Origin of the sequence: Erysipelatoclostridium sp. MSK.23.31 (assembly GCF_019125875.1) — a bacterium.
Lineage (GTDB): Bacteria > Bacillota_I > Bacilli_A > Erysipelotrichales > Coprobacillaceae > Thomasclavelia > Thomasclavelia ramosa.
Window position 1 is genome coordinate 57672 of sequence record NZ_JAHOCB010000008.1, and the last position, 40762, is coordinate 98433.

At 31.5% G+C, this 40762-nt stretch carries 44 protein-coding genes and 1 other annotated feature (1 of these 45 running past the window's edge); of the genes, 9 read left to right on the forward strand and 35 right to left on the reverse strand.

Features of this window, described 5'->3' with window-relative positions:
- Together KSU54_RS05660 and KSU54_RS05665 are read right to left on the reverse strand one after the other, a co-directional pair.
- A protein-coding gene (locus tag KSU54_RS05660; protein WP_117792024.1) for an FtsX-like permease family protein crosses the window boundary here: on the reverse strand, positions 1–620 show its 5' end (the start). It extends 2620 nt beyond the left edge of the window; only the first 620 of its 3240 coding nucleotides appear in the window; its start codon is at positions 618–620; the stop codon falls past the left edge of the window.
- Between the two features lies 1 nt (position 621).
- Complete coding sequence (locus KSU54_RS05665; RefSeq protein WP_003538528.1) at positions 622–1326, reverse strand: ABC transporter ATP-binding protein; 705 nt, start codon at positions 1324–1326, stop codon at positions 622–624.
- Positions 1327–1489: 163 nt separating this feature from the next.
- On the opposite strand from KSU54_RS05665, the gene KSU54_RS05670 reads away from it, so the two are divergent.
- Positions 1490–2029, forward strand: a complete 540-nt coding sequence (locus KSU54_RS05670; protein ID WP_008792094.1) for a metallophosphoesterase — start codon at positions 1490–1492, stop codon at positions 2027–2029.
- Here KSU54_RS05670 and KSU54_RS05675 read toward each other — a convergent pair.
- The 18 genes from KSU54_RS05675 to KSU54_RS05760 all read right to left on the reverse strand — a co-directional run bounded on the left by KSU54_RS05675 (position 2022) and on the right by KSU54_RS05760 (position 18666).
- Positions 2022–3284 carry an FtsX-like permease family protein gene (locus KSU54_RS05675; protein ID WP_117792023.1) on the reverse strand — a complete coding sequence of 421 codons (1263 nt, stop codon included), beginning with the start codon at positions 3282–3284 and terminating at the stop codon, positions 2022–2024. The genes KSU54_RS05670 and KSU54_RS05675 overlap by 8 nt on opposite strands.
- Positions 3284–4054 (reverse strand): ABC transporter ATP-binding protein, encoded by a 771-nt coding sequence (locus tag KSU54_RS05680; protein WP_008792095.1) that lies wholly within the window; start codon positions 4052–4054, stop codon positions 3284–3286. Before KSU54_RS05680 ends, KSU54_RS05675 begins: the two co-directional genes overlap by 1 nt.
- Entirely contained in the window at positions 4041–5351 is a 1311-nt protein-coding gene (locus tag KSU54_RS05685; RefSeq protein WP_008792096.1) for an FtsX-like permease family protein, read from the reverse strand. Before KSU54_RS05685 ends, KSU54_RS05680 begins: the two co-directional genes overlap by 14 nt.
- Positions 5352–5364: 13 nt before the next feature.
- On the reverse strand, positions 5365–5790 hold the full coding sequence (locus KSU54_RS05690; protein WP_003538538.1) for a MarR family winged helix-turn-helix transcriptional regulator: 426 nt from the start codon (positions 5788–5790) through the stop codon (positions 5365–5367).
- A gap of 127 nt (positions 5791–5917) precedes the next feature.
- Complete coding sequence (locus tag KSU54_RS05695; RefSeq protein WP_008792097.1) at positions 5918–6310, reverse strand: SRPBCC family protein; 393 nt, start codon at positions 6308–6310, stop codon at positions 5918–5920.
- A 67-nt stretch (positions 6311–6377) separates the two neighbouring features.
- A complete protein-coding gene (gene rplT / locus KSU54_RS05700; RefSeq protein ID WP_003538541.1) occupies positions 6378–6737 on the reverse strand; it encodes a 50S ribosomal protein L20 in 360 nt (119 codons plus the stop codon).
- A 25-nt stretch (positions 6738–6762) separates the two neighbouring features.
- On the reverse strand, positions 6763–6957 hold the full coding sequence (gene rpmI / locus KSU54_RS05705; RefSeq protein WP_003538543.1) for a 50S ribosomal protein L35: 195 nt from the start codon (positions 6955–6957) through the stop codon (positions 6763–6765).
- A 17-nt stretch (positions 6958–6974) separates the two neighbouring features.
- The gene (infC, locus tag KSU54_RS05710) at positions 6975–7529 is read right to left on the reverse strand and encodes a translation initiation factor IF-3 (RefSeq protein ID WP_003538545.1); all 555 of its coding nucleotides are present in this window, start codon (positions 7527–7529) and stop codon (positions 6975–6977) included.
- 6 nt (positions 7530–7535) lie between these two features.
- Positions 7536–7657: a sequence feature (ribosomal protein L20 leader region), on the reverse strand.
- A 431-nt stretch (positions 7658–8088) separates the two neighbouring features.
- Positions 8089–8928: an RluA family pseudouridine synthase gene (locus tag KSU54_RS05715; RefSeq protein WP_003538547.1), complete on the reverse strand. Its 840-nt coding sequence runs from the start codon at positions 8926–8928 to the stop codon at positions 8089–8091.
- Positions 8921–9220: a YbjQ family protein gene (locus KSU54_RS05720; protein ID WP_003538549.1), complete on the reverse strand. Its 300-nt coding sequence runs from the start codon at positions 9218–9220 to the stop codon at positions 8921–8923. The genes KSU54_RS05715 and KSU54_RS05720 overlap by 8 nt, the downstream gene beginning before the upstream one ends.
- A gap of 39 nt (positions 9221–9259) precedes the next feature.
- A complete protein-coding gene (locus KSU54_RS05725; RefSeq protein WP_117792022.1) occupies positions 9260–11209 on the reverse strand; it encodes a P-type ATPase in 1950 nt (649 codons plus the stop codon).
- Between the two features lie 58 nt (positions 11210–11267).
- Complete coding sequence (locus KSU54_RS05730) at positions 11268–11792, reverse strand: GNAT family N-acetyltransferase (RefSeq protein WP_003538554.1); 525 nt, start codon at positions 11790–11792, stop codon at positions 11268–11270.
- Positions 11789–12037, reverse strand: coding sequence for a hypothetical protein (locus KSU54_RS05735; protein WP_008792100.1), 249 nt, complete (start codon positions 12035–12037; stop codon positions 11789–11791). Before KSU54_RS05735 ends, KSU54_RS05730 begins: the two co-directional genes overlap by 4 nt.
- A 56-nt stretch (positions 12038–12093) precedes the next feature.
- On the reverse strand, positions 12094–13680 hold the full coding sequence (locus tag KSU54_RS05740; protein WP_008792101.1) for a peptide chain release factor 3: 1587 nt from the start codon (positions 13678–13680) through the stop codon (positions 12094–12096).
- A gap of 60 nt (positions 13681–13740) precedes the next feature.
- The gene (locus KSU54_RS05745; protein WP_224209070.1) at positions 13741–14676 is read right to left on the reverse strand and encodes a hypothetical protein; all 936 of its coding nucleotides are present in this window, start codon (positions 14674–14676) and stop codon (positions 13741–13743) included.
- Between the two features lie 90 nt (positions 14677–14766).
- Positions 14767–15999, reverse strand: coding sequence for an aminopeptidase (locus KSU54_RS05750; protein ID WP_003538562.1), 1233 nt, complete (start codon positions 15997–15999; stop codon positions 14767–14769).
- Between the two features lie 48 nt (positions 16000–16047).
- On the reverse strand, positions 16048–18276 hold the full coding sequence (locus KSU54_RS05755; protein ID WP_117792021.1) for a tetratricopeptide repeat protein: 2229 nt from the start codon (positions 18274–18276) through the stop codon (positions 16048–16050).
- Positions 18277–18321: 45 nt separating this feature from the next.
- A complete protein-coding gene (locus tag KSU54_RS05760) occupies positions 18322–18666 on the reverse strand; it encodes a PTS transporter subunit EIIB (protein ID WP_054322667.1) in 345 nt (114 codons plus the stop codon).
- Between the two features lie 87 nt (positions 18667–18753).
- Between KSU54_RS05760 and KSU54_RS05765 the strand changes: the two genes are divergently transcribed.
- Complete coding sequence (locus KSU54_RS05765; protein WP_008792105.1) at positions 18754–19950, forward strand: FtsW/RodA/SpoVE family cell cycle protein; 1197 nt, start codon at positions 18754–18756, stop codon at positions 19948–19950.
- Positions 19951–20062: 112 nt separating this feature from the next.
- Here the strand turns inward: KSU54_RS05765 and KSU54_RS05770 are convergent, their stop codons facing one another.
- Both KSU54_RS05770 and KSU54_RS05775 read right to left on the reverse strand, forming a co-directional pair.
- Positions 20063–20899: an RluA family pseudouridine synthase gene (locus KSU54_RS05770; RefSeq protein ID WP_054322666.1), complete on the reverse strand. Its 837-nt coding sequence runs from the start codon at positions 20897–20899 to the stop codon at positions 20063–20065.
- Positions 20896–21678: an NAD kinase gene (locus KSU54_RS05775; RefSeq protein ID WP_008792106.1), complete on the reverse strand. Its 783-nt coding sequence runs from the start codon at positions 21676–21678 to the stop codon at positions 20896–20898. Before KSU54_RS05775 ends, KSU54_RS05770 begins: the two co-directional genes overlap by 4 nt.
- A 53-nt stretch (positions 21679–21731) precedes the next feature.
- Here KSU54_RS05775 and KSU54_RS05780 point away from each other — a divergent pair, with 53 nt between their 5' ends.
- A complete protein-coding gene (locus tag KSU54_RS05780) occupies positions 21732–22298 on the forward strand; it encodes a CYTH domain-containing protein (protein ID WP_009299590.1) in 567 nt (188 codons plus the stop codon).
- A gap of 49 nt (positions 22299–22347) precedes the next feature.
- On the opposite strand, the gene spx is transcribed toward KSU54_RS05780, so the two are convergent.
- From spx to KSU54_RS05805, 5 genes are all read right to left on the reverse strand, one after another.
- Positions 22348–22794 (reverse strand): transcriptional regulator Spx, encoded by a 447-nt coding sequence (spx, locus tag KSU54_RS05785; protein WP_003538576.1) that lies wholly within the window; start codon positions 22792–22794, stop codon positions 22348–22350.
- 100 nt (positions 22795–22894) lie between these two features.
- Positions 22895–23251 carry a GntR family transcriptional regulator gene (locus tag KSU54_RS05790; protein ID WP_003538578.1) on the reverse strand — a complete coding sequence of 119 codons (357 nt, stop codon included), beginning with the start codon at positions 23249–23251 and terminating at the stop codon, positions 22895–22897.
- 8 nt (positions 23252–23259) lie between these two features.
- The gene (locus tag KSU54_RS05795) at positions 23260–23988 is read right to left on the reverse strand and encodes an ABC-2 transporter permease (RefSeq protein ID WP_003538581.1); all 729 of its coding nucleotides are present in this window, start codon (positions 23986–23988) and stop codon (positions 23260–23262) included.
- A complete protein-coding gene (locus KSU54_RS05800; RefSeq protein WP_003538583.1) occupies positions 23982–24680 on the reverse strand; it encodes an ABC transporter ATP-binding protein in 699 nt (232 codons plus the stop codon). Before KSU54_RS05800 ends, KSU54_RS05795 begins: the two co-directional genes overlap by 7 nt.
- A gap of 132 nt (positions 24681–24812) precedes the next feature.
- Positions 24813–25391, reverse strand: coding sequence for a hypothetical protein (locus KSU54_RS05805; RefSeq protein ID WP_003538585.1), 579 nt, complete (start codon positions 25389–25391; stop codon positions 24813–24815).
- A gap of 97 nt (positions 25392–25488) precedes the next feature.
- Between KSU54_RS05805 and KSU54_RS05810 the strand changes: the two genes are divergently transcribed.
- A complete protein-coding gene (locus tag KSU54_RS05810; RefSeq protein ID WP_003538586.1) occupies positions 25489–26331 on the forward strand; it encodes an undecaprenyl-diphosphate phosphatase in 843 nt (280 codons plus the stop codon).
- Between the two features lie 39 nt (positions 26332–26370).
- On the opposite strand, the gene KSU54_RS05815 is transcribed toward KSU54_RS05810, so the two are convergent.
- The 4 genes from KSU54_RS05815 to KSU54_RS05830 form a co-directional block, all read right to left on the reverse strand.
- On the reverse strand, positions 26371–26526 hold the full coding sequence (locus KSU54_RS05815; protein ID WP_009299588.1) for a hypothetical protein: 156 nt from the start codon (positions 26524–26526) through the stop codon (positions 26371–26373).
- 376 nt (positions 26527–26902) lie between these two features.
- Entirely contained in the window at positions 26903–28096 is a 1194-nt protein-coding gene (locus tag KSU54_RS05820; RefSeq protein WP_117792020.1) for a HAMP domain-containing sensor histidine kinase, read from the reverse strand.
- Positions 28084–28755, reverse strand: a complete 672-nt coding sequence (locus KSU54_RS05825; protein ID WP_003538593.1) for a response regulator transcription factor — start codon at positions 28753–28755, stop codon at positions 28084–28086. Before KSU54_RS05825 ends, KSU54_RS05820 begins: the two co-directional genes overlap by 13 nt.
- Positions 28756–28898: 143 nt before the next feature.
- The gene (locus KSU54_RS05830) at positions 28899–29273 is read right to left on the reverse strand and encodes a RidA family protein (RefSeq protein WP_003538595.1); all 375 of its coding nucleotides are present in this window, start codon (positions 29271–29273) and stop codon (positions 28899–28901) included.
- Positions 29274–29431: 158 nt separating this feature from the next.
- Between KSU54_RS05830 and KSU54_RS05835 the strand changes: the two genes are divergently transcribed.
- From KSU54_RS05835 to KSU54_RS05845, 3 genes are read left to right on the forward strand one after another with little or no spacing between them, the layout of a single operon-like run.
- On the forward strand, positions 29432–30622 hold the full coding sequence (locus KSU54_RS05835; RefSeq protein ID WP_117792019.1) for an aminotransferase-like domain-containing protein: 1191 nt from the start codon (positions 29432–29434) through the stop codon (positions 30620–30622).
- 60 nt (positions 30623–30682) lie between these two features.
- The gene (locus tag KSU54_RS05840; protein WP_003538600.1) at positions 30683–31960 is read left to right on the forward strand and encodes a patatin-like phospholipase family protein; all 1278 of its coding nucleotides are present in this window, start codon (positions 30683–30685) and stop codon (positions 31958–31960) included.
- Between the two features lie 40 nt (positions 31961–32000).
- The gene (locus tag KSU54_RS05845; protein ID WP_008792111.1) at positions 32001–32525 is read left to right on the forward strand and encodes a biotin transporter BioY; all 525 of its coding nucleotides are present in this window, start codon (positions 32001–32003) and stop codon (positions 32523–32525) included.
- Positions 32526–32555: 30 nt separating this feature from the next.
- Here KSU54_RS05845 and KSU54_RS05850 read toward each other — a convergent pair whose 3' ends face one another.
- Positions 32556–33938: an MATE family efflux transporter gene (locus KSU54_RS05850; protein WP_003538604.1), complete on the reverse strand. Its 1383-nt coding sequence runs from the start codon at positions 33936–33938 to the stop codon at positions 32556–32558.
- Positions 33939–34301: 363 nt separating this feature from the next.
- A complete protein-coding gene (locus KSU54_RS05855; RefSeq protein WP_003538605.1) occupies positions 34302–35066 on the reverse strand; it encodes a ChbG/HpnK family deacetylase in 765 nt (254 codons plus the stop codon).
- A 147-nt stretch (positions 35067–35213) separates the two neighbouring features.
- Between KSU54_RS05855 and KSU54_RS05860 the strand changes: the two genes are divergently transcribed.
- Together KSU54_RS05860 and KSU54_RS05865 are read left to right on the forward strand one after the other, a co-directional pair.
- Positions 35214–36401, forward strand: a complete 1188-nt coding sequence (locus KSU54_RS05860; RefSeq protein ID WP_117792018.1) for an MFS transporter — start codon at positions 35214–35216, stop codon at positions 36399–36401.
- 107 nt (positions 36402–36508) lie between these two features.
- Positions 36509–37312, forward strand: a complete 804-nt coding sequence (locus tag KSU54_RS05865; protein WP_008792113.1) for a polysaccharide deacetylase family protein — start codon at positions 36509–36511, stop codon at positions 37310–37312.
- A 41-nt stretch (positions 37313–37353) separates the two neighbouring features.
- Here the strand turns inward: KSU54_RS05865 and KSU54_RS05870 are convergent, their stop codons facing one another.
- Both KSU54_RS05870 and KSU54_RS05875 read right to left on the reverse strand, forming a co-directional pair.
- Positions 37354–38805 carry a glycoside hydrolase family 1 protein gene (locus KSU54_RS05870; RefSeq protein ID WP_226814517.1) on the reverse strand — a complete coding sequence of 484 codons (1452 nt, stop codon included), beginning with the start codon at positions 38803–38805 and terminating at the stop codon, positions 37354–37356.
- A 33-nt stretch (positions 38806–38838) separates the two neighbouring features.
- Positions 38839–40671: a beta-glucoside-specific PTS transporter subunit IIABC gene (locus tag KSU54_RS05875; RefSeq protein WP_117792017.1), complete on the reverse strand. Its 1833-nt coding sequence runs from the start codon at positions 40669–40671 to the stop codon at positions 38839–38841.
- Positions 40672–40762 lie beyond the last annotated feature (91 nt).

Sequence of the window (40762 nt, forward strand, 5' to 3'; positions counted from 1 at the left end):
GGTAAAGCTAATGATTCATTGCCTTGAGCTAAAATTTCAACAAAAGCCTCATTAGTTCCATCACCGAGAGTATTTGTCCCCCGTTCAATCGTACTAAAATAACGAGGATCATTGATCAATCCAACAACCTTAAATTTCTTTTCACCATTATCATTAGTTAATGTTATCTTACTTCCTACTTTGATTTTATTTCTTGAAGCATAATTATTATCCACCAAACATTCATCATCAGCAACTGGAACTGTACCATCAACTAATTCAATTTTATTGACCTTATTATCAAAACTCTCATTTGTATATACTGTCGTTCCTTTGACATTATCACCAACTTGGATCAAAGCATCAAAGCGATTTCCATATTCAACCTGAGCGACTTGCTCAATTTTTTTAACAGCTTCTATATCCTCATTTGTAAATCCTAGTGTTGCAACGTAATTAAGATCATTGAAAGCGTGTTCTTGAAGATAACTATCCATCGTTATTTCCATAATTGAAGCCGTATGCCGGAGTCCTGCAAAAAAGGCAGCACCTAAAAAGACAATACAAAAAATCGACAAAAAACGTGCTTTAGTTTTTTTTATTATTTGAATTTGATTTTTTACATATGCTCTCTTTTTCATATTACCACTCAATTTCCGCGATTGACTTAGGATGTTCGTTTATATTCATTGAAGCTACTTGACCATTTTTAAGATGAATGATTCGATCTGCCATTGGAGCTAAAGCACTATTATGAGTAATAACAATTACTGTCATTGTATATTTATCGCACATCTCCCGTAGTAATCCTAAAATCGCTTTACCGGTTTGATAATCTAATGCTCCTGTCGGTTCATCACATAAAAGCAGTTTAGGATTTTTAGCAATTGCTCGCGCAATAGCCACCCGCTGCTGCTCACCACCTGATAACTGAGCCGGAAAATTATCTAACCGTTTATTTAATCCTACACGTTCCAAAACCATTCTCACATCTAAAGGATTCTTCGATATCTGGGTAGCTAATTCAACATTTTCTAAAGCCGTCAGATTTTGAACCAAATTATAAAATTGAAAAACAAAACCAATGTCATCTCGTCGATATTGCGTCAACTGTCTTTCACTATATTTAGCAACATCTTGACCATCAACTAAAATTTGCCCACTTGTTGCTTTATCCATTCCCCCTAAAAGATTCAAAATAGTTGTTTTTCCAGCACCAGAAGGCCCAACAATTACTACAAATTCACCTTTATTAACTTCAAAATCAACACCATCTGATGCATTGATTTCGACATCACCAACTTTATATGTCTTTTTAACATTATTAAATGTAATGAAACTTTTCATTTATCATCACTACCTTTCTAATTAAAACATATACATAATTATATCACGAAACTATTCTCAATCCAATTTCTACTTTTTTAATAAATAAATTAAATAATGCTACTCATATTACAAGAATTTTTATAAAAATCGTGCTAAAATTAAATCAATTAGGAGGTCTATTATGAAAATAATGATTTTATCAGATTCTCATTCTGTTTCTAAAACCGATTTATTAACCCTTTTAAAAAACAACTCTGTTAACTATTACATTCACTGCGGTGATATTTATATGACTTATGATGGCATCAATCTTAATAGTTTTTATTTAGTCCGTGGTAATAACGATTTTGGTAATATTCCTGATGAATTATTTATTACAATCGATGATTTAAAATTTTATATTGTCCATGGTCATCGCTATGATGTTGATTATAACCTAGATTATTTAACCCATACCGCAAAAGAAAAGGGAGCTGATATAGTTTGTTTCGGGCACACTCATCGACCTTATTACGATTTTCATGAAGGAATCACTTTTATTAATCCTGGTAGTGTTTGTTATCCTAGAGGTCAGTATCGTAATCCAACCTATTGTATTTTTGATACTAAGACAAAAAAAAGTACTTTTTATGATGTCACGACATTAGAACCATGTGACCCTTTTTCCCCAATGGAACGTCCTAAAAGAAAAGAACCATTTTATAAAAAATGGTTCAAATAGTCGGTTCCGGCAAAACTTTTTGGTACATGAGCGTACAAATAATCATACAAACTAGCATTGGGATAATTTGAATCAATAACAATCCCCCCACTAGATAAAAATTAATCAATCCTAAACTATACAATTTAATTAAAATAATTATTTGATACAACAAAGGAATAACAATAATTAAACCATAGAAGATAATCATTTCCAAATCGATTATCTTTTTTAAATCTTTTAAATCATACCCCATATGATACAAGTTAAGAAAGCTCCTTTTTCGTCCTTGCAATTCCATTCCTACTTTAAAAATAGTTGTAATCGATAACAATACCATGACACTAAAATATGACATCAACGTAACCATACTAATCAATGGGGTATCTAAAGTATAAATAGTTGTACACATCAAAATAATCGCTGCTATGGTTATTACTAAAACAAGCATTCTAACTTTTTCTAGATCATAGCGAACATTTCCCAGCGTAATTAATAAACAGCGGTCTTCTAACGATTCATTAGTTTGCCGATTTTCAATGAATTCAGGAATTATATTCTTAACTAGGCCATAAACACCAATTATTCCAATAAGAGCAATCAATAAATGACTAGCTGTATCATTAAGAAAAGGAAATACGATCATTGGTAAAATAAACAAAACAAGATATATTCGATTTGATAGTTTCTTTACGCCTATTCCAAATTTTTCAATTTTAACATTTGCAGTCACCATCTTATTGATGCTGGTACGATAACAATATCCCATATTTAAAAGCGTACACCAGCCAATTTCACAAAATAAAATGATAGCAGTTGCCATAAAAGTATTACTCGAAATATAATTTAAACTTCCTTGATAATCAAAGACCATAAAAAGTAAATTATTTACTAAAGGAACTAGAGGATAACTAATGACAAAACCAATTGGAATAGCTAAAAACATGATAATCGTACTCTGTAAAAGCAAATAAATCCCAACTTGATAAACAGATGCCCCTGACATCAAAACAATTGACACATCTTTAGTTTTCGCTAAAACATAAAAATCATTAGCCATAAATACACAAACCATTGCAATCAAAATTACAAAAGCAGCTATCGTAGTAATCAACTTTGCATCATTCCCACCAAGATTGATCCCTGTACTAGGATTAAGTGTAAGATTAAAGAATAAAAAGATAAAAATCGTTGTTAAAACAAAAGATAGAAAATAAAATAAACTCTTTAAAAAATCAGTTTTTAAAGATCTTATTGCTAATTTTATTAAGCCCATTAGTCAAACAACGCTTGCGATTCTGTCGAATTAATATCAACGATTTTGTAAAAATACTCTTTTTGACTCATATCTTTTCGCTCTATTGTTTCATCAATCACACCATCTTTAATATATAATAATTTCGATGAATACGAAGCAATTTTAGAATCATGAGTTACCATTAAGATAGATACACCGTCATTAATATTTAAATCTCTAAACAACGATAACAATTCATGAGAATTTTTACTATCAAGATTTCCAGTTGGTTCATCAGCTACAATAATCTTTGGATTAGTAACTAAAGCCCGACAAATTGCTGCCCTTTGTCTTTGTCCCCCAGAACACTCACTTGGATATTTATTCAAAATCTGCTCGACATCTAACCGTTTTGCAATCTTTGCAACTGCTGCTTTTATCTCTACTTTTGATTTTCCTGCTAACGTCAGCGGTACAGCAATATTTTCAAAAATCGTTAGTGAATCTAATAAATTAAATTCTTGAAAAATAAATCCTAAATTTTCATATCTGAATTTACCAATTTCTCCCTCCGACATTTGTCGTACCTCTTTACCATTAATATAAACAAAACCTTTAGTTGGAATATCGATTGTTGATAAATTGTTAATAAAAGTCGATTTACCAGCTCCTGAAGGACCCATGACACAAACAAATTCTCCCTCATACATTTCTAAAGAAACATCACTTAACGCAGTATAGGGGTTTTTTGTCCCTACACCATATATTTTTGTTACATTTTTAGCAACTAAAATTTTATTTTCCATCATTTTTTCCTCCATGAATCGGTGCTACCACCGCTTTTTTATAATTATAGTAAGTAATTAAACCTGAACAAACAACAGGAATAAAGTAGACCCCAATTACTCCTAACGCAAAAGCAACCGACATCTCCCCATGATAAATAAAACATCCTGAAATAATAATTATATAAATCATTGGAATTAATAATAAAACTAAATAAAAATAAAATACCTCATACTTAATTATTTTAGTTATTTCTTTTCGTGTATACCCAATCTTCCAAAGATTAAAAAATAAAGTTTTTCTTGTCTGGGCCTCCATACAAAATTTATAAACGATACTAGTTATTAACAAAATGATTATTACAATGTAACCAATCACTCCAGTAATATATTCACGAGGTGCTCCCTGATTAGCAGCGATTGCCGCAATCATCCCTGTAACAGAAATCATCATTAAACTAATTAGTAAAATAGCTCGCTGAATTGAATAACCAAGGTTAGAAACATAAATCAATGCATATCTCTTTTCTAATAATTTCTTTTCTTTAAACTTCTTAATATACTCTGGCAGCGCATATCTAATCAAACCAATAGCCCCAACGATCCCTACCCCGGTAGGTGCAATATAAGCGGTAGCACTATGCTCATTCATAAACATCATAACTATTCCAAATACATATAAAAATAAATAAACAGCTGATGGAATTACTAATTTACGTTTATCACTAAAATCCATTGCCTTTTCTTGTTGTAACAAACTTGAAATATCATTTCGATAAATATACCCACTAGCAAAAACACAAAGTGCAACTAGGATCATTGCAACTACAACTATGGTCTGCATAAATGCTGCTGAAGGTATATGATAAATCGATGCCTCAATCCCCAAATAATGAAACATCCAATAATTTGAGATTGGTGTAACTGCCATCCCCAACGCAAGACCAATTGGTGCTGCAATCAGTAATAATACAAATGTCTGATAAATCAAATATTTAGTAGATTTAAAAGAACTGTTTCCCGATAATGTCATAATGGCAATTTCATTAGTTTTTCGAGAAATAAAAAAGCTATTTGCAAAGAAAATCATAAAACAACAAAAGCAAATTATGATAAAAGATAATGTTGTAGAAAGCGGTACATTGACTTGATTCCATGTAGCACCACCAACGACAGCACCAGGATCAGCTAATAAGTCGTTATTCATAATATTAAAAAAGATAAAGCAAACTGCAATAGCAAAAACCATTGTCAAAGCATAAAAAGCACTCTTTTTATACTCTTTCACCAGTAATGTCATTGCAAACTTAAAATTTCCCATACTTTTCTCCTATCTAAGTTTTAAAAACTTGATTAATTTTATTGATCAATTTAAAAAAATTAGTCATTTCTGTTTCATCTAAACATTTAGAAAATAATTGCACTAATTCCTCTTGTACCTTTCTAGTCTGAACTATCATATCTTTACCATGATCTGTGATTATAACATTGGTTATTCGTCGATCAGATTCGCACGCTTTAACCTTAACAAGACTACGGCCATGCATTCGTGCAACTATTCCTACTGTTGTAGCATGTGAGACATCAAATTCCATACTAATATCTTTTTGATTGATCGTTCGATCCTGATTATCGGCTAAAAAAATCAGGACACTAAGCTGTGTAAAAGTTAATCCATATGGCTTTAAACGAGCATTTGCATAATTAGCAATATTTCCTGCCAGTTTATTTAAACTGAACATTACTTCATAATCCTTCATTTCCGCCTCCCTAATATGTAGCCTGCTACATATTAATATTATAAGATGACTAATATTAATAGTCAATTAAAATATGTAGTAAGCTACATATTCTAATTGACTAAAAAAACTATACCTTAGTATAGTTTTAATATTCATTCAGCTCTTTTTTCAAATCTTCAATATATCTTTCTTCAAATTTATCTACACGAACAAATTTTCCTAATATCGATTGAGGTTCAAAATCAAAATTTAGATACATGCGACATCCACCATCAGGCAAAGGGGCAAATTGTCCGCTCCAATGACCACGATAACTATTATTTTCAACATCATAGTCAAATTGAATATTTTCACGTAAATCTGTAACAAAAATCTTCGTTTCCCGCTGTTTTCGATCATATTCAATAAATCGATTATCACCAATCTGCTCAACCCGTGTTAAATCACTACGCCATGAACAATCCTTTAAATTAGTTATTACTTTAAAAACTGCTGCTACTTCACTTTTAAAATCAACTGTCATATCTATTCTTTTCATTTTTTGAGCCCTCCACGATTCCATTATAACACAATAAAAAAAGAGAAAGCGAACTTTCTCTAAATAATTATTTTGCTAATGCTTTTTTTGCTGTATTTACAATTGCAGTAAATCCTTTAGGATCACAAATTGCGATTTCAGATAACATTTTACGGTTAACTTCAACGTTAGCTAATTTTAATCCGTGCATTAATTTTGAATATGAGATATCATTTAATCTTGCAGCAGCATTGATACGTGCAATCCATAATTTTCTCATATCTCTTTTTACTTGTCTTCTATCTCTATATGAATATGCTAATGAATGCATAACTTGTTCATGAGCAGTTTTATATAATGTATGTTTTGATCCAAAATATCCTTTGGCTAATTTTAATACTTTTTTTCTTCTACGTCTTGTAGTAAATCCACCTTTTACTCTTGCCATTTGTTTCTTCCTCCTATGTCAATAATTATTTTGCTAATCTAGATTTAATTCTCTTGTAGTCTGATGCACTTACTAAAGTAGCTTTAGCTAAGTGTTTCTTTTGTTTATGAGTTTTATTGTGAGATAAATGTGATACATAAGCATGGCTGCGTTTTAATTTACCGCTACCTGTTCTTTTTAAACGTTTTTTAAGACCACTATGTGATTTCATTTTTGGCATGATATATTCCTCCTAAATTATTTTTTCTTTGGTGCAATTATTGCAGTTAGAGTTCTACCTTCTAGCTTAGCTGGTTTTTCAATTTGACCAACTTCAGCACATTCAGCTACGAAGTCATCAATAACTTTTTTCCCAAGATCCATATGAGCTAATTGTCTTCCTCTAAATCTAATTGCAATTTTAACTTTGTTACCTTCTTCTAACCATTTCAATGTTCTTTTTAATTTTACATTTTTATCATGAACATCAATAGTTACCGATAATTGAGTTTCCTTTAAAGCAACCACTTTAGAATTACGTTTCATTTCTTTAGCTTTCTTTTGTTGTTCGAAACGATATTTACCAAAGTCCATAATACGACATACTGGTGGTTTACCGTTAGGGGCAACACACACTAAATCAAGTCCTGCACCATAAGCAATATCAATTGCCTGGTTACGACTTTTGACACCTAATTGATCACCATTTTGATCAATGACTAGTACTTCTTTGAAACGAATTTTTTCGTTTACTAACTCATCCGGTTGTTTTGGTTTTCTGTTATCAAATCTGCTAATAAAAGCCACCTCCATTTTAGTAGTTTAAACAAAAAGTGAGCACACTGAGTACCCACACATTGACATTAAGATAGTTTATCTTAGCGACATTTGCCTATCGACATAATCAATCAGGCGAGAAGTAGGCACTTCTTCTTTCCACTACTTTTCATTTACTTGAGTATATTATCATTTTATTTAATTAAAGTCAACCCATATTTAAAAGATTTATTCATCTTCATCTATTTGTAAATATTTAAAGTATCCAAACACCGAAAAGACTATCAATACTATTAATGCAAACATTTCATCACCACTAATAATATATGTAATCCCAATAAAATTATTACTTGTTTTTATGATTATGTTTAAATACTTTCCATTCTACAGCAATTATATTTATTAATAAATATAAACTTAGCCAAATTCTTAATATTTTCAATATCAAGATACCACCATTTATTTCTCACTTAGCGACCGCTTGCCCCCTAGTTCTTCTTGTGTCAAATTATACTGCGCCCACAGCCTCTTGCTACTATAGCATATCGACTAAATAGAAGCTAGAAAATGCCTTGCTACTTATCATAACAAGACATTATTTAAACATTTTTTTAAATTCTTCTGGTACAACCGCTTTAAATTCCATTCTAGCTTTTGTATCCGGATGAACAAAGGCGAATACATGACTATGAAGTCCCATTCGTTTAATCGGATTAGTTGTAGCACCATACTTTTTATCCCCAACAATACTATGACCTAATGATTGCATATGGACCCGAATCTGATTTTTACGACCCGTTTCAAGAAATACTTCAATCAATGAATTATATCGTGATTCTTTTAATACTTTATAATTTGTAATCGCCAATTTACCTTTACCATTATTAGCAATATAAACCATTTGTGTCTTACTTTCATCAAGGTGATTTTTAATCGTTCCATGCTTCTTTTTAAGCTTTCCTTCAATAATTGCCAAATAACCACGCTTATAAACAATATCATTCCAATTATTTTGTAATTTATTTTTAATTATTTCATTTTTAGCAAACAACAGTACCCCCGATGTTTCTTTATCAAGTCGATGAACAATAAAAACACGGGCATTTTTATTTTTACTTTTAAGATACTCTCCAACTAAATGATAAGCTGTTTTTTCTTTTTCATTTCCTCCGGCCATACTTAATAAACCAGCCGGTTTATTAATAACGATCAGTTCTCTGTCTTCATAAATAATATCTAGACTTGAATTATTATTAGGATTACGATCAACAACAATCTCATCATCCCGTTTTAATGAATAATCAAACTGACTAATCACTTGCCCGTTGACAGACACCTGCTTAAATTTAAGTAAATTTTTAACATTCTTTTTATTATAGTGATTTAATAAAAACTCCATTAACGTAGAATCTGTCTTCACTAAATACTTATTCATCGATTTTTTCCGCCTTAACTGCCATTCCAGAAACTTGACACTCAATCATATTGTTGCCAAGGTTTGTTGTTGTAAAGCGAACATTAATGATTGCTGAAGCATGTCTTCGAGAAGCTTGAGCAACTGTTTCTGCCATCGCTTCTTGTCTTGCTGTATCTAACATTTCTTCAATATTAGTATTATCACTAGCAATTGCCTGATTCATGATTTTACTGCTAAAAACGATTCCCAGACTCTTTGTAATTCGGTATCCGGGTAAATAATCAATCGTACTTACTTCAATCATATCCATTATATTTTCCTCCTTATAAGAAAAGGTTACTAAAGTAACCTATTTCATATCAATGATTCGATGAGTATTAAATAATACAACTACAACTTCTATTAAATAAATTACTAATGCCAGCCACCAAGGAATAATAAATAAAACAGCTAAGATCATTAAGATTACATTAATAAACAATCCTACAAAAATATTTTCAATCGTAATATATTTTTGTTTCTTAGAAATCATGAATGTTTCAATAACGGTATTAAGATCAGAATTCATCAGCATAATATCACTATTTTCAATCACTTTTTTATCTTTGATGCCACCACGGCTAATACCTACATAAGCTTTTTGCAATAATGCAATATCTTTTGAATTATCACCAATATAAGCAACTGGTCCAGCAATACTTGCTTTATCCATTACTTCTAATTTTTCATCAACTGTCAAATTATTATAGATTCGATACTGATCATTTTCAAGATCAACTGGTCCATCATTGAAAATAATCAAGCCAACATGTAATTTTGATAATTTAGCGAATAATTCCATTTCCTCTTCAGTTACTTCAACTCCATCAAAACGATCATAAATAACTGTTCGACATAAATTCAAAGCATCTAAACCACTATTTTCTTTAATAACAATATTTTTAGAAAAAGCTTTAGCCACTCCTGATAGAACAGCAAAAGAAGAAGCCTGCTTGTAAGCAAAAGAACCAGAAATTGTTATTAAAATAGCCCCTAAATAAATATATTTAAAATTTGCTTCAAAATTAAGAATTGGCACTAATGTTGCACAAATAATTCCTGCGACGACTAAAAGAACTGTATCAATCTTACTGATTAATTCTACCAGCCTATGCGTTCTTGAAGAACCAACAGGTGCCATTGTCGCAATTTCTAAGACTCTGCTCATTGCACTGCGATCATACGTATATAAAATTTTAATTTTCAAAGTGTCTTTAACATTGACACTTCCACTTTGAACTTCACTTCCGGCTTTAACTGGCTCTAAAATATCTGATCCATTAATGGCAAACATATCTAATTCACTTTCACCCGAAGCAATCTTGCCACCTAGAGGTATCGTTTCTCCAGGTAAAACTACGATCACATCACCAATATCAAAATCTTCTAAAGAAACCATCTCATATTCATTTTCACCAATTTCTCGACGTCCCAATTGAATTGGGTTGATCTCGTCATCAATTTTCTCCATCGTTAAATTGATTAAACGCATCAATAACCGTTCTCCAACTTGGTAAATCAAAGAAACCACGATAGCCTCAATATAAGCACCATAAACCCATCCAAATAAACAAGCTAGATTAATTGTAATATTTTCACTTAAGAATTGTTTAACTTTTAAATCTTTATATGCTTGAACCAAGGTCTTTTCATTAAAAATAATCAAAGCAATCAGCCAGGCAATATTAGTTATAAAATTAGGATCATCTTTTGTAACTAATCCAAGTGCTAAAGCTACAAATAATCCTGCAATTCTAATCATTGTATTTAAATATTTTTGTTGAAAAATATCTTGTGATTTAAATGGCTTCTTCCATTGCTCCACATCAATTTTAGGATTAACTTTATCAACTAGACGATTTAATCGCACTAAAATATTCTTTTGACTAGTTGTGACTTTAAGTAACTTATTAGTAAAATCAAGACTAACATTTTCATAGGCTGAATATCGTGAAATAACTTCCTCAATTTCTTTTGCCTCTTCTTCTGTCTCTAAATTAGTAAACATAAAAATATGTTCTACTTTTTGTTCTGGTGCCACGAATTCACGCTTACGTGAGTTGATTTCCTCTTTTAAAACAAGATTTTCATCATGATTATTCAAAACCGCCTGCACATTTTCAGGATCTTCACAATAAAATGAAATACCTGTTTTTCCAATCTTGATTCGTGAAACTTCTTCCATTTCGTTTAAGAGGAGGCTGACCTCATTTAATTTATCATTATCATTTATATTATCAATATAGAAATTACGAGCCATAGTAATCTCCTTTCCAATAGTCACCTAATTTTAGCATATCTTCAAAAAAATTCCAACTCTACTCATTAACACCATAAACTAACTGTAAAATTTGAGGATAATAGCGTTCAAATTGCAATGCATCAATTTCCGTTGGATAAGACATTAAATGAAAATACAGACGATGTTTTAAGTTACGCACAGGTGGTACAAAATAATCATGCTGATCATTTAGCACTAAGCCATTTCTTTGATAAAACGCAATCCGTCGACGACTTTGCTCATCTTCTGGATGTTCAACTTCCAAAATAACCGGTTTCCCTGCCGTCTCCATAAAATGTTTTAACATCTTACTTCCCAAACCTTTGCCTTTTTGATTACCATCTATTGCAAAATAATCAACAAAAGCAAATTCTCCACCATCATAATGTGATAAAATACCTTTAATTTCATCATCTTCTTTTAAAGTCAAAACTTTAAAATCACCATTAATAAAAGTCTCTTTCATATAATCATATTCTTTGATTTCTTTACTAGGAAAATTTCCTAAAATAACTTTATAAAAATCATTAAATTCTGCTAATTTTAAATCTTCAAATATCATTTTCTAACCCCCGTTTTTTTATTTATTAAAACAAAGTTTTCTTCAAATTCCTCTTTAGTACATGACAAATCAAACTCTTTACCATATATTTTATAATTTACCTGAAGCTGACCACTATCACGAATCACACAATCGTAAACTTGGCCCTTAGTAAATAGATCCCGCTGTTCTTTACCAATTACAATATTCATTGTCTTGATACAACGACACACGCGACGTTTTCCTGTATTTGCGATAGTAATCACCTCTTTTCTCATTCATTATAACATGATAATTAAAAGAAAAGTAAGAATTAGCCCTGCTAATTCTTACTGAATTCCAATAACTCTAAATCAGGATTCTTCTCTGTAGCCCAACGAACGCCCCAATCATTAGTAAACAATAATAAATGTTGTCCTTTTAAATCTTGTACTTTTTTTGTATCACTAGATAAATTTAAAGCTTTTAAATCGCATCCCTCTTTAACCCAGCGCACATATTGATATGGTAGCGGCTGCTTGATTATCTCAACATTATATTCATTCTTTAAGCGATATTCTAATACTTCGAATTGAAGTACCCCAACGACACCAACAATAATTTCTTCCATTCCACCGCCTAATTCAGTGAAAATTTGGATTGCTCCCTCTTTAGCAATTTGTTCTACACCTTTAACAAATTGTTTTCTTTTCATCGTATCTTTATTACGAATCAATGAAAAATGTTCTGGAGCAAAGGTAGGAATACCTTCAAAAGCAAATTTAGCTTTACCTGTTGTAATCGTATCTCCAATCGAAAAGATCCCTGGATCAAAAACTCCGATGATATCTCCAGCATAAGCTTCATCAACTTCTTGACGTTCATCAGCCATCAATTGTTTTGACTGATTCAATTTTATTTTACGACCACCTTGATAGTGATATACTTCCATCCCTTTAGTAAATTTACCAGAGCAAATTCTAAAGAAAGCCATTCGGTCACGATGTGCTTTATTCATATTAGCTTGAATCTTAAAAACAAAGGCACTGAAATCTTCACTAAATGGATCGATTGTTTTTTCACCAGTACTTCGTGGTAATGGTGGTGTTGTCATTTCTAAGAAATGTTTTAAAAATGGTTCGATTCCAAAGTTAGTCAAAGCAGAACCAAAGCATACTGGAGAAAGTTTACCTTGACGCACTTTTTCTAAATCAAAATCATTTCCTGCCATATCTAATAACTCAATATCTTCCTGCAGCTTATTATATAATTCTTCATCTAATTCATTAATTAATTCAGGATCATCATATTTCATTATTTTAGTATCAACTTCTTTACGCCCGCCATCAACAGGGATAAAACGGATTACTTCCTGATCATGCCGTTCATAAACACCTTTAAACTGTTTTCCAGAACCAATAGGCCAGTTAACTGGACAAGTATCGATCCCCAATTCTTGTTCGATCTCTTCCATTAAATTATATGGATCTTGAGCTTCACGGTCCATTTTATTGATAAAAGTAAAAATTGGGATATTACGCATCGTACAAACTTTAAATAATTTACGAGTTTGATCTTCGACCCCTTTACTTGCATCAATAACCATAACTGCACAATCAGCTGCCATTAATGTACGATAAGTATCTTCAGAGAAATCCTGATGACCTGGTGTATCTAAAATATTAATACAAAAACCATCATAATTAAATTGCAATACAGATGATGTTACAGAGATTCCTCTTTGCTTTTCTATTTCCATCCAGTCACTTGTTGCATGTCTGCTGTTCTTTTTTCCTTTTACGGTACCTGCCTGTTGAATTGCCCCTCCGTATAATAAGAATTTTTCTGTTAATGTTGTCTTACCAGCATCGGGATGGGAGATGATGGCAAACGTTCTTCTTTTTTCAACTTCTTTGATAAAATCGCTCATTTTTATATCTCCTTGCAAGGATTAATCATATAGATTTATAATGAATTTGTCAACCGAAATCTATTTACTCAGACTGTTTAACGGAGTCTTCGTAATAATGAAAGCAAAGACAGTGAAGATTACAAATCCACCGATTATCACAAACGGATAAACTATTAATTTTCCCGATTCAATCAATAACGGTAAAATTGCTAAGGCACCAGCTGGCGGAAAATATAATTTAGTAATTTTCATAATGCTCAACATGGTCATTACAATTATAATTGCACTAATAGTTAATGGCAAATCACCAATCTCACTTATCAAAATTCTTCCATAAGCACCACTAAATGCACAAATAAAGGTAACAAATGCTAATTTAATCGAATTATGACGCAACTTTGGGTGATTACTACTCAATTCAACAAAAGCAACTATCAAGGGTGGGGCAATCAAAAACGGTAATTTTAATTGTAAAGCAATAAAAGCCGTTAATGCTAATGCACATAACCGTTTTAAATTTAAGCTATAGGTTTCTTTAACTGCTGCAGTAACCGGATGATATTCCTGAACACTACGATAGCCGCCCTTCTCTAAATATTGTTGCCCGATTACAATCAAAATACTCATTGCAGTAGCAAAAAGCGGATACAACCATGACTCACTATTAATAATAATTGGTAAGATCGTTGCAGATATCAATGGAGCAAACGTCGTTTTAGATAAAAATAATCCCGTCACACATACTACAAAGCCAATTAAAATTTTAAAATAAATATCAATATCTACATATTTAACCAAAATAATCCCTAACGACGCATAAGCCGCAATTAAAAAAACCAATTTAATTTTATTAGTTTTCCATACTTGTTTAGGCGCTAACCATGCTCCAATCGTCAATGCCGTAATTTCTGGAAAAATAAATTCTTTTTCATGAAACACTTCTGACATCAAGATCATTAAAGCTACTAGCAAGATCGTCATTATCTGGGGAACAATACTTTTCTTTACTTCCATCATTTTCACCTCAATAGAACTCATTCTATTACAAAAAGCGAGTATAGTAAATAAGAAAACGATATAACCTAACCGTTATATCGTCATTTCTTAAAATACAAAATTTCCGTTTTCAAATATCCTTACTACTTGACCATCTTTTGTTTCTCCCACAATTTTCAAATCACTAGTACCAATCATAAAATCAACATGAGTTAATGAATCATTGACTCCCTTTTCCAACAATTGTTCTTTAGTCATTGTTAAACCACCTTGAATACATTCACTAAAGCCTTTTCCAATTGCTAAATGACATGAAGCATTTTCATCAAATAAAGTATTATAGAATAATGTTTTCATATTAGAAATTGGCGAATCATATGGTACCAAGGCAATTTCACCCAAATAAAGACTACCTTCATCAATACTCAACATCTCTTTTAAAACCTCTTTACCCATTTTTGCATCAAAATCAATAATTCGACCATCTTTGAATTCCATTTTAAATTCATCGATCAAATTACCATTATAATTTAATGGCAGAGAACTATACACAACCCCATTAGTCCCATTACGATATGGACTTGTAAAAATCTCCTCGGTTGGCATATTTGGAAAAAAATATTGTCCTTTAGTCGTATAAGAACCCCCACCAGCAAATAGGTAACCCTCGTTTAAGGTAACAGTTAGGTTTGTTCCAAGCGAATTAGTATAAGTCAATGTATTTAAATTCAATTTATTTAAATATGCTACTCGAGCTTCAAAACTTTTACGATGTTCCTGCCAGGCAGTCAAAGGGTCATCATCTACGACTTTAACCGCTTTAAAAATAGCATTCCACAACGCCTCTACTGCCTCACTATCAGACATATCAGGATATACTTTATTTGCCCATTTAATTGAACTGCCAGCAACAATGCACCATGTATTTATCCCCAAATCAAGGCTATCATAAAATGGTTTACAAGCAGTTGATACACTTTTTGACCACAATGCGATCTTTGCAGGATCGATTCCTTTAAAGCCTTCAGGATCATCACTAATAATTGTTAAAAAGGCAGCCTTTTTAGCAGCATAATCATTTCTAAATTCTTTAAACCACGTTGGAACATGAGCAAACGCTTCTTTTTCAAGATATTTATATTTATATCGTGAAACAACTTCATCATTATATTTTACAACCACTTCCCTAGCTCCAGCCGCATATGCCTCCTTAGTTACTAAACGTACTAATTCAACACTCTCAACAGGTGCATCGATTACAACAATTTGAGCTGGCTGAACATTTAAACCAGCTTTAACGATCAATTGTGCATATTTTGATAATTTTTCTTTAAACGACATCTTTATCTACCTCTTTCCATCAATTTATTATAATCAATCTAAACTTCTTTATACCTCTTTATCGAGCTTATTCAACTCTTCAATCGCCTCTTTCATTCCTTTATTGGCAGCCTGCTTAAAATACTCTTTGGCTTTTTGTTTATCTTGATTAATTCCATCTCCATAACTATACATATAGCCAATCATAAAACTAGCATCATAATACCCACGTTCACTAGCCTTTAAAAACAATTTAAAAGCTGAAGCTTTATCAACTGTTGTTCCAATACCATAAAAATAACAACGTGCTAAATTATATATTCCCGGTACATATTCATCACTTGTTGAAGCAAGATAGTATTTGAAAGCTTCATCTAAATTTTTATATCCACCAATTCCATTTTCAAGATATATTCCATACATATTCATAGCTGGTCCATAGCCTTGATTAGCAGCAATCTGCAAATAAGTAAAAGCTTTATCTGGATTTTTAGCAATTACTTTACCTTCATCTAAATATAAAGCCATCCGATACATAGCTCGGACATCATTTTGATCAATTGCAGCTTCATAATATTTAATTGCCTTTAAATCATCATGATACTGTTCATTATGCTCATAGATCAAACCTAAATTATAAAGGGCAATTCCATAATCTTGATGACTTGCTAATTCATAATACTCAATTGCTTTATCAATATCAACATCCACTCCATTACCTTCTTCATATGCCAAAGCTAGATGATAAAGACCCGGAGCATAATTAGCTTCTGCAGCTTTTTGATATAACTTAAAAGCTTGATGATGATCAACATCCACTCCTTCTCCATGATCGTATAAGTAACCTAAATTACATAAAGCCCGCGGATAACCTGCATCTCCAGCCAAGCGATAATAGCGGACAGCTTCATTTAAGTCGACATCTATACCAATTCCCATTTCATAGCAATATGCTAAATTACATTGGGCTGGAGCATACCCTTGATTAGCTGCTTTATTATATAGCTCAATTGCTTTGATTAAATTTTGTTTAACTCCAAAACCACTTTCATAACAGTAACCTAGTGCTACGATTGCCTGAACATCATTTTGTTTACTTGCCTGACGATACCAATATGAACAGCGATATGGTGCATTTTTAATTTCAGGATGATTCTCATAAAAATAACCCAACCAAAACTGTGCTCGCGAATATCCTTGACGTGCAGCTTTTAAATAATTTTGACGTGCAGCTTTTAAATCAATATCAGTTCCTTGACCTAATTCGTAGCACGACGCTAACGCAATTAAAGCAGGAGCGTAATTAACTTGACTAGCTTGATAATACCAATAAAATGCTTTAACAAAATCTTGAATTGTTCCTAATCCATTTTCATAACAATAACCCAGACGGTGTTGAGAACGTTCGTGCCCTTGGTTCGCAGCTTCTTCGTAACATTTGAAAGCACGTTCAATATCTTGTTCAATTCCTTCACCAAATTCTAAACAAGTTCCTAAGCTATACAAAGCCTCACTATACCCTAGTTTAGCCGCCTGATAATAATAATTAACAGCACGTGGAAGATCAACAGCAGTTCCATGACCGTATTCGTAACAATAGCCTAAATTACAAATAGCACGAGCAAATCCAGCTCGAGCCCCAAATTCATATAACTCAAAAGCTTTCTGATAATCTTGTTTCACACCGATTCCTAACTCATAGAAATATGCTAAATTGCAGCTTGCGACAACATTTCCTAAACTTGTTGCTGATTGATAATAACGAAAAGCCTGATAATGATCTTGTTCGACACCTAGTCCACGTTCATATAAATAACCAATAATGCAAACACAATCACTATTATCCACCTCTGCTCCCTTTTTAAAATACTCTAAAGCTTCCAGATATTCATGTTTATCAAATAATTTCAAACCTAATTCATACAATAATTTACCACTGACATTATTTATATTTTGTAAACGATCAACTTCATCAACCATCAAAAGACATAGGTCAATACCAATTATCTTTCCTTGATTATCCTCAATAAGATATTGTTCATAATCTAAATATTCACTTTCATTGATTACTTGCAATCCTAATCTATTTTTAATCTCTTCTACACGTTTTTCTAAAAATTCAATATTATTATCTTGATCATATAATGTTATTACTTTTAAAAGAGCCGTTTTCTCAACACCAATCGATTGATGTTTAATTTTTATCAATGATTCTTGATCATGAATTTCTACCAGTTCTTCAAACAACCATTGATTAAATAACGGCTCATAACTTTTAACACGATCTTTTATATCCATACTTACCTCCTTTCGATAGAGAAATAAGCAGATATTGTTATCTGCTTACTGTCCATTAATCATATGAGATATCTCTTTTGAATACTTTCCTAAAATTGCACTAACCTTGTTACTTGTTTGAACGATTCCAGAAGCACCAAGTGCTTTTAACTTATCTAAATCAACCAAACTATCATCATTTACAAAGAAAGTGACTTTTGAAGAAGTAGCTGTTGTTTCTTTAATATTCGTCTTACCGCCGACAGCTTCGATAATACTATTTACATCAACTGGAATATCAGCAGCTGATACTTGCTTTGGTTGCTTATTCTTCATTACTTTTAGGAAAATAAACACTAATATTACGATTACAATCAGTGCGATTATTCCATATAATAAATATTCATTCATTAAAATATACCCCCTATTAATTACCATTTAATTATAGTATACTATACCATGATAGAAAAAACTATCATTTTTATAAGGAGGGATTTTGTGGAAGAAAAAGAAAAATCCGTTATCTGTTGGCCATTAATCGGTCTATTACTATTGCTTTGTTTCATTAGCTGTCTGGGAATTAAAAGCGCCACTCCTTTGATTACTAAAGGAAATCCAAGTGGCTATTGGATTAAACAGCTAATGTTTTATGGAATATCATTTATCTTGATGTTTATCGTTTATAAAGTCTCCAACGATCGAATCTATTCATCGATGTGGATCATTTATGGAATTTTAATGGTTTTACTAGTTGGTCTTGCTATTGATCACTTTGCATTTACGCGATTTGGAATACATATTGTTCCTTTAGCTAAATGGGCGGGTGGTGCCACATCCTGGTACAATCTCAAAGTATTTGATCTCCAGCCATCAGAGTTTATGAAAATCATCATGGTGGTTGTCATGGCGGATACAGTCGATAAACATAATAATCGCTATTTAGTACATAATATTCATAATGATTGTTTATTGATTGGTAAGCTCTTAGCTATTTCCTTACCACCTTGTATCCTCGTTTATTTACAAAATGATGCCGGAGTAACAATGATCATGCTTGCATCAGTAGTATTCGTTATTTTTATGTCCGGTATTCAAGCCGGCTGGTTTATCATAGGGGGGATTGTAGTTGCAATCATCCTTGGGATTGGAGTTTATCTATTCTTATACCAACATGATATTTTTGCTAGTTTAATGGGAGGAGACCATAAATTAAATCGTTTCTATGGCTGGGTCGATCCCGAGGGTACCTATAATGATCAAGGCTTCCAACTGTTTAATGCAATGTTATCATATGGAACTGCCGGCCTATGGGGACATGGTATGGGAACAGCTATCATTAATCTTCCTGAGGCACAAACAGACTTTATTTTCGCTGTTATTGCCTTAGGATTTGGATTTGTCGGTGGCGGTTTCACTATTGCAGTTGTCTGTGTACTTGATGCCTTATTAATTAGAATTGGTTTTAAATCTAAAAATAATCGGGATAAATATCTTACAGCCGGAATCTTTGGTCTACTTATCTTCCAGCAAGTTTGGAATATCGGAATGGTTTTAGGACTATTTCCAATTACTGGAATCACCTTACCATTTCTATCCTACGGTGGTTCATCACTTCTTTCATATATGATTGCAATGGGAATTTTCTTAGATATGGAACGACAAACGCGAATCCTCGAAGGAAAAAAGCGCTATTAACTTATTAATTATATAAGATGATTTATTAAATGATAAATCATCTTTTTATTTCGATAAAAAAGATTCCTTCATTTAATTTCAGCTATTTGCTATCCATTTATGAGGAATCATTTTAATTCTTTTCAAATTGTTTTGAATCTTTCTTTACTTCAATCAGACGTTGTGTAAAAGGGTCAATAAAACTTAATGCTATACTATCCAAATAGTAAGATTCTTGATAAATCGAATCATAAAGTGTATCCCCAACTAACGGATGATTGATACTAGATAGGTGAACCCTAATTTGATGAGTTCTTCCTGTTTCTAAGATACACTCTATTTTACTCTGATTAGCACTTACCTCCAGTCCCCGATAATGGGTTACAGCAAATTTCCCAGCTGGATGAATCAGTCTTTTAACACTTTTTTTATCTTTAATAATTGGCGCTGTAATCGTTCCTTGTCCCGTCAATACTCCCTCTACTACACAGTGATAGACACGGCGTACCTGCTTGATATCTCTAGACAATAAATAATGAGCATAACTGTTTTTAGCTATCAACAATAATCCTTGGGTATCTTTATCCAATCGATTAACCAAATGAACAGTTGCCTTTATTCCCTGGCTTTGATAGTAATAAACAACTGCATTGGCTAAAGTATTTCGAGGATAACGCTTTGTAGGAATACTTGGTAATCCTGCCGGCTTATCAATTACTAAAAAATTTTCATCTTCATAGCAAATTTTTAAAGCTAGCGGATATGGTTCCATAGTACTAACTTCTTCAGGCCACAATAATTCAACAACATCACCGTACCGCAAACAATATCGTACCGTTTGACGCTGACCATTAACAAGAATCTTCCCATGCATTTTAATTAATTTAACAGCTTTTTTACTAAGCTCCTGTTGACTAAGAAATTCTCTTAACAACATTCCGCTTTCTTTCATTGCGACAATAAATTTCATTCGCTGATAAAAGCCCTTCTAATTCGTTGAATAAAAGACATTTCCTTATATTCTATAAACTTTACTACTTTCTTAGAAATTCTAATTTCAATTTTTTCAACATCATCAAGATGATAAGATAAGTGATCAATTCCCAAATAAACTCGATTAAAATGCTGTCCTTTTAACTTAATCACCTTATTTTCATCTAAAATTAAACTAGCACCCAAACTTCGATAAGCATTATGTTGTATAGCGGCGACTTCTGTCAGTTGCATTAAGGGACTTCCTGGATAAATAACAGCTCCACCAATTGACTTATTATAAGCCGTCGATCCTGATGGTGTAGAAACACAAAGACCATTTCCTCTAAATACTTCCAAAAGCTCATCATCAATATAGACATCAATTACTTGAGTTGTATACCCATGATCAATGCGCATCTCATTTAATGCTAAATATGTTTCTTTACCTGCTTTATGATACACATCAACTTCTAATAAATGTCGGGGCGTCATTTGATAATGATCAGCTTTTATAGCCGCAATCAATTCAGTAATTTCATCTTTTTGATAATCTGTAAAAAAACCAAGGGTTCCCGTATGAACACCTACAAAACTAACTTTTTGCTCCATATATTGATGCACTGACAAAAGCATTGTTCCATCACCACCAACACTAATAACCAAATCAGGATCATCGGGATTATATTCCATAATTCCGGTTAACCCTTTCTTAATTTTTTCAGCAATATTAGCAGACATTTCATCCTGTTTTACTACTAATGCATATTGTTTCATTGTTTTCACCAACCTTAGCGTATATACTATAGTATATACTAATGGAGGCTACTATGGAAGAAAACTTAGAAATAGAATTTAAAGTATTGATCGACAAAGAAATATACCAGCAAATCTATAACGATCACCACATCGACCATCAATATAGTCAAACTAATTACTATTTGATTCACCCTAAATTAACTGAATTAAAATATATGCTGCGAATCCGTCAAAAACAAGAGAATTATGAATTAACCTTAAAGCAACCACAATCATATGGAAATTTAGAAACTAATCTAAAGATTGACAAAATAACTAAAGAGAAAATCATTACTCACGATTTTGTTACTAATGAAATTTTTGACCTTCTAAAACCCCTTGGATTAGATAGTACGATGTTTAAAACAGACTGTGTACTTACTACTACACGTTGTGAAATTAAGACTACTGATGGCTTGATTTGTCTAGATCAAAGTCTTTATAACGGAATTACTGATTATGAATTAGAATACGAAGTATTTGATTATCATCATGGTAAACAAATATTTTTAGACTTTATTGGTCAATATAATTTAAAGTATTCTCGTAATTGTCCTAGCAAGGTAAAACGTTTAATGGATAGTTTAAAAGATGATTAAATAATCATCTTTTAAACTAGAACTAAAAAAGCAGCGTTTCATAACACTGCTATCTATCTTTAAAATAAGCCTCTTTAATTGAGCATGGTTCACTAATAAATTGTGGACAAACTTCACTACTTGGACATTCTGCTAATTTACGTAACTCACGAGGAATAAATACCCGGATTTCCTCTGCATTATAACCTACCTGGAATCTTCGCTCATCAATCATAATTGGGCGTTTTAAAACTGATGGATTTTCTTGAATAAACTTGATCAGCTCACTAATTGACATGCTATCAATGTCAATATCATTTTCCTTAATGATTTTACTTCGCTTAGAAATGATATCGTCTGTTCCATTTTCGCTTCGTTCCAATAGTTCTTTTAATTCAATTTCTCTAAGCAAGGTTGAAAAAATATTTTTTTCCACATAAGGAATATTATGTTCTTTCAGCCAAGACTTAACCTTTCGACATGATGCACAACTCGGTGCTGTGTAAATACGAATCATAATACCATCTCCCTTACTTCACTATTATACATTATTTTTATTATTTTTCTATCATTTTCGTTAATCATAGTAAAATAATATGCAAATCGAGGAACTTGGATTAATCAAGTTCCTCGATCATTTTAATTACCTCTATTTTTGAAAAACCTAGTTTCCTCATTTCTTCAATAAAAACTTTAACTTTATCAAGTGAAACATCTTTTTTTAATTCACTGATCAAATTACTGTCTTCACTGACAAAACGTCCTAAAGCTCGCCTGCTATAAATTATTCCCGTTCTTTCTAATTCACTTAAAGCTTTTTGAATTGTATTGGGATTAACTCCATATTCCAACGCTAGCTCTCTTACTGAAGCAAGCTTACTTCCCGGTAAATACTCACTGGCAAAAATCTCTTTTTTTATTTCTTCCATGACCTGAATATAAATTGGTAAATTAGGATCGAAGTCATTTTTCATTCTACCACCTACTCTACTTCAATTTTATGATCAATTAAATAAACAGTGAAGAAATAAAATGCTGTTGCTAATACTAAATTTAAAACAATGCTAAACCAAACAGAAGCAGTACTATCCAAACTCATTACAAAGCTCTCAATTGGCTGCCACATTAATAAGCTGCTTCCTAAAATTAAAAGTGCTACATAAACAATAATTCCAATAACAGTTTTGTGTTTAGGAATATATTTAGTCTTTGTTAATGTAATAATAGCATAAAATGATAATATCATTGAACTAACCATCGCAATTGAATCAATTAAATTTATTACTACTAAACCAAAATTATTACCTAAAGCCTTTAACAACTCACCAAATAAATCAAATAAAGTATTCAAAGGAACATTACCAATTAAAAATACAATAATTAATATTCCCAGTGATAAAACAATCGAACTAACAAACACCCAAATTAAACTACCTATAAATTTAGCCCCAACCAATTTTTCAGTACTTACAGGCAACGTCAAGGTTAAATAACCAGGTCGCTTATACATTGAACGATTAAAATTTGTAATAACATTGACCAAAACTGCAATTGATATACCTAACATTGCAAAAATCATCAATGAACTCAATACTTGACTAATAAAATCTGGCAACAACGGTGCCAAAACACATAAAATCAAAAATATTCCTAAAGTTAAAAAGTATTGACGATACGATTGAATCATCTCATATTTTAATAATTTTAACATCTAAATACCTCCCTAAAGGCTTCATCAATTGACTGTTTTCTTTCTAATCTTAAATCTTCTGTTGATTGATGCAAAACGATTTCACCATCTTTTAAAAACACGACATCATCAAAAATAGTTTCCAAATCACTGATTAAATGTGTTGAAATAAGTACCAGAGCATCTTCTTCATAATTATTCAAAATAACATCTAGAATAACTTCACGAGCAGCTGGATCAACACCAGCTATCGGTTCATCAAGAATATATAATTTAGCTTTGCGTGACATCACCAATGATAGTTGGAATTTTTCTTTCATTCCTTTAGACATCTCTTTAATTTTCATTCCCTTATCTAATTTAAAACGATTCATCAGAGTCAAACAATTTTCTTTATCAAAATCTTCATATAAATCACTGAAAATACTTAAGACATCTTTAATATACATCCAATCTTGAAAATAATTCTCATCCGGTAAATATGAAATAATTTTTCGTGAATCAATTCCTACATTTTTCCCATCGACTAATACTTCACCTTCATAATCTTTCAATAACCCATTAATAATTTTAATCAATGTTGTTTTTCCTGATCCATTAGGACCTAATAAACCAATTATTTTACCAGATTCTAATGTCATCGAAACATTGTTTAAAGCCTTAAAATGATGATATTTTTTGGTTACATTAGTAATCTTTAATAGTTCACTCATAACTCTCCTCCTACTGTATTAATACACTAATACAGTAACACGAATTTATAGTATTGTCAATACAATTATTCTTATGACTCAAAACAAAATAAAAAGATTTTTCTAGTTATTTACATAGAAAAATCTTTTTATTTATTTTTTCACAAATTCATTATAAAGAAGTTCATGAATAAAAGAATATCCCTTTTCTAATTTTTTCTTTAGATGAAGATATTTACCAATACTTTTATCATCATTGATTTCCAACTGTTTACAAACATTTAGAAATTTATCATAGTCTTCAACATATAATTGATCAACCATGTTTTCAACATATTGTTTTTTAATTCGTTCATTGCGTGTTAAGCCATATTCTTTGATTAAACCCTCATCATACATGTGATAATTGATCTTTACTATCGGTAATTTTTTTAATTCATGATTAATTAATGTTCGCTGTTTCATCATCGTTAATGAACGATAAACTAATTTACCATTATTATTTATTTCTACGACTACACTATATTTCCCATCACCAACAATAAAGATGTTATTAAAATATTGACTATCATAAATATTGATACAGCCATAAATAAAATCATGCAAAGTCTTCTCATCAACATGATAAATATCTACTCTTGAAATGATTTCTAGATCATCATCTTCATCCCATTCATATGGTTCTAATAATTCTTCATCTTCTTTAACCCAGTTTACAATTATATCTTTCATATCTTCCTCCCATATAAATATATGATTATTTTATAAAATCATGTTTTTAGTATATTTTTATTTTTAATTAATATATAATGATTCCTGAGGTGAAAACATGGAATTAATTAAAAATATCATCATTTATGGTATTCTTGGAGCGATTCAAGGTTTTAGTGAACCAATTCCCATATCAAGTAGCGGCCATTTAGTTATTTTTCAAAGTATTTTTGAAAAAATGGGACTAATGGTTCCTCAAATGAACGATGTTACTTTTGAAGTAATCGTCAATACTGGATCACTACTCGCGATTATGTATTATTATCGCCACGATATTGTTAGATTATTCACAGCTTTCTTTGGCTATATTCGAAAACCAAAAAAAAGAAACTATTACGAAGGTGATTTTAGATACTGTATTTTATTGATTGTTGCAACTATTCCGGCAGCAATTGGAGGATATTTATTTAATGATAAAATTGAAGCAGCTTTTTCTAACCCTAAATTAGTTGGATGCATGTTACTGGTTACAGCGATTTTCTTATTATCAATCCATAAATTTGGCTACAAAGGAAAACGGACAGCAAAAAAATTAAACTTATTCGACGCTTTAAGAATGGGGATTTTTCAGTTATTTGCATTACTTCCAGGAATCTCTCGTAGTGGTTCTACCCTAACAGGAGGAATGTTAGGGGGATTATCACAAAAGGCAGCTCGTGATTTTTCATTTTTTATGTTCATGCCTGTTAGTTTTGGAGCAATTATTTTAAAACTAAAAGACTTTTTAACATCCAGCACACTTGGTGCTTTATGGCTTCCTTATTTAGTTGCTTTTATTATAAGTGGAATCGTTACATATTTGGCTCTACACTTATTATTTAAATTACTAGATAAAAAGAAATTAAATGTCTTTTCTTTATATTGTTTAGTAGTTGGTATTTTAGCCGTATTATTTTTGTAAAACAGTTTAAAATGAAATGTCTCTCCATTAAAGTTCATTTCAAAAAACTGTTTTTTTACTATTAATTTTAATTATATCTGTAATATTCATTTCTTTACCATCAATTTTGATTATTTTTTTGTATAGATCAAAGGCTGTAAGTATATCCTTGAGAATTGCATAATTATCTTGAGCATAATAAGCAGTTTCGATCATTTATTCACTTCTAAGCTACCTAATCTTCCAGTCCAACTCTTCTATTGCATCAAGAGCAAGCTTTTTCGTTCGATAATGACCCACAATTTAGCCCTGAACAATTCTTTAAATCCTTTTAGTGGATCATAAGATAAAATTATTTTACACGTTCGGCCTTTTCATCACATTGAACTATTCTCTTTCCAACATGCTAAAAACCAGTTAATAGCTGATGATGAAGTTACAATAAAAAAATACCATTGATTTACTTTAATCACAAGTAATTCGATGGTTATTGATAAATACTTTGATCCTCACCAAATCCTAGAATTACCAATAAAGATAATTGGCAAAGTTATTTTTACTAAAAACTATTATTAAGTAAGAATTCCATCTCTCACTTTTTAATTTGAACAATTGCACAAGCTCCATTTTCGTTATTTAATAATTTTAGAATACCGCCATGTTTTTCACAAAGGATCTTACTAATCGATAATCCAATTCCAAAACTTCCTTTATTAGTCTGTGATGAATAAAATAATGTAGTTGCATTTTCTAAATCCTTTTTACTAAAACCCGGCCCATCATCCTGAATAACAAATTCAAGATAACCCACAGTTTCCATAATCGTTAACTTAACCCCATTATTAGCAAAGCGGAAAGCGTTATTTAACAAATTTTCTAATATTTTAAAAATAATCTGTTTATCAAGATATAATTGTTTAGACACTATTTTTGCTTCTAATACTAAATCTTTATGATTATTCTTAGCGATAATCATAAAATCATTATTAATTTCTTCTAGAAAATCTTTGCCGACAACCATTGTCTTACTAATTTCAATATCTTCTATCTTTTGGATATCTTGAATACATTCAACATAACGCTCTAAACGAGCTGATGAATGAGCCATACTTTTTAAGGTCGTTAATAAAACATCATCAGATACTCTCTTTTCTGGAAAATTTTTTAATAAATAATCAAGGTATCCCTTCAATACTGTAATCGGGGTTCTTAAATCATGTGATACTGATGCCGTTAAAGCTTTTCGCTGATCTAAAAGTTCCCATACTTTTTGGTTATTTTCAATCAGTTCATTACGCATTACCTCTAAAGTACTACATAACCGACCTAATTCATCATTAGAATTATAAGTTATTTGAAAATCAAGATTATTATTGGTTAAATTAGCGATTCCTATATTTAATTGTTCAATCGGCAACGCCAGTTTTAAACGATAGTATATCTTTACAATAAAGATTGTCCCTAAAACAAGATATAATGTTGGTAATGCGATCATCGCTACTGTCGCACTAAGATAAATAAATTTATCTTGATTAGCCAATTCACTATACTGATACTCATCATTTGAGGGCGAGATTTCATACGTACCTGTAATATTTTCACTAATAATAGCGGTATCTACTGCAATATGAATAGTCCGATTATCAAGAATCATTTGTCGTAATGATGAAGTCAACAAAACTGTTGTAGAAGACAAAATAATAATTAAAAATAAAGCTACACTTAATATTAATAATAATGATTTTTTTAAAGACATGTTATAAAATTGCTGTTTTATTTTTTCCATCGATACCCTACGCCCCACACTGTTTCTAAGTATTCATTTTCACTATACCGGGATAATTTCATTCGGATTTTACGAATATGTTCTTTAATTACAGCACTATCACCATTAGCTTCAAAGCCCCATACTACTTCATAAATTTTTTCACGATCAAATATTTGACCAGCATTCATAGATAATAATTTAATAATTTCAAACTCCTTATTAGAAAAATCAATTTTTTTATTTTTAATAATTACGGTTCTTTGACTATAATCAATAATCAGTTCCCTAGTAAAATGTCCTCGTGATTTATGGGAGCTGCGTTTTTCACGACGTAAATGAGCTTGAACTCTTGCGAAAAGTTCATCCATCGAAAATGGTTTTGTAATATAATCATCGCCTCCCAGCATTAAACCATTGATCATATCCCGACTAGAAATTCGCGCTGTTAAAAATATAATCGGGCAATTCACATGTTCCCGAATCATCGTACATAATTCTAAACCATTCATCTCCGGCATATTGATATCTAATAAAATAAGGTCAGGTAAAACTGATAATTGTTTTAAAGCTTCATTAGCATCATTAGCTAAATAAACTAAATATCCTTCAGATTGAAATTGTAATGCCAGCATTTCTAAAATGTCTCTTTCATCATCAATCATAAGAATCTTATACATTGTTTTTTCCCCCTATAGTTATTTTTATTATACTTAAGTTTGTCAATTTTTGGTCAACTTCATAAAAAAACTTAAGTATTATGCATCAACCTGCAATCGTTAGATTTTTAAGGTTCAATACAATAACTTAAGCTCTTTTATAATTATTTAGTTGCAATAACTTCTACTTCAATTAAAGCCCCTTTAGGTAATTTAGCTACTTCTACAGCACTACGAGCTGGGAATGGTTCAACAAAATATTGAGCATAAATGTCATTTACAGTAACAAAATCATCCATATTATCTAAAAATACAGTTGTTTTAATAACATTTGCAAATGTTAAACCTTGGCTTTCTAATAATCCTTGAACATTCTTTAATGATTGATGAGCTTGTGCTTCAATCCCTTCAGGCATTTCCCCTGTTTCTGGTACTAATGGAATTTGTCCTGAAAAGAAATACATATCACCAACATTAATTCCTTGGCTATATGGCCCGATAGCTCCAGGTGCTTTATCTGTTTTTACTACATTTTTCATCTTTAATATCCTCCTTAAATCATTATAAACAAATAATCACTATTTTTAAAGTTTTATTAATTAAAATATTGCCATTTTTATCACTGTGATAATTTATTATTGACTTATTACAATTCTTTGCTATAATGTTGACAATACAAAAGGAGGATAGCACGACTATGAAATATACATTTGCAGCTAGATTTAATAACATTACTCCAAGTGGTATTCGCGCTGTACTAGAAAAAGCAGCGGGACCCGATATGATCAACTTCTCACCGGGCTTTCCTGATAACGATGCTTTTCCAGCTAATGATATTCAAAAGATTTCACAAGATGTTCTTAAGGAAGATATTTATACTATCTTGCAATATTCCAGAGGTACCACTTATCCACCATTAAAAAAGGCATTAAAAGCTTTCTTTAATCGTCAAGAAAAAATTTTTACAGAAAATGATGATCTAATGGTTACTTCCGGCTCAGGAGAAGGACTGGAAATGGCTGCCAAAGTATTTTTAAACCCAGGAGAAAGTATCATTGTCGAAGATCCTACATTTGTCGGAGCGCTGAATGGATTTATTAGCAATGATGCTAAACTGCTTGGTGTGCCTGTTGAAAGTGATGGAATGAATTTAGGATTATTAGAAGAAGCAATGCAAAGCACTCCTGCCCCCAAACTACTATATATTATTCCTACTTTCCAAAATCCTACCTGTATCACTACTTCACTAGAAAAAAGAAGAGCTATATATGACTTATGTTTAAAGTATAATATCATCATTCTTGAAGATAATCCATATGGCACATTGCGTTTTAAAGGTAAAACCATCCCGACTTTAAAATCAATCGATACTGAAGGAATCGTTGTTTACTGTGCAAGCCTATCAAAAATCATTTCTCCGGGTATCCGGCTTGGAACAATAATTGCGAATAAAGAAATTATTGATAAATTTAATATTCTTAAAGGGGCTAGTGCTGGAGCCGTAACTAATTGGTCACAACATGTAATTGCACGCTTTTTAGAAACAGTTGATATGGATAAGCATCTTACTCATTTACAATCTGTATATGGCAAGAAAAGTACATTTATGGTTGAAATGATGAAAAAAACTTTTCATCCTGATGTAAAATTCACTACCCCAGAAGGTGGTATGTTCGTATGGTTTGAACTTCCAAAATATGCTGATGCTAGGACTTTTTTGAATAGAGCTACCACTATGCATATCGCAATTGTAAATGAGGAAACTTTTGCCGTTAACAGACGTGATAAAATGAATGGTTTTAGATTATCTTTTACTAGTGCAACAATGGAGCAAATAGAAACAGGTATTGCTAAGTTAGGTAAACTAACATATGAATTATGTAAATAAATCCACTGATTGGTGGATTTTTATTTGTTCGCGCGTATAATTGAAATGAGGTGACTAAAAATGAAACGTGGATTAGTTTTAGCAGGCGGAGGTTCTAAGGGAGCTTATCAAGCCGGCTGTATTAAAGCATTAAAAGAATTGGGCTATGATTTTGATCTAGTAACCGGAACTTCGATTGGAGCTCTCAATGGCCTATTAGTCGTTCAAGAAGATTATAACACTCTTTATCGATTATGGGATGAAATCACAATTAGTGAAGTTTTAGAGGATCCTGTCAATTTTAATTTTTCAATTGACTCAATGCTTTCACAAACCAATTTAATCAAACCTTTTTTTAAATCATATATCAATGAAAAAGGTGCTGATATCACTCCTTTAAAAAACATTCTCCATGCTCTTTATAATGAAGAAAAAGCCTTTAATAATAAAATAGATTATGGTGTTGTAGCTGTAAAATATCCTAAATTGACTCCTATCGAAATAACCAAAGAAGAAATGAAGCCTGTACCAGCCATTGAATATGCAATTGCTTCAGCTTCATGTTTTCCCGCTTTTCCAGTGCATCATATTGATAAACAAGGTTATATCGATGGTGGTTATTATGATAATCTTCCTATTTCGCTAGCGTTAAAAATGGGTGCTGATAAAATTATTGCAATTGAATTAAATCAAGATGCTACTCATGATTATTTCCTCGATCGTCCTGATATCATATTTATTCGTCCTAGCTATGATCTTGGCGGATTTCTTGATTTTGGTCGCGAAATTCTTGATTGGCGGATTAAACTTGGCTATCACGATACTTTAAAAAAATTTAACCAGCTAAAAGGCTATCGTTATAACTTTAAAAATTTTGAAATCAATCACGAATTAGCCCATAAATTCTATCGTTTAATTTTAAACTATGAAGATAGCATAAATAAAAATGTTGTTAGTAAAACAATTACCAGCAGTTCAACTCCCTTGAGTGATCTGCTAAAGAATAATACTTATTTAAAGGAACTAACAACCGAAGATTACTTTGTTCGAGCGGTTGAAATCACTATGGATCATTATCACTATCAAAGTGATCTTCTTTATGATCTAAATGAAGTGTGTCACGAAATATTTAACACTTTTAAAGAAGAATATCAGGAACGCTATGATATTTTAGAAAAACGGTTTGTCGACATACCTATTAAAGAACTCTTCTCCAAAATAAAAAAATTAAGCAGTAAAGATGCTATTTGTGCTTTTTATCACTCATTAAATAATAACGAAGAAATCGAAACAACTTTAATTAGTAATATTTTTTTAGAAGAATATTTAATCGCTTTACTACTATATACGCTTGTATAATTAACTAAAATTTGCTAGAATCCTCCTAGGAGGAATTAGTTTGAATCTCAAAGTAAAAAATATGATATATTGTTCAATGTTTGCATGTATCACTGCAATCTTGGCACAAATTCGATTTACCTTACCAAGTCTAGTCCCAATCACTTTACAAACACTCGGGATTTATTTAATTGGTCTGGTGTTAAAACCTAAAATAGCTTTCATTAGTTCCTTGATATATATTTTAATGGGAGCCATCGGCCTGCCTGTCTATAGCGGCTTTAGTGCCGGTTTAAGTACTATATTAGGACCAACTGGTGGCTATATATTTAGTTTTCCAATTACAGCTTTAATAATCAGTTACCTTGTCCATTATCGAAGTACCACTATTTTTAAGTTTGGCGCTTTAATACTCGGAACAATAATTTGTTATTTAATTGGAACTTTATGGTTTATGTATATAATGAAGATGAGTTTTAGTGCTTCATTAATTATTTGCGTCCTGCCTTTTTTACCTGGTGATGTACTTAAAATCTTTATCGCAGCAGCCTTAACAAATAAATTTAAGAATATAATAAAAGATTAGGGAATTTGCTTTCCTAATCTTTTTTTCATTTTATGCTTTTGTTTCTTTTCCTAAACGTTTATACGTTTGATAAAATAATGTAGCTGTAACACTAACTGCAATCGTATCAGCGATTGGCTCTGCTAAAAATACTGCAAATGCTTGATTTTCTATAAACATTGGTAAAATAAAAATCAATGGTATTAAAACTAAAACCTTTCTTAGAACGGCTAAAAATACTGATGTTTTAGCATTTCCAATAGCAATGAAAGTTTGTTGACAAGCAATCTGAATTCCAAAAATTCCTGAAGCGGCCATATAAATACGAATCGCCCAACGTGTATACGTCGCCAGTTCTCCATGACTTGTGAAAATATAAATAAAAGTATCTGGTATAAACATCGCTACTGCCCATAAGAGCATTGAATAAGATAATGAGATTTTTAATAAAAGTTTAAAAGCGCGCTTTACTCGATCAATATTTTCAGCACCATAATTAAAACTAATAATTGGCTGAGCTCCTTGAGTAAGCCCTTGTAACGGTAACATTGAAAACTGCATCACGCTAGTCAAAATAGTCATTGAACCTACCGCGATATCTCCACCATATTTTAATAATGAAGTATTAAAACATACTGAGATGACACTTTCTGTAAACTGCATAATAAACGGTGATAGCCCTAATGCTAAACATGGTAAGATGACTTGAAAATCTAATTTTAAATTATCTAATTTTATTCTTAAGCCGCTACGCTTACTTGTTAAAAAATAAACAACAAAGATAGAAGATATCGCTTGAGAAATAATAGTTGCTAAAGCAGCACCCTTTACCCCCATTGACATACTAAAAATAAAAATTGGATCAAGCACAATATTGCATAAAGCTCCAATTGCAACTGTAATCATCCCAATCTTAGCATACCCTTGAGCATTAATAAACGCATTTAACCCCAAAGCCAATTGAACAAAAATTGTACCTAAGGCATAAATTCTCATATAATCAAGCGCATAACCAATAGTTGCTTCACTAGCTCCAAAGACCATTAAAATCGGTTCACCCCAGATTAAAAAAACAGCTGTCAAGATAATTGCCATAATTACTAACATCACAGTACAGTTACCAAGAATCTTTTCAGCTTTTGGGTGTTCACCACGGCCTAACATGATTGATGCTCGGGGAGCACCTCCCATACTAACTAAAGCGGCAAATGCTGAAATAGCCATAATAACAGGCATTGTTACTCCAACCCCCGTTAATGCACTAGGCCCTACTTTGGGGATATGTCCAATATACATGCGGTCAACCATATTATATAACACATTTATTATTTGTGCTAAAATAGCGGGTAAAGCTAATTTTAATAATAATGGACCTAAGCTATCTTTACCTAAATCAGCCTCTTTTTTCTTTTTCACTTTAATTACTCCCTTCATCTATTTTAAATATCCAATGAGTAATTATAACAAATTTCAAAGATAATTCAATTCTTTAAAAGATTATCTAATTTACATCATTTTAAATACTCATTCATATATCAACATATTGATATATATTTTTTCAATTATTAAAAAACTTGGCAGAATTATCATTTCTTTTTTATTCATATTCTCTTTGATAATAATAATATTTGTATAACTTGTTGAATTAAGCTATTTTGGCTTAATCAACAAAAAATCATACTTATAATTTATAAGAAATCATTGATTTATGAAATTTTGCTAAACATTATAAATCTTATTCATAATTTTGTTTCAATAAAAAGATGATAAAAAATAAGAACCATGGGGTAATGGTTCTTATTTCTTTACATCTCTAAATGAGATTACTTCTATTTCATTATCACGAAGCCACTGTTTTAACTTTTCACTTGTTACGAGTGAATAATCATATAATCTTTCTTTTAACATCGAAGAAGTAGTCGCCACATCATAATCAATAAAACCAGGATGTGTTACTAAAATATTCAAACCTTCTTTAATTTGATAATAACCATCAATGAACATATTTTCAAAGTCATGATCATGTTCTTCATAATAATCATATTGTTTCATTGTCTGATCAATAATCCCCTGCTCCAAGTCCATTCCGTAATAACATACTGGAACATTATATTCATGATAAATTCTTACCACTGCATTAATCAATGGTTCTACTTCTAAAACGTGTAAATCAATGTACTCAGGCAATTGGCCAACTAATTCAATATATTTTTCAATTTGATACTTAGCTTCGATGTAAGCATCTTCCTCACTAAATAATGGTTCATTATTTTTTATTTGTGCTCGACGAATCGTACTCGATAAAAATATCCCGTGTTCATCAACTAGACTAGGAATCATCTCTTTTGGTGCTAATGCATATCCATTAGTTACATTAACATGTAATCCTAAACACAGATTTGGACACTGCTTTGCTAATTTAATTGCTTCTTTTGCATACGGCATATTAACCATCAAAGCAACACTATTTACCAATCCCTTTCGATGTGCTGAAATCATCCCCAATGTCACTGCTTCGCTATATCCTAAATCATCACCACGTATCAATAACTGCTTTACCATAATTATCCTCTTTTCTATATTTTATATAATTATACTATACCAAATAAATAGTCTATACAATTTATTTTTTCATATTCATGAAACATTTATGATAGTGCTTATATTTGCGGTATAATAAAAGATAACTAAGGGAGGACAACACACTATATGAAAGATCGTTTTAGTTTATCATTTAAAGCTTTTTATTTAATCTATTTGGGCGCGATTGGCTCTTTTATTCCCTACATTAATACTTATTTAGAAAAAAATTCCGGCTTAAGCGGTTCACAAATTGGCTTAATTACAGCCATCAGTCTTGTTTTAGGGGTATGCGTGATTCCTATTTGGGGGGTCGTTGGTGATAAGACCAGAAAATATAGTGCACTATTAAAGTTATCAATTATGGCTGCACTAGTAGTACTTTACTTCTATTATAAAGCCGCTGTTTATCCTGCTATCGTAGTTTGTGCAATCGCACTTGAAGTATCACGACTAGGAACAATGCCGATGGCCGACACGCTGGCAACTAATTACTGCCATAAAACTGGTGGTAACTATGGTTCTATTAGAGGAATGGGCTCATTAGGGTATATGCTGGCAGGAATGGCTGTAGGATTTTTAGCTGATCTTTTTGGTCTTGATGGAGCAATGTTTGCAACATATGCCGTTTTATTAATCTTGGCTTTCTCGATTTCCTTCGGCTTTCCTAAAGATGATGGAAAGAAAGAAGATGGTGAAGAAGTTAAAGTAAAAAAAGGGAGTTTTAAAGAACTTCTAACTAATAAAAACTTCTTATTTATTCTATTTTTACAACTATTAATGTCAACAGTTGTCGATTCTGCTATGACATATGGCGGAAATCACTTAACTGTTACTTTAAATAGTGGTGCCTCAGCAATAAGCTGGATGACTTTTGCAACAGTTTTACCCGAAGTCGCATTCTTGATGATTGCAATCAAAGTTCTTAATAAAACCGGCTTTAAAAAATTCTATTTGATTGCCTGTGTATCAATGATGCTTCGCTTTGGGGTATATGCTTTTATTCCCAATCAATATGCTTTTTTAGCAATAAGCATCGTACATTGCATCGGCGTTGCCATCGCAACTGTAGCAAGTTTAACCTATATTCGAAATTCCGTTGATCCCGCAGTTTTAGGAACCGCTATTACATTACTTAATGCGACACTATCAATTGGTAAAGCCATTTATGGTTACATTTTTGGAGTAGTTTATGAAATTTGGGGAAGTTTTATAATGTTCGGAATTTGTTTGATTCCTTTTGTCATTGCTTTCTTAATGATTTCTCGTTCTCATTGTTTTGATGAAATCGATAAACATAAAGGTCATATTGCATAAGTTTATGGATAGATAGTTATATGCTATCTATCCATTTTTAGATTAAATTAAAATATTTTCTTTTAAATAATATAATTTATATTATAATGATATTCATGGAGAAGTTTATGAAGAATATCACAAAAATGTTTTTATTTATATTATCGTTCTACTTAGTCTTAGGTTCCCTTTGGATTGGAAAAGATGTTATCATTCATTATCAAAATATTGATGGTTTACCAATCCTAGGTTATCATGGTGTCCTCGAAGATAAAGATAAAGAAAAATACTTTGCTAATTATCCATACTGTATGTCATTGAGTGAATTTGAAGCTCAGATGAAGTATTTAAATCAAAATAATTATCATACCTTAACAATGGATGAAATCAACGATTATTATCAAAATCATACACCACTACCCAAAAAAAGTGTTGCTCTTACCTTTGATGATGGCTTATTAAACTTTAAAACAGTTGTTAAACCTATTTTAGAAAAATATAATTTTAAAGCTACTTGTTTTGTTATTGGCTATAAAACTACAGTAAAAAATAGCCAAAACCCTTATAAGCATCAATACTTAAGAAAAAGTGATTTAGTAAATGACGAATATGTTGAATACTATTCACATTCTTATAATCTTCATCATAACACTAAATATCCTAATACCAAACTAATTGAAACATTATCCACACAAGAAATAATCAATGATTTTAAACAAAATGAAAATATTGTTTCTAGCAAATACTTTGCCTTTCCATATGGTCGAACATGTGACAATGCTAATGAAGCATTGATAAAAGCTAATGTTTCATTAGCTTTTGGTTATAACCAAAATAGAACGATGACCTATCATGATGATAAGTACTTGTTACCACGATATCTAATGTTTAGTAAAATGCCAATGTTCTATTTTAAATGGATCGTTGAATAAAAAATGACAAGGACTGTTTGTTCTTGTCATTTTTATAATTATTATAAGACTTTTCCATTACTAGCAATAACCTTTTGATACCAATAAAAACTATCTTTTAAATATCTCTTTCCACTTCCATTTCCATAATCATCGTAGTCAACATAAATGTAACCATATCGCTTATTCATCTCTGAAGTACCTGCACTTATCATATCAATTGGTGACCAGCTCAAATATCCTAAGCATATGACTCCATCCAACTCAATTGCCTTCTTTAACTCATTAATATGTTTTTGAAGATACTTAATTCGATATTCATCATGAATCTGATTGTCTACAGTCAAAATATCATTAGCACCAAAACCATTTTCACTAATCAAAATAGGTAAATTATAACGGTAGTATATCTCATTCATTGTAATTCTTAAACCAATTGGATCAATAGCCCAACCCCAATCTGATTTTTCCAAATATGGATTTTCAACACCACCTTTTAAATTACCTTCCCCTACTTTTCTAGCAGGGTCATGAGATGCTACTAATGATAAATAATAACTAAAAGATATGTAATCAACTGTATTATTTTTGATTATGTCTAATTCTTCTTTTGAGAAATTTAAATGAATATCTCTTTTTTCTAAATTTTTTAAATACCAGTTAGGATAATTCCCATTAGCCTGAACATCTGCGTATAAATAATATTCTTGATTTGCTCTCATTGCTTTAAGAATATCATGCGGATCACAGCTTGCTGGATAAGTTGTAAATGAAGCGATCATACAACCCATTTTAGCAGTTTTATCAATTCTTTTTAGCTCTCTAGTTACTAATGCACTTGCTAAAAACTGGTTATACAGTCCCTGATGCACTTGTGTTTCATATAATCGATCTTGACTAAAGGGAATTGCTGAACCTTTAAATGGTATTTCTAATGCCGCATTGATCTCGTTAAATGACATCCAATATTTTATTCGTCCTTTAAAATGTGTAAAAACTGTATAACAATATGTTTGAAAAAATTTAATGACTTCTTTATTACACCAGCCACCATATTCAGTCGCAATAACTAGTGGTGTTTCAAAGTGAGATAAAGTTATAATTGGTTCAATTTTATATTTAAGTAATTCATTAATAATATTGTCATAAAATTTCAGTCCTGCTTTATTGGGTTCTTTCTCGTCCCCTCGTGGGAAAATTCTCGACCAGCTAAATGACATTCTAAAAGCTTTAATTCCCATTTTAGCCAGTAAAGCAATATCCTCTTGATAATGATGATAAAAATCATTCCCCCTTCTTTTAGGAAAATTATTACTTTTATTTTCTCTAAGTTTTTTAATTTCTTCAATGGTTAATTCCTTTTTAGCTAAATGACGCTCCTTCTTTTCATAAAACATAAAAACATCAGCTATTGACATTCCACGCCCATCAAGGTCATATCCACCTTCCATTTGATTGGCAGCACTTGCACCACCCCACAGAAAATCTTTATCTAATTCACACACACCGAACATCCTTTCCTTTCTCTATTATTGATTTATGATATCTTACTCCAATCGCAAAATATCATCATTATTTACTACTGTATTCATATTTAACAGCTCAACTTTATTATAATGATTAGTATTTGTTACAATAACAATAATAGTTGGATCATATCCCGCATGGTTGATTTCATCAATGTTAAAATCTAGTAATAATTGTCCTTTCTTGACCATATCACCTTCTTTTACAAAAGCATGAAAACCTTTTCCCTCCATTTTAACTGTATCAATTCCTACATGTAATAATATTTCTGCTCCTAATATTGACCTTAACCCAATTGCATGATTAGTCGGAAATACAGCAACGATCTTAGCATCACAGGGAGCATATAATTTCCCTTCATCAGGAATAATAGCAACCCCATTTCCTAATGCTAACGAACTAAAAGTACTGTCATTTACTATTTCTAACGGCAATACTTTACCAGTCCCTACAGCACCTAATATCTCGGTATCAACCTCAAGCAGTTGATCAGTTTCCTTGATTACATCATCATTTTTTTCAACAAATTCATCTTTCCAAAATAATAATACTAATACTAAAGTTCCAATAAATGAAATTAATAAACCGGCAATATACCATACAAACCCATGTTCAGCAAACAATGGTAATGATAAAATTCCACCTGCTGGCAACCCCGTCGTATAGCATCCAGCCCCACCAACAACTGCACCCCCGAAACCACTCATTAGACATGCCATGAAAAAAGCTTTTTTAGCCTTCAAAGTAGTTCCATAAATCAGTGGTTCTGTAATTCCTAAAACTGAGGGAATTACATTTGCTGCTGCAACCGATTTAAAATTTTTATTTTTTGATTTAAAAGCAATCCCTAATGCAGCACCAGTTTGTGCAAATGCTGATGGCATCGTCATTGCTAACAATGCATCTCTACCAGTTGTTGCAAGATTATTTAAATTGACAGGAATAAATCCACGATGTAAACCAAAAATAACTAATGGCTGCCAACATGCACAAAATATAAATCCAAAAATAATCGGATTGAAACTATAAACTGCTAATAATCCATCTGTAAAAATATTTGTTAAAAATGTCACTACTGGTCCAATTGCTAATAATGATAATGGGGCCATAATAACTAAATCAATCAATGGAGTAACAAAACTTCTAATTATTGAAGGCAGTCTATCACGAATCAGCCTATCCAATAATGATACAGCATATACTGCAACAATAATCGGTACTACAGAAGATGCATATTTAATTAAAATTACATCAAGTCCTAAGAAAGATAACTTTGCACCTTCACTAAAAGCTGTCAATAAGGTTGGATATAACATTGTTCCAGCTAAAGTGACTCCTATAAATTCATCTATTTTAAAGTAGCGTGATGCACTAATCGCTAAATAGAACGGCATAAAATACAAGATTGCATCTGCGGCAGCATATAAAATCATATATGTTCCACTTTCAGTTGTTAATATTCCCATACTAGTAAATATGGTTAACAATCCCCTCAATACACCTGCTCCTGCCATAACAGGAACAAATGGTGTAAATATGCCTGAAAATAATGCAAATATTTTATCCAATAATTTCTTATTTTTATTTGATTGTTCCTTTACAGTACTTATTTTAGCTGTTGCCAAGATTGCTTTATATACATCAGCAACATGGGTACCAATAACCACTTGACACTGTCCACCCGAAAATAACACTTGAAGAATTTCTGAACTATTTTCTAAGTTTACTTTATTTACTTTCTCCTCATCTTTTAATTCAAATCTTAACCTAGTAGCACAATGCTGTACTATATTTATATTTTTTTCGCCACCAACATTTTTTATAATAAATCTTGCTAATTTTTCATATTTCATTTTTTCTCCTCCTAATAAAATAACCTAGAATAAAACGGCTCTATACTAAAACTGGAGGGGAAATATATCCTGCTCCAGTTTTCTTATATTT

Coding starts and splice junctions, on each gene's coding strand:
- KSU54_RS05665 (WP_003538528.1), bottom strand. CDS start 1,326: ATGAAAAGTTTCATTACATTTAATAATGTTAAAAAGACATATAAAGTT.
- KSU54_RS05670 (WP_008792094.1), top strand. CDS start 1,490: ATGAAAATAATGATTTTATCAGATTCTCATTCTGTTTCTAAAACCGAT.
- KSU54_RS05675 (WP_117792023.1), bottom strand. CDS start 3,284: ATGGGCTTAATAAAATTAGCAATAAGATCTTTAAAAACTGATTTTTTA.
- KSU54_RS05680 (WP_008792095.1), bottom strand. CDS start 4,054: ATGATGGAAAATAAAATTTTAGTTGCTAAAAATGTAACAAAAATATAT.
- KSU54_RS05685 (WP_008792096.1), bottom strand. CDS start 5,351: ATGGGAAATTTTAAGTTTGCAATGACATTACTGGTGAAAGAGTATAAA.
- KSU54_RS05690 (WP_003538538.1), bottom strand. CDS start 5,790: ATGAAGGATTATGAAGTAATGTTCAGTTTAAATAAACTGGCAGGAAAT.
- KSU54_RS05695 (WP_008792097.1), bottom strand. CDS start 6,310: ATGAAAAGAATAGATATGACAGTTGATTTTAAAAGTGAAGTAGCAGCA.
- rplT (WP_003538541.1), bottom strand. CDS start 6,737: ATGGCAAGAGTAAAAGGTGGATTTACTACAAGACGTAGAAGAAAAAAA.
- rpmI (WP_003538543.1), bottom strand. CDS start 6,957: ATGCCAAAAATGAAATCACATAGTGGTCTTAAAAAACGTTTAAAAAGA.
- infC (WP_003538545.1), bottom strand. CDS start 7,529: ATGGAGGTGGCTTTTATTAGCAGATTTGATAACAGAAAACCAAAACAA.
- KSU54_RS05715 (WP_003538547.1), bottom strand. CDS start 8,928: ATGAATAAGTATTTAGTGAAGACAGATTCTACGTTAATGGAGTTTTTA.
- KSU54_RS05720 (WP_003538549.1), bottom strand. CDS start 9,220: ATGGATATGATTGAAGTAAGTACGATTGATTATTTACCCGGATACCGA.
- KSU54_RS05725 (WP_117792022.1), bottom strand. CDS start 11,209: ATGGCTCGTAATTTCTATATTGATAATATAAATGATAATGATAAATTA.
- KSU54_RS05730 (WP_003538554.1), bottom strand. CDS start 11,792: ATGATATTTGAAGATTTAAAATTAGCAGAATTTAATGATTTTTATAAA.
- KSU54_RS05740 (WP_008792101.1), bottom strand. CDS start 13,680: ATGAGCGATTTTATCAAAGAAGTTGAAAAAAGAAGAACGTTTGCCATC.
- KSU54_RS05745 (WP_224209070.1), bottom strand. CDS start 14,676: ATGGAAGTAAAGAAAAGTATTGTTCCCCAGATAATGACGATCTTGCTA.
- KSU54_RS05750 (WP_003538562.1), bottom strand. CDS start 15,999: ATGTCGTTTAAAGAAAAATTATCAAAATATGCACAATTGATCGTTAAA.
- KSU54_RS05755 (WP_117792021.1), bottom strand. CDS start 18,276: ATGGATATAAAAGATCGTGTTAAAAGTTATGAGCCGTTATTTAATCAA.
- KSU54_RS05760 (WP_054322667.1), bottom strand. CDS start 18,666: ATGAATGAATATTTATTATATGGAATAATCGCACTGATTGTAATCGTA.
- KSU54_RS05770 (WP_054322666.1), bottom strand. CDS start 20,899: ATGAAATTTATTGTCGCAATGAAAGAAAGCGGAATGTTGTTAAGAGAA.
- KSU54_RS05775 (WP_008792106.1), bottom strand. CDS start 21,678: ATGAAACAATATGCATTAGTAGTAAAACAGGATGAAATGTCTGCTAAT.
- KSU54_RS05780 (WP_009299590.1), top strand. CDS start 21,732: ATGGAAGAAAACTTAGAAATAGAATTTAAAGTATTGATCGACAAAGAA.
- spx (WP_003538576.1), bottom strand. CDS start 22,794: ATGATTCGTATTTACACAGCACCGAGTTGTGCATCATGTCGAAAGGTT.
- KSU54_RS05790 (WP_003538578.1), bottom strand. CDS start 23,251: ATGAAAAATGACTTCGATCCTAATTTACCAATTTATATTCAGGTCATG.
- KSU54_RS05795 (WP_003538581.1), bottom strand. CDS start 23,988: ATGTTAAAATTATTAAAATATGAGATGATTCAATCGTATCGTCAATAC.
- KSU54_RS05800 (WP_003538583.1), bottom strand. CDS start 24,680: ATGAGTGAACTATTAAAGATTACTAATGTAACCAAAAAATATCATCAT.
- KSU54_RS05805 (WP_003538585.1), bottom strand. CDS start 25,391: ATGAAAGATATAATTGTAAACTGGGTTAAAGAAGATGAAGAATTATTA.
- KSU54_RS05810 (WP_003538586.1), top strand. CDS start 25,489: ATGGAATTAATTAAAAATATCATCATTTATGGTATTCTTGGAGCGATT.
- KSU54_RS05815 (WP_009299588.1), bottom strand. CDS start 26,526: ATGATCGAAACTGCTTATTATGCTCAAGATAATTATGCAATTCTCAAG.
- KSU54_RS05820 (WP_117792020.1), bottom strand. CDS start 28,096: ATGGAAAAAATAAAACAGCAATTTTATAACATGTCTTTAAAAAAATCA.
- KSU54_RS05825 (WP_003538593.1), bottom strand. CDS start 28,755: ATGTATAAGATTCTTATGATTGATGATGAAAGAGACATTTTAGAAATG.
- KSU54_RS05830 (WP_003538595.1), bottom strand. CDS start 29,273: ATGAAAAATGTAGTAAAAACAGATAAAGCACCTGGAGCTATCGGGCCA.
- KSU54_RS05835 (WP_117792019.1), top strand. CDS start 29,432: ATGAAATATACATTTGCAGCTAGATTTAATAACATTACTCCAAGTGGT.
- KSU54_RS05840 (WP_003538600.1), top strand. CDS start 30,683: ATGAAACGTGGATTAGTTTTAGCAGGCGGAGGTTCTAAGGGAGCTTAT.
- KSU54_RS05850 (WP_003538604.1), bottom strand. CDS start 33,938: ATGAAGGGAGTAATTAAAGTGAAAAAGAAAAAAGAGGCTGATTTAGGT.
- KSU54_RS05855 (WP_003538605.1), bottom strand. CDS start 35,066: ATGGTAAAGCAGTTATTGATACGTGGTGATGATTTAGGATATAGCGAA.
- KSU54_RS05860 (WP_117792018.1), top strand. CDS start 35,214: ATGAAAGATCGTTTTAGTTTATCATTTAAAGCTTTTTATTTAATCTAT.
- KSU54_RS05865 (WP_008792113.1), top strand. CDS start 36,509: ATGAAGAATATCACAAAAATGTTTTTATTTATATTATCGTTCTACTTA.
- KSU54_RS05870 (WP_226814517.1), bottom strand. CDS start 38,805: ATGTTCGGTGTGTGTGAATTAGATAAAGATTTTCTGTGGGGTGGTGCA.
- KSU54_RS05875 (WP_117792017.1), bottom strand. CDS start 40,671: ATGAAATATGAAAAATTAGCAAGATTTATTATAAAAAATGTTGGTGGC.